The sequence below is a fragment of the Rhodococcus sp. CH91 genome, assembly GCF_022554085.1.
In the GTDB taxonomy this organism is placed as follows: domain Bacteria; phylum Actinomycetota; class Actinomycetes; order Mycobacteriales; family Mycobacteriaceae; genus Rhodococcus.
Genome location: NZ_JAKFYR010000006.1, coordinates 171638 through 228486, shown reverse-complemented (window position 1 = coordinate 228486; position 56849 = coordinate 171638). Strand labels below are relative to the sequence as shown.

The 56849-nt window shown below is 68.6% G+C and carries 54 protein-coding genes, 2 pseudogenes and 1 riboswitch (2 of these 57 running past the window's edge); of the genes and pseudogenes, 29 read left to right on the top strand and 27 right to left on the bottom strand.

The window, feature by feature from the left end:
• The 3 genes in view from MOM01_RS14050 to MOM01_RS14040 are tightly spaced (at most 15 nt apart) and all read left to right on the top strand, a layout consistent with a single transcriptional unit that may run on beyond the window.
• Positions 1–1381, top strand: the 3' portion of a protein-coding gene (locus tag MOM01_RS14050; RefSeq protein ID WP_241386038.1) for a DNA polymerase Y family protein. Its footprint begins 188 nt before the window's first position; the window shows 1381 of its 1569 coding nt (coding positions 189–1569); its start codon lies off the left edge, out of view; its stop codon occupies positions 1379–1381.
• A 15-nt stretch (positions 1382–1396) separates the two neighbouring features.
• Positions 1397–2170, top strand: a complete 774-nt coding sequence (locus MOM01_RS14045; RefSeq protein ID WP_241386037.1) for an alpha/beta fold hydrolase — start codon at positions 1397–1399, stop codon at positions 2168–2170.
• 11 nt (positions 2171–2181) lie between these two features.
• Positions 2182–3096, top strand: a complete 915-nt coding sequence (locus tag MOM01_RS14040) for an exodeoxyribonuclease III (protein ID WP_241386036.1) — start codon at positions 2182–2184, stop codon at positions 3094–3096.
• A 14-nt stretch (positions 3097–3110) separates the two neighbouring features.
• Here MOM01_RS14040 and MOM01_RS14035 read toward each other — a convergent pair whose 3' ends face one another.
• Positions 3111–4259 carry an alcohol dehydrogenase catalytic domain-containing protein gene (locus MOM01_RS14035; RefSeq protein WP_241386035.1) on the bottom strand — a complete coding sequence of 383 codons (1149 nt, stop codon included), beginning with the start codon at positions 4257–4259 and terminating at the stop codon, positions 3111–3113.
• A gap of 50 nt (positions 4260–4309) precedes the next feature.
• Here MOM01_RS14035 and MOM01_RS14030 point away from each other — a divergent pair, with 50 nt between their 5' ends.
• Both MOM01_RS14030 and MOM01_RS14025 read left to right on the top strand, forming a co-directional pair.
• A complete protein-coding gene (locus MOM01_RS14030; RefSeq protein WP_241386034.1) occupies positions 4310–4837 on the top strand; it encodes a hypothetical protein in 528 nt (175 codons plus the stop codon).
• A 53-nt stretch (positions 4838–4890) separates the two neighbouring features.
• On the top strand, positions 4891–5769 hold the full coding sequence (locus MOM01_RS14025; RefSeq protein WP_241386033.1) for a sucrase ferredoxin: 879 nt from the start codon (positions 4891–4893) through the stop codon (positions 5767–5769).
• A gap of 61 nt (positions 5770–5830) precedes the next feature.
• Here the strand turns inward: MOM01_RS14025 and MOM01_RS14020 are convergent, their stop codons facing one another.
• The 3 genes from MOM01_RS14020 to MOM01_RS14010 form a co-directional block, all read right to left on the bottom strand.
• Entirely contained in the window at positions 5831–7954 is a 2124-nt protein-coding gene (locus MOM01_RS14020) for an MMPL family transporter (protein WP_241386032.1), read from the bottom strand.
• A 319-nt stretch (positions 7955–8273) separates the two neighbouring features.
• On the bottom strand, positions 8274–9428 hold the full coding sequence (locus MOM01_RS14015; RefSeq protein ID WP_241386031.1) for an RNA polymerase sigma factor: 1155 nt from the start codon (positions 9426–9428) through the stop codon (positions 8274–8276).
• A gap of 5 nt (positions 9429–9433) precedes the next feature.
• Complete coding sequence (locus tag MOM01_RS14010) at positions 9434–9841, bottom strand: YciI family protein (protein ID WP_241386030.1); 408 nt, start codon at positions 9839–9841, stop codon at positions 9434–9436.
• 112 nt (positions 9842–9953) lie between these two features.
• On the opposite strand from MOM01_RS14010, the gene MOM01_RS14005 reads away from it, so the two are divergent.
• A complete protein-coding gene (locus MOM01_RS14005; protein ID WP_241386029.1) occupies positions 9954–10859 on the top strand; it encodes a D-isomer specific 2-hydroxyacid dehydrogenase family protein in 906 nt (301 codons plus the stop codon).
• Here MOM01_RS14005 and MOM01_RS14000 read toward each other — a convergent pair.
• Both MOM01_RS14000 and MOM01_RS13995 read right to left on the bottom strand, forming a co-directional pair.
• On the bottom strand, positions 10853–11188 hold the full coding sequence (locus MOM01_RS14000; RefSeq protein ID WP_241386028.1) for an ArsR/SmtB family transcription factor: 336 nt from the start codon (positions 11186–11188) through the stop codon (positions 10853–10855). The two genes, MOM01_RS14005 and MOM01_RS14000, sit on opposite strands and share 7 nt — an antisense overlap.
• Positions 11175–11633, bottom strand: a complete 459-nt coding sequence (locus tag MOM01_RS13995; RefSeq protein WP_241386027.1) for an SRPBCC domain-containing protein — start codon at positions 11631–11633, stop codon at positions 11175–11177. The genes MOM01_RS14000 and MOM01_RS13995 overlap by 14 nt, the downstream gene beginning before the upstream one ends.
• A 175-nt stretch (positions 11634–11808) precedes the next feature.
• On the opposite strand from MOM01_RS13995, the gene MOM01_RS13990 reads away from it, so the two are divergent.
• Both MOM01_RS13990 and MOM01_RS13985 read left to right on the top strand, forming a co-directional pair.
• Positions 11809–15066: an error-prone DNA polymerase gene (locus MOM01_RS13990; protein ID WP_241386026.1), complete on the top strand. Its 3258-nt coding sequence runs from the start codon at positions 11809–11811 to the stop codon at positions 15064–15066.
• A gap of 193 nt (positions 15067–15259) precedes the next feature.
• On the top strand, positions 15260–15568 hold the full coding sequence (locus MOM01_RS13985) for a rhodanese-like domain-containing protein (RefSeq protein ID WP_241386025.1): 309 nt from the start codon (positions 15260–15262) through the stop codon (positions 15566–15568).
• On the opposite strand, the gene MOM01_RS13980 is transcribed toward MOM01_RS13985, so the two are convergent.
• Positions 15565–16029 (bottom strand): tRNA (cytidine(34)-2'-O)-methyltransferase, encoded by a 465-nt coding sequence (locus tag MOM01_RS13980; RefSeq protein WP_241386024.1) that lies wholly within the window; start codon positions 16027–16029, stop codon positions 15565–15567. The genes MOM01_RS13985 and MOM01_RS13980 overlap by 4 nt on opposite strands.
• Here MOM01_RS13980 and MOM01_RS23445 point away from each other — a divergent pair.
• Positions 15968–16894, top strand: a complete 927-nt coding sequence (locus MOM01_RS23445) for a DUF2510 domain-containing protein (RefSeq protein ID WP_374112303.1) — start codon at positions 15968–15970, stop codon at positions 16892–16894. The two genes, MOM01_RS13980 and MOM01_RS23445, sit on opposite strands and share 62 nt — an antisense overlap.
• Positions 16895–16949: 55 nt before the next feature.
• On the opposite strand, the pseudogene MOM01_RS13975 reads toward MOM01_RS23445, so the two are convergent.
• Together MOM01_RS13975 and erm(46) are read right to left on the bottom strand one after the other, a co-directional pair.
• A pseudogene (locus tag MOM01_RS13975) lies at positions 16950–17063 on the bottom strand (IS481 family transposase); the annotation flags it as partial.
• Between the two features lie 19 nt (positions 17064–17082).
• Positions 17083–17895, bottom strand: coding sequence for a 23S rRNA (adenine(2058)-N(6))-methyltransferase Erm(46) (erm(46), locus tag MOM01_RS13970; protein ID WP_241386119.1), 813 nt, complete (start codon positions 17893–17895; stop codon positions 17083–17085).
• 374 nt (positions 17896–18269) lie between these two features.
• On the opposite strand from erm(46), the gene MOM01_RS13965 reads away from it, so the two are divergent.
• From MOM01_RS13965 to MOM01_RS13955, 3 genes are all read left to right on the top strand, one after another.
• Positions 18270–18884, top strand: coding sequence for a maleylpyruvate isomerase N-terminal domain-containing protein (locus tag MOM01_RS13965; RefSeq protein WP_241386023.1), 615 nt, complete (start codon positions 18270–18272; stop codon positions 18882–18884).
• 86 nt (positions 18885–18970) lie between these two features.
• Positions 18971–19825 (top strand): bifunctional methylenetetrahydrofolate dehydrogenase/methenyltetrahydrofolate cyclohydrolase, encoded by an 855-nt coding sequence (locus MOM01_RS13960; protein WP_241386022.1) that lies wholly within the window; start codon positions 18971–18973, stop codon positions 19823–19825.
• A gap of 23 nt (positions 19826–19848) precedes the next feature.
• Entirely contained in the window at positions 19849–20133 is a 285-nt protein-coding gene (locus MOM01_RS13955) for a DUF3017 domain-containing protein (RefSeq protein WP_241386021.1), read from the top strand.
• Here the strand turns inward: MOM01_RS13955 and metX are convergent.
• The gene (gene metX, locus MOM01_RS13950) at positions 20130–21257 is read right to left on the bottom strand and encodes a homoserine O-acetyltransferase MetX (RefSeq protein WP_241386020.1); all 1128 of its coding nucleotides are present in this window, start codon (positions 21255–21257) and stop codon (positions 20130–20132) included. The genes MOM01_RS13955 and metX overlap by 4 nt on opposite strands.
• A gap of 131 nt (positions 21258–21388) precedes the next feature.
• Positions 21389–21500: riboswitch (SAM riboswitch) on the bottom strand.
• A 265-nt stretch (positions 21501–21765) separates the two neighbouring features.
• Here metX and MOM01_RS13945 point away from each other — a divergent pair.
• The 5 genes from MOM01_RS13945 (at position 21766) to MOM01_RS13925 (ending at position 27398) form a co-directional block, all read left to right on the top strand.
• Positions 21766–22983 (top strand): NADP-dependent isocitrate dehydrogenase, encoded by a 1218-nt coding sequence (locus MOM01_RS13945; protein WP_241386019.1) that lies wholly within the window; start codon positions 21766–21768, stop codon positions 22981–22983.
• A gap of 132 nt (positions 22984–23115) precedes the next feature.
• The gene (locus tag MOM01_RS13940; RefSeq protein ID WP_241386018.1) at positions 23116–24309 is read left to right on the top strand and encodes a hypothetical protein; all 1194 of its coding nucleotides are present in this window, start codon (positions 23116–23118) and stop codon (positions 24307–24309) included.
• 87 nt (positions 24310–24396) lie between these two features.
• The gene (locus MOM01_RS13935) at positions 24397–25200 is read left to right on the top strand and encodes an exodeoxyribonuclease III (RefSeq protein ID WP_241386118.1); all 804 of its coding nucleotides are present in this window, start codon (positions 24397–24399) and stop codon (positions 25198–25200) included.
• Between the two features lie 73 nt (positions 25201–25273).
• On the top strand, positions 25274–26314 hold the full coding sequence (gene trpS / locus MOM01_RS13930) for a tryptophan--tRNA ligase (RefSeq protein ID WP_241386017.1): 1041 nt from the start codon (positions 25274–25276) through the stop codon (positions 26312–26314).
• A 16-nt stretch (positions 26315–26330) separates the two neighbouring features.
• Positions 26331–27398, top strand: coding sequence for a YhjD/YihY/BrkB family envelope integrity protein (locus MOM01_RS13925; RefSeq protein WP_241386016.1), 1068 nt, complete (start codon positions 26331–26333; stop codon positions 27396–27398).
• 32 nt (positions 27399–27430) lie between these two features.
• On the opposite strand, the gene MOM01_RS13920 is transcribed toward MOM01_RS13925, so the two are convergent.
• From MOM01_RS13920 to sdhC, 4 genes are read right to left on the bottom strand one after another with little or no spacing between them, the layout of a single operon-like run.
• Positions 27431–28207, bottom strand: coding sequence for a succinate dehydrogenase iron-sulfur subunit (locus tag MOM01_RS13920; RefSeq protein ID WP_241386015.1), 777 nt, complete (start codon positions 28205–28207; stop codon positions 27431–27433).
• Positions 28207–29958, bottom strand: a complete 1752-nt coding sequence (sdhA, locus tag MOM01_RS13915; protein ID WP_241386014.1) for a succinate dehydrogenase flavoprotein subunit — start codon at positions 29956–29958, stop codon at positions 28207–28209. The genes MOM01_RS13920 and sdhA overlap by 1 nt, the downstream gene beginning before the upstream one ends.
• Positions 29959–29973: 15 nt before the next feature.
• Positions 29974–30414, bottom strand: a complete 441-nt coding sequence (locus tag MOM01_RS13910; RefSeq protein ID WP_241386013.1) for a succinate dehydrogenase hydrophobic membrane anchor subunit — start codon at positions 30412–30414, stop codon at positions 29974–29976.
• A 1-nt stretch (position 30415) separates the two neighbouring features.
• Positions 30416–30823 (bottom strand): succinate dehydrogenase, cytochrome b556 subunit, encoded by a 408-nt coding sequence (sdhC, locus tag MOM01_RS13905; protein ID WP_241386012.1) that lies wholly within the window; start codon positions 30821–30823, stop codon positions 30416–30418.
• A 253-nt stretch (positions 30824–31076) separates the two neighbouring features.
• On the opposite strand from sdhC, the gene MOM01_RS13900 reads away from it, so the two are divergent.
• The 3 genes from MOM01_RS13900 to MOM01_RS13890 are packed head-to-tail and all read left to right on the top strand — an operon-like array spanning position 31077 to position 33915.
• A complete protein-coding gene (locus MOM01_RS13900) occupies positions 31077–31496 on the top strand; it encodes a cytidine deaminase (RefSeq protein ID WP_241386011.1) in 420 nt (139 codons plus the stop codon).
• Positions 31489–32772 carry a thymidine phosphorylase gene (locus MOM01_RS13895; RefSeq protein ID WP_241386010.1) on the top strand — a complete coding sequence of 428 codons (1284 nt, stop codon included), beginning with the start codon at positions 31489–31491 and terminating at the stop codon, positions 32770–32772. The genes MOM01_RS13900 and MOM01_RS13895 overlap by 8 nt, the downstream gene beginning before the upstream one ends.
• 57 nt (positions 32773–32829) lie before the next feature.
• Positions 32830–33915, top strand: coding sequence for an adenosine deaminase (locus tag MOM01_RS13890; protein ID WP_241386009.1), 1086 nt, complete (start codon positions 32830–32832; stop codon positions 33913–33915).
• 7 nt (positions 33916–33922) lie between these two features.
• Here MOM01_RS13890 and MOM01_RS13885 read toward each other — a convergent pair whose 3' ends face one another.
• From MOM01_RS13885 to MOM01_RS13865, 5 genes are read right to left on the bottom strand one after another with little or no spacing between them, the layout of a single operon-like run.
• Positions 33923–35152, bottom strand: a complete 1230-nt coding sequence (locus MOM01_RS13885; RefSeq protein WP_241386008.1) for a primosomal protein — start codon at positions 35150–35152, stop codon at positions 33923–33925.
• 59 nt (positions 35153–35211) lie between these two features.
• Positions 35212–35559 (bottom strand): YbaB/EbfC family nucleoid-associated protein, encoded by a 348-nt coding sequence (locus MOM01_RS13880; RefSeq protein ID WP_241386007.1) that lies wholly within the window; start codon positions 35557–35559, stop codon positions 35212–35214.
• A complete protein-coding gene (locus tag MOM01_RS13875; RefSeq protein ID WP_241386006.1) occupies positions 35556–35876 on the bottom strand; it encodes a hypothetical protein in 321 nt (106 codons plus the stop codon). The genes MOM01_RS13880 and MOM01_RS13875 overlap by 4 nt, the downstream gene beginning before the upstream one ends.
• Before the next feature lie 60 nt (positions 35877–35936).
• Positions 35937–36932 (bottom strand): C40 family peptidase, encoded by a 996-nt coding sequence (locus MOM01_RS13870; RefSeq protein WP_241386005.1) that lies wholly within the window; start codon positions 36930–36932, stop codon positions 35937–35939.
• Positions 36929–37264: a type VII secretion target gene (locus tag MOM01_RS13865; protein WP_241386004.1), complete on the bottom strand. Its 336-nt coding sequence runs from the start codon at positions 37262–37264 to the stop codon at positions 36929–36931. The genes MOM01_RS13870 and MOM01_RS13865 overlap by 4 nt, the downstream gene beginning before the upstream one ends.
• A 112-nt stretch (positions 37265–37376) precedes the next feature.
• On the opposite strand from MOM01_RS13865, the gene upp reads away from it, so the two are divergent.
• On the top strand, positions 37377–38000 hold the full coding sequence (gene upp / locus MOM01_RS13860) for a uracil phosphoribosyltransferase (RefSeq protein ID WP_241386003.1): 624 nt from the start codon (positions 37377–37379) through the stop codon (positions 37998–38000).
• A gap of 6 nt (positions 38001–38006) precedes the next feature.
• Here the strand turns inward: upp and MOM01_RS13855 are convergent, their stop codons facing one another.
• Both MOM01_RS13855 and MOM01_RS13850 read right to left on the bottom strand, forming a co-directional pair.
• The gene (locus MOM01_RS13855) at positions 38007–39506 is read right to left on the bottom strand and encodes a phospho-sugar mutase (protein WP_241386002.1); all 1500 of its coding nucleotides are present in this window, start codon (positions 39504–39506) and stop codon (positions 38007–38009) included.
• Positions 39503–40315: a purine-nucleoside phosphorylase gene (locus tag MOM01_RS13850; protein ID WP_241386001.1), complete on the bottom strand. Its 813-nt coding sequence runs from the start codon at positions 40313–40315 to the stop codon at positions 39503–39505. Before MOM01_RS13850 ends, MOM01_RS13855 begins: the two co-directional genes overlap by 4 nt.
• A 63-nt stretch (positions 40316–40378) precedes the next feature.
• Between MOM01_RS13850 and MOM01_RS13845 the strand changes: the two genes are divergently transcribed.
• From MOM01_RS13845 to MOM01_RS13835, 3 genes are all read left to right on the top strand, one after another.
• Entirely contained in the window at positions 40379–41077 is a 699-nt protein-coding gene (locus MOM01_RS13845; protein ID WP_241386000.1) for an enoyl-CoA hydratase/isomerase family protein, read from the top strand.
• Between the two features lie 82 nt (positions 41078–41159).
• Positions 41160–42320, top strand: a complete 1161-nt coding sequence (locus MOM01_RS13840; RefSeq protein ID WP_241385999.1) for a M20 family metallopeptidase — start codon at positions 41160–41162, stop codon at positions 42318–42320.
• Entirely contained in the window at positions 42317–43474 is a 1158-nt protein-coding gene (locus MOM01_RS13835; RefSeq protein ID WP_241385998.1) for a M20 family metallopeptidase, read from the top strand. The genes MOM01_RS13840 and MOM01_RS13835 overlap by 4 nt, the downstream gene beginning before the upstream one ends.
• 64 nt (positions 43475–43538) lie before the next feature.
• On the opposite strand, the gene MOM01_RS13830 is transcribed toward MOM01_RS13835, so the two are convergent.
• Positions 43539–44009 (bottom strand): gamma-glutamylcyclotransferase, encoded by a 471-nt coding sequence (locus tag MOM01_RS13830; protein ID WP_241385997.1) that lies wholly within the window; start codon positions 44007–44009, stop codon positions 43539–43541.
• A 179-nt stretch (positions 44010–44188) separates the two neighbouring features.
• On the opposite strand from MOM01_RS13830, the gene MOM01_RS13825 reads away from it, so the two are divergent.
• From MOM01_RS13825 to MOM01_RS13815, 3 genes are all read left to right on the top strand, one after another.
• Positions 44189–45586, top strand: coding sequence for an NAD(P)H-quinone dehydrogenase (locus tag MOM01_RS13825; protein WP_241385996.1), 1398 nt, complete (start codon positions 44189–44191; stop codon positions 45584–45586).
• Between the two features lie 64 nt (positions 45587–45650).
• A complete protein-coding gene (locus tag MOM01_RS13820; protein ID WP_241385995.1) occupies positions 45651–46076 on the top strand; it encodes a VOC family protein in 426 nt (141 codons plus the stop codon).
• Between the two features lies 1 nt (position 46077).
• Entirely contained in the window at positions 46078–46950 is an 873-nt protein-coding gene (locus tag MOM01_RS13815) for a MerR family transcriptional regulator (RefSeq protein WP_241385994.1), read from the top strand.
• Here MOM01_RS13815 and glpK read toward each other — a convergent pair.
• Entirely contained in the window at positions 46935–48449 is a 1515-nt protein-coding gene (gene glpK / locus MOM01_RS13810; protein ID WP_241385993.1) for a glycerol kinase GlpK, read from the bottom strand. The genes MOM01_RS13815 and glpK overlap by 16 nt on opposite strands.
• A 117-nt stretch (positions 48450–48566) precedes the next feature.
• Between glpK and glpD the strand changes: the two genes are divergently transcribed.
• A complete protein-coding gene (gene glpD, locus MOM01_RS13805) occupies positions 48567–50297 on the top strand; it encodes a glycerol-3-phosphate dehydrogenase (protein WP_241385992.1) in 1731 nt (576 codons plus the stop codon).
• Between the two features lie 42 nt (positions 50298–50339).
• Here glpD and MOM01_RS13800 read toward each other — a convergent pair whose 3' ends face one another.
• Both MOM01_RS13800 and MOM01_RS13795 read right to left on the bottom strand, forming a co-directional pair.
• Positions 50340–50861 (bottom strand): hypothetical protein, encoded by a 522-nt coding sequence (locus MOM01_RS13800; RefSeq protein WP_241385991.1) that lies wholly within the window; start codon positions 50859–50861, stop codon positions 50340–50342.
• 52 nt (positions 50862–50913) lie between these two features.
• A pseudogene (locus tag MOM01_RS13795) lies at positions 50914–51947 on the bottom strand (oxygenase MpaB family protein).
• 26 nt (positions 51948–51973) lie between these two features.
• Between MOM01_RS13795 and MOM01_RS13790 the strand changes: the two are divergent.
• Positions 51974–52591 carry a TetR/AcrR family transcriptional regulator gene (locus MOM01_RS13790; protein WP_241385990.1) on the top strand — a complete coding sequence of 206 codons (618 nt, stop codon included), beginning with the start codon at positions 51974–51976 and terminating at the stop codon, positions 52589–52591.
• On the opposite strand, the gene MOM01_RS13785 is transcribed toward MOM01_RS13790, so the two are convergent.
• Together MOM01_RS13785 and MOM01_RS13780 are read right to left on the bottom strand one after the other, a co-directional pair.
• Positions 52561–53361 (bottom strand): DNA-formamidopyrimidine glycosylase family protein, encoded by an 801-nt coding sequence (locus MOM01_RS13785; RefSeq protein WP_241385989.1) that lies wholly within the window; start codon positions 53359–53361, stop codon positions 52561–52563. The genes MOM01_RS13790 and MOM01_RS13785 overlap by 31 nt on opposite strands.
• 1 nt (position 53362) lies before the next feature.
• Positions 53363–56849, bottom strand: partial view of an ATP-dependent helicase gene (locus tag MOM01_RS13780; protein ID WP_241385988.1) — the 3' portion only. It continues 1073 nt past the right edge of the window; only the last 3487 of its 4560 coding nucleotides appear in the window; its start codon lies beyond the right edge, outside the window — the gene reads right to left on this strand; its stop codon occupies positions 53363–53365.

Here is a 56849-nt window from a genome sequence, read left to right as displayed (position 1 = left end):
GCAGGCCCGATGCCCGGAACTCCATGTGACCCGATCGGATCCGGACCTGGAGGCGAGGACGTTCGAGGCGGTGGTGGCCGCGATCGATGCGGTGGCCCCGAGCGTGGAGTTGCTACGCCCGGGTCTGGTGGTACTCGCGGCCCGCGGTGTGGTCCGCTGGTTCGGTTCGGAGGAGGCTGCCGCGGAAGCCCTGATCGACGCGGTCGCCGCGAGCGGTGTGGAATGTCAGGTCGGGGTCGCCGACGAATTGTCCACCGCAGTCCTCGCTGCCAGGCGGAACGTGCTGGTCCCGACGGGCGCGGGCGCCGAATTCCTCGCTCCGCTCCCCGTCTCGTATCTCGCGGTGGAACCGGCACTGTCGGCTCCCCGGCGGGCCGACACCGTGGACCTGTTGCGGCGACTCGGTATTCGTACCATCGGAGCATTCGCGGCGCTGTCTCCGATCGATGTGGCGTCACGATTCGAGGCCGACGTGGTCGCCGCGCACCGGAGTGCGCGAGGTCTGCCGGAACGTCCCCCGTCGGGACGGCCGATTCCCCCGGAGCTCACGGTGGAGCATCCCTGCGATCCGCCGGTGGAGCGGGTGGACGCGGCGGCCTTCGCCGGTCGCGCTCTCGCCGAACTGCTCCACACCCGGCTCGCCGCGGCAGGGGTGGCGTGCACACGACTGCTCGTGACCGCTCGCACCGGAGCGGGTGAAGAACTCGCGCGCACCTGGCGTTGTGCCGAGCCGCTCACCCCCGAGGGCACGGCCGATCGGGTGCGGTGGCAGCTGGACGGATGGCTCACGGGCCGCAATGCGAACCGGCCCACGGCGGGAATCGTGCTGCTGCGGCTCGAACCGGTGGAGGTCGTGGCCTCGGGGGCGTTGCAGCTGGGCTTGTGGGGTGGCGTCGGAGACGAGGACGAACGCGCGCGCCGGGCGTTGATCCGGGTGCAGGGACTGCTCGGTGGCGATGCCGTCCGGACGGCCGTGCTCGGCGGCGGGCGCGGTCCGGCCGAACGGATCGTTCTCGTGCCCGTCGGCGACGAGGCGGTGCCGCATTCCGATCCGGACGCCCCGTGGCCGGGCAGATTGCCTCCGCCCGCTCCGGCACTGATCCTGAACGTTCCTCCGCCCGTCAGGCTGGACGACGACGTGGGGAATCCCGTGAGGGTGACCGAGCGCGGTCTGCTCAGCGGATCACCCGCTCGGCTGCGATGGGGAAGTCGCAGCTGGACGGTGGCCGGATGGGCCGGTCCGTGGCCGGTGGACGAGTACTGGTGGGATCCGGTCGCCGCGCGGTGTGCTGCCCGCCTGCAGGTGCTGCTCGAGGGATCCCGGGTACTGCTGGTGCTCTTCGGCTCGGACGGCTGGCGGGTGGAGGGGGTCTACGACTGAGTAGGCTCGGTCCACATGAGATCCACCGTCCGTACCGCCGCACCGAACGGGGTCACCCTCGCGTACCGCGAGTTCGTCCCGTCCGTCGCCGCCCGTTCCGTGCCGGTGCTGCTGGTGCACGGTATGGGTGGCGACGGGAGTACGTGGACCCGGTTCGCCTCCACCCTGGTGAAGGCGGGCAGGCGGGTGATCACGGTCGATCTGCGCGGGCACGGACGCAGTGCCCGGGCCGAGTCGTATCGCTTCGGCGACTTCGCCGCCGATCTCGCCGGGTTGTGCGCCCACCTCGGGATGGAGGCCGTCGATCTCGTCGGGCACTCGCTCGGTGGTCACGTCGGATCGCTGGTCGCGCAACAGCATCCCGGCCTCGTCCGGCGTCTCGTCCTCGAGGAGACGCCCCTGCCGTTGCGGGAAGGTGATCCGGTGCCGACCGTTCCGGCGCGTCGCCCGACCCCCGCCGAGCTGTGGCATGCGACGACCAGCATGGTGCTCAACCCGCGCGCGGTCACGGCGTTCGACAGGTCGATGACCGGATCTGTCGTCAGCCAGTTCCACACACCGAATCCCGCATGGTGGAAGCACCTTCCGCGTCTCGAGGCGCCCACCATGCTCCTGCGGGGCAGGCGGCGGGGGAGCCTGGTGGACCCGCGACTGCTCGACGCCGCCGTGGAACTGCTCCCCTCGGCTTCGGTGCGCGAACTCGCATGCGGTCACAGTGTCCACCGCGACCGCGCGGGCGATTTCGCCGCGGCGGTCGTCCCGTTCCTCACCGGCCGGGCGGCTGCCTAGACTGGACGATCGTGCGGATCGCGAGTTTCAACATCAACGGAATTCGTGCGGCCCAGCGACGTGGATTCGAGGACTGGCTGCGCGAGCGTAATCCGGACGTGGTGGCCTTGCAGGAGGTACGCGCTCCTGCCCCGGCCATTCCTGCCGGTGTGTTCGGCAAGTACCACCTCGCCTACGAGGAGGGCGTTCTTCCGGGCCGCAACGGCGTCGGGATCCTGACACTCCACGAGCCCGCGGCCGTGCGCACCTGGAGCGGCACCGCTCTGCTGCGACTGCCCGGTGACGAACACGTCGACCGGATCGAGTTCGACCGGGGACCGCTGGCACGGGGACTGTCCGAATTCGCCCACGAGGGCCGGTATCTGGAGGTGGATCTCGCCGATGCGCCGGTCACCGTCGCGTCGCTGTACCTGCCGAAGGGCGGGCTTCCTGCGCACCTCCAGAAGCCCGGTCGCATGCGTGACGAACCGGACGGCGGGATCCGCTATCAGCGCAAGATGCGTTTCCTGTCCGCCTTCGCCCGCCAGTTGACGCGGTCGCGCCTCGCGGCACGCGCCCGGGGCCGGGAGTTCCTGGTGATGGGCGACTTCAACGTCGCGCACACCCGCTACGACGTACGCAACTGGCGGCGACGCAATCAGGCCGAGGGGTTCCTCCCCGAAGAACGCGCGTGGTTCGATTCGCTGCTGTCGCCGCGCACCCTCGTCGATGTCGTCCGCCGGCACCATCCCGAGGTGGACGGCCCCTATTCGTGGTGGTCGTGGCTGGGGGATTCCTTCGCCGCCGATTCCGGCTGGCGGATCGACTACCACCTCGCCACCCCGCGACTGGCCCGGACCGCGGTCTCTGCGGGGACCGACCGGGATCCGGCGCCGGACCGGAGGATCAGCGATCACGCGCCGGTCGTCGTGGACTACGACATCTGAGACGCCGTCGTGGACTACGACATCCGAGACGCCGTTGTGGACGGGGGATGTGGACTCCGGTCCATGGTGACGATCTGGCGCAGCGCTGCTCCATCCGCCAGGACGTCCATCGCCTCGTTGATCCGGCTCAGCGGGAGACGGCCGGTGACCAGTCGCTCGACCGGAAGACGCCCTTCGCGCCACATGTCCACGAATCGGGGGATGTCGCGCCGCGGCACGGCGGAACCGAGATAGCTGCCGACCAGCGATCGCCCTTCGCCCACGAGCGCTGCGGGTGACACCTCCAGCCGTGCGTCGGGTGCGGGAAGCCCCACGGTCACCGTGGTTCCTCCCGGACCCGTGAGCGCGACCGCCGTGCCGAGAGCGGGCACGCTCCCGGCGGCCTCGACGACCAGTCTCGCCTTCACGCCCCGGTCGACGGCTTCGTCCGGCGACAGGACGTGTTCGGCTCCCAGTGTGCGGGCCGTCGCGCGTTTGTCCGGCGAGGTGTCCACTGCAATCACGGTGACGTCGTCGTGGGCGAGAGCGACGAGCAGGGCGGCCATGCCCACTCCGCCGAGGCCGACGACGACGAGGGTGTCCCCGGGGCGGGGCCGGGCGGCGTTGACGACCGCGCCGCCTCCGGTCAGTACGGCACACCCCATGAGTGCGGCGACCTCGGCGGGTACGTCGTCGCCGATCCCGACGAGGGATCGCGTGTCGACGACGGCACGAGTTGCGAAAGCCGAGGCACCCAGATGGTGGTGGATGTCGGTTCCGTGCCGGTGCAGTCGCCGCGCGCCCGACAGCAGCGTGCCTGCCGCGTTCGCGGCCGAACCCGGGATACAGGGGCGCACACCGTTGCTCGCGCAGCCTTCGCACTCTCCGCAGCGCGGCATGAACGTCATGACCACCCGCTCGCCGACCGAGAATCCTTCGGCGTCGTCTCCGAGCTCGACGATGCGTCCGGCCGCTTCGTGTCCGAGGAGCATGGGTACCGGTCGCGGCCGGTTGCCGTCGACGACGGACAGATCGGAATGGCACACCCCGGCGCATTCGATCTCGACGAGCGCTTCGCCCGGGCCCGGCGGATCCAGTTCGAGAAGCTCCACGCTGAGGGGAACGGTGTCCCCGTAGCGGCGTCGGCGTCCGATCTCCTCCAGGACTGCTCCCGTGATCTGCACGAGTCTCCCTTCCGCGGGTTCGGTGGATTCGTACCCCTAGCATCGTGAGCATGGCACTCACGCGGGCAGACCGCTTCCTCGTCGGCGCGAGCGCCGTCTTCATCGTGTCCCAGGTGAACATCGGCCGGGTACTCGGATCCACGGCCGCGACGGTGGGCGCCGTCCAGAGCGCCTTCTCCGCCGCGCGGTACCGCACGATCCTCGACGATCTCGGGCCCGACGAGATCGAGCGCTACCGGAAGCACTACTACTGGGACATGGTGCATCCGATGACCTTCGCAGTTGCGCTGCGAGCCGGCGCGCGAGCGCTCGACGAGCACCGGCCACTGTCCGCCCGCACCCGTCGGATCCTGATGACCGCGCCGGTCGTCGCCGCCGCAGGTGATTACGTCGAGAACGTCGTCGGCCTGTATCTGCTCGACCATCGTTCCCGCATCGACGACAGGACGGTGCGGGCCACCTCGGCCGTCAGCCTCACCAAGTGGGTGCTGGCGCTCGGCAGCTTCGCGTATCTGTCCCAGGGATTCGTGCGGATGTGGAGCGAGGCCGGGTTGCGCAGGCTGCGCAGGAGCGCATGACCGGGGCGGAGGGCGCCGATCGCGCCCGGGAGCGGACGGGTCACAATGTCCGCGTGACCACCACCCCCGATCCCACCTGTTCCGTGCTGTCCGCTCTCGACGAGCCGTTGCCCGGCACCGCTGCGACGGCCCCGGGCTACGTGTGCCTCGAGGTGCCGACGGGCTGGGGTCGCGACGTGCTCGACGGCACTGCCCTCGGCGACGGGCCGGCGGCCGAGTTGTCGGATCTCGCACAGGCCGCGGATGTGCGCATCCTGTTCATCCGGCGGCCCGGCCGCGAGGTGGTACGACGGACCCGGACGGTCCTGCTCTCGCGCACCGAACCGGAGAACACGTGGTGCGAGCGGCTCGAGATCACCGATCCCCGTGAACTGGTCGACATCGTCCCCCGCGTGGTCGCGGGACCGGCTCCCGGGATCGGCACCGCTGTGGCGGATCCGATCACACTGGTCTGTGCTCACGGCAAACGTGATCGATGCTGCGCAGTATTGGGTCGTCCGGTAGCGGCTGCTCTCGCTACCGAGTTCGGACAGGACGTCTGGGAATGTTCACACACCGGAGGGCATCGTTTCGCGCCGTCGATGATCCTGCTCCCCACCGGTTACACCTACGGGCGGCTCGATCCCGAGGGCAGCATCGCTGCTGTCCGTGAAGCGGCTCGGGGGAGAGTGCACCCCGTCGGTTTGCGCGGGCGCAGCACCTGGAGTGCGGCCGGGCAGGTCGCCGAGATCGCGGTGCGCGAGACGATCGGCGACGTCACCGTCGACGCCGTGAGCGTGGAGGACGGGCCCGAACCGACCGTGCGTCACCGCGACGGCCGGGCGTGGCGGGTCGAGGTGAAGACCTCGGAGCTGCCGCCGCGACCGGCGAGCTGCGGCGCCGTCGCCAAACCGGTTCGTCCCCTCGTCGCCACGACGATCACGCAGCTGTAGCCGGCCGGGCCTCACGGTGCCCCGGGCCGTCGGCCTCTCAGTGCCCCGGGCCGTCGGCCTCTCAGTGCCCCAGGCCGACCTTCGCGTGCACGCGCTTCATCCATGCCGGTGCCCACCAGTTGGCCTCGCCCATGAGCTTGACCAGGGACGGCACGAGCAGCATGCGCACGATGGTCGCGTCGATGATCAGGGCGACGATCATGCCGACTCCGAGGAAACGCATGATCGACAGGCCCGAGATGGTGAAGGCTCCGGTCACCACGATCAACAACAGTGCGGCCGCCGTGACGACACGTCCGGTGCGGGAGATGCCGTACTCGACCGCCTCGACCGTGGTCGCCCCGGCCGCGCGGGCCTCCATCATCCGCGACATGAGGAACACCTCGTAGTCGGTGGACAGGCCGAACACCACCGCGAGGATCAGGACGACGAAGGTCGGTTCCATCTCGGCGGGAACCACGTGCAGCAGCGAAGCGCCGTGCCCGAGCTGGAACACCCAGGTCAGGACGCCGAACGTTGCGGCCAGGCTCAGCGCTGCCATGAGGACGGCCTTGATCGGCAGCGCCACCGACCCGAACGCCAGGAACAGCAGTACGAGGGTGGAGAGCACCATGATCGCGATCATCCAGGGCAGTGAATCGGACACGGCCTGATTCGCGTCGTCGACGAGGGCGCGTCCGCCGCCGACCAGCAGATCGGTGCCGTCCGGTGCCGGCAGGGCCCGCAATTCGTCGGTGATCTCGCTCGCTCGTTCGGTGCCGTCCACCCCCTGCGCGTAGAGAGCCTGCAGAACCACGACGTCCGATTCCTGTCCGACGATCACAGTCTGCGAGATGCCGTCGACCTTCGCGGCCCCGGTGGACACCGTGCGCACAGCAGCGCTGTCGGGTGCCTGTCCGTCCTCACCGCGCAGCACGAGTGTCGCGCCGTTGCCGGTACTCGGGAACTCGTCGAGCAGTGTCTGGGTGGCTGCGCGGGCCTGACTGTCCTCGGGCAGAGCGGTGTACTCGATCTCCCCGAATCCGGCCTTGACCACCGGCGAGGCGATGACCAGCAGACCCGCCGTGATGACGATCGCGATCAGGGCCGGGCGACGCAGGACCCTGCGCACGACGCCGCCCCAGAAACGCCGGGCGCGCGCCTCGCTGCGGGTCGAGGTCTCCCGGTCCCACGTCCACGCGTTGATCCGGTGACCGAGCATCGCCAGCAGAGCCGGGACCGCCGTCAGCGACAGCACGGCAGCACCGAGCACGGCGGCCATGGCACCGAGACCGAGCGAGCGGAGGACCGTCTGCGGGAAGACCAGCATGCCCGCGAACGCGCAGATCAACAGCGCCGCGGAGAACATCACCGTGTGGCCGGCCGTGGACATCGTCCGTTTGACCGCCGCGGGAACAGCCGAACCGGCCGCGAGTTCCTCCCGGTACCGGCTGACGATGAACAGGCCGTAATCGATGGCCAGACCCAGGCCGATCAGCGACGTGATGTTGAGCGCATACGAGGACACGTCGGTGAAGGTGGACAACAGGCGCAGCGTGGCCAGGGACGAGAAGATCGCCAGCACACCCACGAACACCGGAACCGCGGCGGCGACCACACCACCGAAGATGAACACCAGCAGCACGAGGGTGATCGGGACGGCGATGAGCTCGGACCTGATGAGATCGTGTTCCAGGGTGTCGGTGAATTCGACGGCCACGACGGTGTTGCCCGCGAACTGCGATTCGACACCGGGAACTTCGAGCAGCTCGAGGGTCTCCTGGAAGGTCGCGGTCGTGACGCCGGAATTCGCGCCCAGTGTGATCGACGCGGCGACGCTGCGCTGGTCGGTCGACAGCAGCAGCTGGTTCATCGGGGGAGGAGCGGTCCAGTAGGTGGAAATCGTCTCTGCGGGGACGGCCTGCTGGAACTCTGCGAGGGTCCGCTCGACATCGGGACGGATGTCGTCGACGGTGCGCCCGTCGGGCGCGGTGTACAGGGCGATGATGTCCGCGGCCTGTGACCCGAAGTTCTCGTAGATGATCTGCTCGACCTCGACGGCCTCGCTGTTCGGATCGTAGTAGCCGGTGCCGGCGAGCTTGCCGAAGATGCCGATGCCCCATGCACCGGCGAACAGCACGACGAGCAACACGATCGCCAGGACCCATCGGCTCCTGGTGACCACGATCTCGGCCCAGCGATTCATGCCCACTCCCGGTTCCGCTGACGATTGTGACGATCGGCAACTGTACTGGCGCCGGGCGGGAGGGCTGCACCGTGCTCGGGGGAGCGGCAGGAAGTGCTCGAAGAAGAAGGGTGGACCGACGCGCCGGATGCCTCACGGCACAGTGCGCAACGTGGCTCCAGCCGGACGGTATTCCACGAAGGCGGTTTTTCATCGGCTCCGGGGCGTACGCGACGCGCCGATCCACACTCCTCAACGACACGGGGGCACGATCCATTCCCACTGCGCCGAAAGTGTCCGAGGTCACATTCCACTGGTGGTCCGGTACTTGCCGTGGAGGTCAGTGCAGGCTGTGGAGATGTGCGGCCCGACGCACGAGATGTTCGCGCTCGGCGAGGCTGGTCGCGAGGTGCGCGGCCTCGGCATAGAGCCGCGCTGCCGTCATCGTGTCGCCGGCACGCTCGTGGAGATACGCCGCGGCCGCCGTGCAGCGGGGCAGGCTGGGATCGAGTTCGGCCAGGGCGGCCAGGCCGGCCCGCGGCCCGTCCGCCTCACCGAGGGCGACAGCGCGGTTGAGACGAGCGACCGGGTTGTCGGTGAACCGGAGCAGTTCGTCGTACCACTCGACGATCTGTACCCAGTCGGTCTCCTCGGCGGTACGTGCGTCGGCGTGCAGCGCGGCCACGGCCGCCTGTGCCTGGAACTCCCCGAGTCTGTCGCGGGCGAGCGCGGCCTGGAGAATCTGCACTCCCTCGCCGATCATCTGCGTGTCCCACAACCGGCGGTCCTGTTCGGCGAGGGGGACGAGGCTGCCGTCCGGCCGGGTTCGTGCCGCCCGCCGGGCGTGGTGGAGCAACATCAAGGCGAGCAGGCCCGCCACCTCTTCGTGGTCGAACACCGCAGCCAGCCGGCGTGTGAGCCGGATGGACTCGGTGGCCAGGTCGACGTCGCCCGAATAGCCCTCGTTGAAGACGAGATAGAGCACGCGCAGCACCGTGGCCACGTCCCCCGGCCGGTCCAGCCGCACGTCCGCGACCGTGCGTTTGGCCCGGCTGATGCGCTGGGCCATCGTCGCTTCCGGGACGAGATAGGCCTGCGCGATCTGCCTGGTGGTCAGTCCTCCCACGGCGCGCAGGGTCAGCGCGACGGCCGATGCGGGAGTGAGGGACGGATGGGCACACAGGAAGTACAAGGCCAGCGTGTCGTCCACCGATCCCGCCGGGCCCGGGCGGGGTTCCGCCTCGACGAGGATCTCGCGGCGTCTGCGAGAGCTGTCCGCGCGCACGGTGTCGAGGAATCTGCGCCAGGCCACCGAGACCAGCCAGCCCTTCGGGTCGCGCGGGGGATCCTCGGGCCATACCCGGAGGGCCTCGACGAGTGCGTCCTGCACGGCATCCTCGGCCGCCGCGAAATCCGATCCGCGGCGGACGAGGATGCCGATCACGGCGGGAACCAGCGTGCGCAGAAGAGTCTCGTCGCCGATAGCTGCCGCCACGGCTCTCACTCCGTGACGGTGGGAGGCGCCGTGAGGAACGGTCGGATCTCGAGCCATTCGTGGATGGGCTTTCCGCCTGCTCCCGGCGCGGCGGAGAGTTCACCGGCCAGTTCCAGGGCCCGGTCGTAGCTGTCGACGTCGATCACCATCCACCCGGCGATGAGATCCTTCGTCTCCGGGAACGGCCCGTCGGTGACCGGGGGACGCCCCTCACCGTCGTACCGGACGAAGGTGCCCTCGGGTGAGAGCGCCTGCGCGTCGACGAACTCGCCGGTGCTCTCGAGACGGGCGGCGAAATCCTGCATGAACCCGATGTGAGCGGAGACCTCGTCCGGCTCCCACTGGTCCATGGGTACGTCGTTCACCGCGGCCGGGGCGCCGCGGTAGTGCTTGAGCAGCAGGTACTTGGCCATGCTCTTCTCCTCTGTGCGGTACGGCCCATTGTGGCCGCGCTCATGGAGGAGACGGAACCGCTTGACGATTCTCGACATCCCGCCGCGGCGTCCTCGAGGTTAGGGTCGCGGCATGCGTATTCATCTCGGACCCGGCCGCGACGACCATCTCGCTGCGGCGATCGTCGCCGGCGGCGGAACGCTCTGCGAGCTGGACGAAGCCGACGCTCTGGTGTGGGACGGAAGCGCCGAGGAGTTCCCGGATCTGCCCGATCGGGTGCGATGGGTACAGCTGACCTATGCCGGCATCGAGCCGTTCTTCCGGGCGGGACTGATCGACGACCGGCGGGTGTGGGCGAATGCGTCCGGTGTCTACGCCGACAATGTGGCCGAATACGCGGTCGGGGCGCTGCTCGTGGGGCTGCGGCAGTTCCACGCGTCGATCGCCGCGAAGCGGTGGAGCAAGGATCTGCTCGACCCACGGGTCCGCACACTCCACGGATCGACCGTCGCGATCGTCGGGTGCGGCGGCATCGGCCGGGCGATGATCCCCCGCTTGCGGGCCTTCGGTGCGGACGTCGTCGCGGTCAACCGGTCGGGGCGTCCGGTGGACGGGGCGAAGGTGACGTTGCCGGCCGACCGGACGGCGGAGGTGTGGTCGCTGGCCGATCACTTCGTCGTCGCCGCGCCCGCGACCGCCGAGACCGACCGTCTCGTCGACGCCGCAGCCCTCGGGGCGATGCCGGAGACGGCGTGGCTGGTGAACGTCGCGCGAGGCAACCTCGTCGACACGGACGCGCTGGTGGAAGCGCTCCGGAACGGTGTGATCGCCGGGGCGGTACTGGATGTCACCGACCCCGAACCGCTGCCGGACGGTCACCCCCTGTGGGATCTCGACAATGCCGTGATCACTCCGCACATCGCCAATACCCGCAGCCGTCTGACGGAGACCTTCGCTCCCACGCTCGAGGAGAACGTACGCCGATTCGCCGCGGGCGAGGAACCGATCGCCCGTGTCGATCCGAGCGCGGGTTACTGAGCGTTCTCGGCCGCGCCCTTGATCGCCGACAGGCGACGTTCCCAGCCCGCCCCCACTGCGTCGATCGCGCGTCCCACGGCGCTGAGTCTCGATCCGGCCGCGGAGAACCGGATCTCGCGGCCCACTCGTTCGGACGTGACGAGACCGCACCCCTCGAGCACCGCCAGATGTTTGGCTATCGCCTGGCGGGAGACGGTGAACTCGGCTGCGAGACCGGACGCCGAAGCCGGTGAGCGTCCGAGTCGTTGCAGGATGCGCCAGCGGGTGTCGTCCGCGAGGGCGGCGAAGACGGGATGCAGATCGGTGGGCGTCTCGTCAGTGTGAGGCAACGGTTCCGTCCTTCTCGAGATGGCTCTTGGCGATCTCCAGTTCGGTGACCCACCCCCGGGAATTCTCCTCGAAGCGGGTGCGTCGCTCTCCGGCATCGCCGGGAAGTGACTCGAATCCGGTTTCGATCACCCGTAGTTCGGTGAGCCCGGTGTCGAGTGCGGTGAGCCGGAACTCGACGAGAGTGGAGGGGCTGTCGGGGTCGGTGTGATCGGCCAGCCACCGGAAGGCCGCGTAGTGCGGCTCGTCGAGGGTCACCGTACGGAAGACGAAGGCGCCGTGGACGGGATCGTGCACCGTGGTCAGGTCTCCGTCGCGTTCGAGCCGATGGTCGGTCCATTCGTGATCGTTGATGTACCAACCGGGCTCGGATACGAGCGCCCACACCCGCTCGACGGGGGCGTCGATCGTGATGCCGCGTTCGATGCGGTCGAGATCGTCGGTCATGGCTTCTCCTTCGATAGAAGTGCAACTACAGGGTTGCACTGAATCTGCGGTGATGCAACCGCTGGGTTGCAGTCGGCTGTGCGGTGGCCGTCGCACCGTGCGTCGACGGGACCGGATCTTCGAGTCGCCTGTTCGAACATATGTGCGATACTGGTTTCGTCGAGGAGGTGCCGGCGTGGGATGGGGAAACGGTCCGCCGACCTGGTCGGAAATGGAGCGCGTGCTCTCGGGGCGGCCCCGTCCCGGTGCTTCGCGCAGGGATGCCGAACGCCCCGGCGACGGGAACGACAGTCCGGCCTGGTCGCGCACCAGGGACGCGTACGAGGCGCGGGTACGCCGCCCGGAAGGGCCGGTCGTGCCCTACGCGGAATTGCATGCCCATTCGGCGTTCAGCTTTCTCGACGGCGCTTCGTCACCGGAAGAGCTCACCGAGGAAGCGGTACGGCTCGGGCTCGAGGCTCTCGCCGTGACCGACCACGACGGTCTGTACGGAGCGGTGCGGTTCGCGGAAGTGGCCCGCGAACTCGCACTGCCCACCGTCTTCGGTGCGGAACTGGGCCTCGACGACGCGCATCTGCTCGTCCTCGCCCGCGGACAGGAAGGCTATCGGCGTCTGTCCCGGCAGATCGCCGATGCGCACCTCGCGGGAGGGGAGAAGAACAACCCGAGATACGACTACGACGCGCTCACCGATGCCGCCGGTGGGCACTGGCAGATCCTCACCGGTTGTCGCAGAGGGCATCTACGACAGGCGCTCGACGCCGGCGGGAGTTCCGCCGCCGAGGCGGCGCTGCTCGACCTCGTCGACCGGTTCGGTGCCGACCGGGTAACCGTCGAGCTGACCTGGCACGGCCATCCGGACGATCACGAACGCAACAGTGCTCTCTTCGATCTTGCGCGACGGCACCGGATCTCGTGCATCGCGAGCACGGCGGCGCACTTCGCGCAGCCGCAACGGCGACGTCTGGCGATGGCTATGGCGGCTGTCTCCGACCGGCAGAGCCTCGATACGGCCGCGGGCAGGCTCCCGCCGGCCGGGGGCGGGCACCTCCGCTCGGGGGAGGAGATGGCACGGTTGTTCGCGGCTTTTCCGGGTGTCGTGCACGCTGCCGCCGACATCGGTCGTGAATGCGCCTTCGACCTGCGTCTCGTCGCCCCGCGACTGCCACCCTTCGACGTCCCCGAGGGGCATACCGAATTCACCTGGTTACGCGAGCTCACATACGACGGGGCGAGGCGCCGATACGGGCCGGTCGATCACAATCCCGCCGCCTACCGGCAGATCGAACACGAACTCGAGGTCATCGGGCGTCTGGGGTTCCCGGGATACTTCCTCGTCGTCCACGACATCGTCGATTTCTGCAGACGGGACGATATCCTCTGCCAGGGAAGGGGATCGGCCGCCAACTCGGCGGTCTGCTATGCCATCGGCATCACCAACGTCGATCCCGTCGGCAACGACCTGCTGTTCGAGCGCTTCCTGTCGCCCGAACGCGACGGTCCGCCCGACATCGACCTCGACATCGAGTCCGATCGGCGAGAAGAGGCGATCCAGCACGTCTACCGGAAGTACGGCCGTATCAACGCGGCGCAGGTCGCGAACGTCATCACCTACCGCGGCCGTTCCGCGGTCCGCGACATGGCCCGCGCCCTCGGGTACTCGCAGGGGCAACAGGACGCATGGAGCAAGCAGATCGGCCGGTGGGGTGGGGTTCGGGTCGAAACCGACGAACGGATCCCCGAGGCGGTCCTCGATCTCGCCGAGCAGATCGAAGGTCTCCCCAGGCATCTCGGTATCCACTCGGGCGGCATGGTGATCTGCGACCGGCCCATCGCGGACGTGTGCCCCGTCGAATGGGCGCGAATGGAAGGGCGCACCGTCCTGCAGTGGGACAAGGACGACTGCGCCTCGGCGGGGCTGGTGAAGTTCGACCTGCTCGGCCTCGGCATGCTCTCCGCGCTGCACTACATGATCGATCTCGTGGCCGAACACGAAGGTGTCCGAGTCGATCTCGCGCAACTCGACCTCTCGGAGGAGGGGGTCTACGAGATGTTGCGCCGCGCCGATTCGGTCGGCGTCTTCCAGGTGGAATCGCGGGCGCAGATGGCCACCCTGCCACGGCTGAAGCCGCGCTGCTTCTACGATCTGGTCATCGAGGTGGCGATCATCCGGCCCGGACCGATCCAGGGTGGTTCGGTGCACCCCTACATCCGGCGGCGCAACGGGCTCGAACCTGTCACGTACGACCATCCGTGCCTGGAGAAAGCACTCGAACGGACGCTCGGGGTTCCGCTGTTCCAGGAACAACTCATGCAGATGGCCGTCGAGGTTGCGGGATTCAGTGCGGCGGAGGCGGATCGGTTGCGACGCGCGATGGGCTCGAAACGCTCTCCCGAGAAGATGGAACGGCTGCGCGGCCGGCTCTACGAGGGGATGCGGGAAGTGCACGGCATCACGGGAGAGGTCGCCGACCGCATCTACGAGAAACTGTATGCCTTCGCGAATTTCGGTTTCCCCGAGAGCCATTCGCAGAGCTTTGCGTCGCTCGTGTTCTATTCGGCCTGGTTCAAACTGCATCATCCCGCTGCATTCTGTGCGGGTCTGCTGCGTGCCCAGCCGATGGGTTTCTATTCACCTCAGTCGCTGGTCGCGGATGCCCGGCGTCACGGTGTCGTCGTCCACGCTCCCGACGTGTCGGTGAGCCTCGCGCACGCCGGCCTCGAGAACTCGGGACGGGAGGTGCGACTCGGCCTGGCCGCGGTGCGGAACATCGGCGACGACCTCGCCGAGCGGATCGTGACCGAACGGGACGAACACGGCCCCTACGCCTCGCCGTCCGACCTCGCAGCCCGGAACGGGCTCACCACCGTGCAGGTCGAGGCGCTGGCCACCGCGGGAGCGTTCTCGTCGTTCGGGATGACCCGCCGCGAAGCCCTGTGGGGCGCTGCTCCGGCTGCGGCGCAACGTCCGGAACGACTGCCGGGGATCGGGACCGTCTCGGCGCCGGCCCTACCGGGGATGAGTGCTCTCGAACTCGCCGCCGCCGACGTCTGGGCCACAGGAATATCACCCGACAGCTATCCGACGCAGTTCCTGCGCAGCCGACTCGACGAGCTCGGGGTGATCCCCGCAGCGGAACTGCACGACGTGCCGGACGGGACCCGCATCCTCGTCGGTGGGGCCGTGACCCACCGGCAGCGTCCGGCAACTGCGGCGGGTGTCACCTTCCTCAACCTCGAGGACGAGACCGGGATGGTGAACGTGGTGTGTTCGGTGGGTCTGTGGGCGCGTTACCGCACTCTCGCCCACACCGCACCGGCCCTACTCGTCCGGGGCCGACTCCAGAACGCCGAAGGTGTGGTCACGCTCCTCGCCGACCATCTCGAGCGCATGGATCTGCGGATGCCGAGCAGATCGCGGGATTTCCGCTAGCGTGCGGGACGGAAGTGCCCGGGAGCCGGCGTGCCGGGGGAGTGCGCGGATTCCCCACCGGCATCGCGATACCGTGTATGGCGTTCCTGTTCGTGTGCGCGGATGTCCACTACCCCGGCTGTCCGTTTCGTCACCCCACGGGAATGCTCGTCCGGAACCGCCGGGACATCCGACACCGAGAGGACCGACAACGATGCGTGAGGTCGACCTGGCCGCACTCGAATCCGGGCTCGCCGAGGGGGCAGCCGTCATCGACGTTCGCGAGCGCGACGAATACGCCCAGGTGCGTGTGCCCGGCGTCACAAACGTTCCGCTCAGCGAATTCGTCGCGCGGATCGACGAGATCCCCACCGAAGGCACCGTCTACGTCATCTGCGCGGTGGGTGGCCGCAGCCTGCAGGCTGCGCAGTATCTCTCCGGTCGCGGCGTCGACGCGGTGTCCGTCGCGGGCGGCACGGACGGATGGGCCCGCTCGGGCCGCCCCGTCGAGAGCGACGCCTAGACAGCCCCGGGAAATCCGTGCTGCCGCCACGCTTCGTAGCAGGCGACGGCGGCAGCATTGGACAGATTCAGCGACCGCCGGCCGGGCAGCATCGGGATGCGGACCTGGTCGGTGACATGCGGGTCGGCGAGCACCTCGGGCGACAGTCCGGTCGGCTCCGGGCCGAACAGCAGGACGTCGCCGGCCCGGTACTCGATCTCCGCGTAGTTCGCCGTGCCGTGTGCCGTGAACGCGAAGACCCGCTCCGGCTGCAAGGCCGCCCACGCGGCCGCGAGATCGCTGTGCACGGTGACCGACGCGAGGTCGTGGTAGTCCAGACCGGCGCGCCGCAGCTTCGGCTCCGACAGGTCGAATCCGAGCGGTTCCACCAGGTGCAGCTCCGCACCCGTCGCGGCGACCATGCGGATGGCATTGCCGGTGTTGGGGGGAATGCGCGGCTCGTGGAACATCACTCTGAACACAACGCAGGTTAACAAGTCGCGATCACCGGTCCGGGGCGGTGCCTCTCGTGCAGGGTCGAGGGAATCCTCGCCGGCAGCCGAGGCTCTCTCGCCGATCACGCGGCCGACCCGTAACAAACCGATCGGTATTCGCGAAGTTCCGAGGAACGTACTCCTCGGAAACGGATCGATCATGAACCCTCCTGCCGGTTGGCATCCCGACCCCTACGACCCTTCCATCGAGCGCTACTGGGACGGTCTGCAGTGGACGGATCAAACCAGACCCAGAGGTGGCGATGCCCCCACTCAGGTCTTCGGTCCTGTCGGCTCAGGGGGCGACCCGGCTTCGGGCGACGGGAAGAAGCGCCGGAAATGGCCGTGGGTGGTCGGAGCCGGGTTCGTCGGACTCCTTGCACTAGGGGCCGCTGTCGGTGAGGAAGAGCCGAAGACGGATTCATCGTCGGTGGTGGTCTCCACTACCACCAGTTCGGTCGCTCCGACCACAACGACGACGCAACCGACGACGACAACGCCTCGAGTGACGACGACGGCCCCTACCGCGGCTTCCGAGGCGCCGGCTCAGGCGCCGCTGGTTCCTGGGGTCGAGACGACCACTGCAGCCCCTACAACCGAGTACACGCCGCCTGCTCCTGCCTACACGCCTCCGCCGACGACCGAGTACACCGCGCCGCCTGCGCCTCGGTACACCCCGCCGCCTGCCGCCGAATACACGCCACCGCCGGCCCCACCACAGTCGGATGGCGGCACTGTGCATCCCGGTTCCTACTGTTCCACCCCGGGTGCTACCGGAGTAACAGTCAAGGGGACACCGATGGTGTGTGCTCCCGGTTCGGATGGCCGGGACCGCTGGCGATCGTCCAACTAGTTGCATGGGCCATGACCTTGGTGACGCCGGACCGAAGTGTGCTTGCAGGCGGCGGCCGGCCGACCGTACGCACCGAGATCGTGACGCCGTCAGCCGCCGGCTCCAGGGCGATTCGGCGGGCCGACCACTTCCGCTCGCGGCACAAGAACTCGATCCGGGTCAGTACTTCCCTCGGGCGTTCGGGTGCGTCATCGTCGGTGCTCGGCCCACTTCCGATCGGTAGTTGAAGAGCATCGATGGATGATCGCGAAGAGCTCGGACCACTGGCCGGGTGAGAGATCGCGCGGCAGCGGTACGCCCCGAAATCGTTGGACGGCGAGCCACTTCTCGACCGCGGCTTCGCAGGATCGGCCGGCGACCCGCGGCAAGATCTGATGCAGGCCGTGGCCTTTGCTGGTGAAGACGGCGTGGACGAAGGCGCTGTATCGGGGCCGAAGCACGGGGTCGACGAGTGGAACGGTCCGCCGAGCGATGGTCATCAGTCCTGCATCGACTCCCGGCCGTGGTGTGAACGCCGACGCGGGAACACGGCCGGCCAGGCCGAACTCGTACCACGGCCACCATTGCGCGGTCATCATCGTTGCGCCACCGATCGCTGCACGACGACGTGCAACCTCCCATTGCACGAGCAGGACCGACGCTGTCCAGTGTTCGGCGTGCAGGATGTGACGCAACATCGCCGTGGTGTGGTGGAACGGCAAGTTCCCCACGATTGTGTGCGGTGTTCGGGGCAGTCGGTAGCGCAGAAAGTCTGCGTGCACGACCGTCGTATTCGGGGCGACGCGGTGTTGAAGCCGTCGTGCATGTCGCGGGTCGACCTCGATCGCTGTGATCGGGCGGCGTAGGGCCTGTAAGGGCAATGTCAACGCCCCATCACCGGAGCCGATTTCGATGATCGGGCCGTCTGTTCGAGAAACGAGATCGACGATCGTATCGACTGCTTTGCGGTCGGTGAGGAAGTTCTGGCCGAGCTCGTGGCGGCCGGCACGGTAGGTAGGCATGGGGTATTCACTCCGGGCAATAGTGGGGTGGCCCGGGCAGCACAAGGACGCCGCCCAGCAACTGACGTGCTGAAAAGCGGCGGAGCGTGTCGAAAGCTCGCTTTCCGCCGCTAGAAGCGGCGGAGCCTGCCGAACATGGTTGATGCGAAGCTCATGATTCCCACGGCCGCACCCTACAACAATGGGTGTCGATACGCATGCAACTTCATGACCCGCAACAACTGGTCGTGATTCGACCGGGTCGGTCGAACCTTGCGGAAACGTAATCGATCCGGACCGCATTCGCCGCAAGGTCGACCATCCCACCTCGCCGCCGCCGGCATGCGTGATTTCATTCTCCCGTCGGGTTCGATGCATTCGACCGGGGAGGACGTATGGAGTCACCGGTAGCGACGTACCTGTCGGCGGTGCGCAGCTTCGCGGAGCTGGTCCGTAGGATTCCGGAGAATCGTTGGGACGGGCCGGGTCTGGGCGGGTGGGATCTGCGTGCACTGACCGGTCATGCCTCGCGTTCCCTGACCACGGTGGTGACCTACCTCGACGACGCGGCCGACACCGAGGACATCGCGAGCCCGGAGCACTATTACGTCCACGTCGCGGAGTTGATGCCGGTCCTCGGTCCGGACGACGTCCTCGAGCGCGGTCGCCGGGCCGGTGCCGAACTCGGCGCCGATCCGGCGACTGCCGTCGACGCACTGTCCCACGAGGTGATCGAGCGGCTCGGCGCCGGGGAGGACCGGACGATCCGGGTGATCGGCGATTCGGGGATACGGCTGCATTCCTACCTTCCCACCCGGACCTTCGAACTCGCCGTTCACGGTCTCGACATCGCCGCCGCAGCGGACGTCCCTTTCGCCCCTCCCGAGAACGTCCTCGGGGAAGCCACCCTGCTGGCGGCGAGGATCGCGGTGGCACTCGGCGACGGCGTGACCGTGCTGAGGGCTCTGACCGGCCGGGTCGCCCTTCCCGGTGGCTTCTCCGTCGTGTGATCACGTCCACGGGGTGCCGAACTCGAGGGTGGACGGATCCGGTACCGCGCGTGGCCTGCCGGCCGATGCCTGGAAGAATGAGCGACGTGACTGCGACGATCCTGGACGGCAAAGCAACCCGCGACGAAATCTTCGAGGACCTGAAGGTCCGCGTGGCCGCGCTGAAGGACAAGGGCATCACGCCCGGTCTCGGCACGATCCTCGTCGGTGACGATCCGGGCTCCGCGGCCTACGTGCGCGGCAAGCACAACGACTGCGCGAAGGTCGGCATCACGTCGATCCGCAAGGATCTGCCCGCGGACATCACCCAGGTGCAGCTCTTCGAGGCCATCGACGAACTCAACGCCGATCCCGCCTGCACCGGCTACATCGTTCAGCTCCCCCTGCCGAAGCATCTCGACGAGAACGCCGCACTCGAGCGCATGGATCCGGACAAGGACGCGGACGGTCTTCATCCGGTGAATCTCGGTCGTCTCGTGCTCGGAAAGGATGCACCGCTGCCGTGCACCCCCCGCGGCATCATCCACCTGCTGCGTCGTTACGACGTGCCGATCGCCGGTGCGCACGTGGTGGTGATCGGCCGCGGTGTGACCGTGGGCCGCCCGATCGGGTTGCTGCTCACGCGGCGGACCGAGAACGCCACCGTCACTCTCTGCCACACCGGTACCCGCGATCTCGCCGCCGAGGTGCGTCGGGCCGACATCGTCGTTGCGGCTGCAGGCGTTCCGGGGCTGGTGACGGCCGAGATGGTCAAGCCGGGTGCGGCGGTGCTGGACGTGGGTGTGTCTCGCACCGAGGACGGACTGCGCGGCGACGTCGCTGCGGACGTGCGCGAGGTCGCAGGCTTCGTCTCCCCGAATCCGGGTGGTGTCGGTCCGCTCACCCGCGCGTTCCTGCTGACCAACGTCGTCGAGCGGGCCGAGCGGCTCGCGGCCCGGTAAGAAGGTCGAACACAGGAGACGAGATGGCTCAGGCCCTGCGATTCACGCGTCTGAACCTACCGCTGCTCGCGGTCACCGTGGTGATCGCGGGAGCGGTGATCCTGGTGATCGCCGATCGATGGCGACGGGGAGCCTTCGTGTTCGGCGGGGCGACCATCCTCGCCGGACTGCTGCGCTGGGTCCTCGACGAGGAGAGCGTCGGTGTCCTCGCGGTACGCAGTAAGCCGTTCGACGTCGCGTCGCTGATCGTCGTCGGGGGGATCGTGGTGGCCCTCGCGGCGTCGATCGATCCGCTGGGAACCGACTAGCCCTCTGCGAGCGTCATCAGCTCGCTGAGGAGCTTGGCAACCTCGTCGGCTTCGGTGAGGAATCCGTCGTGCCCGTCCCGGGAGACGAGCACACGCAGTTCGTCCGAGCCCGGAAGCAGGTCGGCGATCTCCTGCTGCAGACGCAGCGGGTAGAGCCGGTCGGAGTCCACGCCGGCGACGATCGTCGGGACCGAGGTGGACGCGAGAGCGGCGTCGATGCCGCCGCGTCCGCGCCCGATGTCGTGCCGGTTCATCACGTCGGACAACACCACGTAGGTGCCGGGATCGAAGCGTGCGACGAGTTTGCTTGCCTGGTGCTCGAGATAGCTCTGCACCGCGTACCGGCCGCCTCGCCAGGGGTCCTCGCCGTCCTGCGGGAGGTTCCCGAAACGCGTGTCGAGTTCGAGTTCGGTCCGGTAGGTGAGATGGGCGATGCGCCGCGCGATGGCGAGCCCGGTCTCCGGACGCCGTCCCGTGCCGTAGTAGTCGCCTCCCTGCCAGTCGGGATCGGCCATGATCGCCGCCATCTGCGCACTCTGGGTGCCGATCTGGTCGGCGGTGGCGCGGGCGCCCGTGGCGAGGACCAGTGAGGCGCGCACCCTGTCGGGGTGGGTGACGATCCATTCGAGGGTGCGCATTCCACCCATCGATCCTCCGGTCACGGCGGCGAGGACGTCGATGCCGAACCGGTCGAGCAGCGCGACCTCGGCTTCCACCTGGTCGCGCACGGTGATCAGCGGGAAGCGGGAACCCCAGGCCCGGCCGTCCGGAGCGGTGCTTCCGGGGCCCGTGGTCCCGCGGCATCCGCCGAGGATGTTGGTGGAGATCACGCACCAGCGATCGGTGTCGATGGGGGCGCCGGGACCGACCATGCCCGACCACCAGCCGGGAGACGGATGATCCGGCCCGGCGGGGCCGGTCACGTGCGAGTCGCCGGTGAGGGCGTGTTCGACGAGGACGACGTTGTCGCGGGTGGGGGAGAGCTCGCCCCACCGCTGGACGGCGATCGTGACGTTCGGCAGCGTCTCGCCGCTCTCGAGGGTCAGATCCCCGATGTCGAAGTTCGTGAGGCGTCCGTCCGCCGGAGGCAGTTCGATGCGACGCCGCTCGGTGCCTGCCGTCAAGGGATGACCACCTCGGGGCTCGGTGTGGCGGGGCGGGGCCGGGTGCAGGTGTCGGTCATCGTGTCCTTCCGGCGGTGATGGGAGGGTCGATCGGGATCCGCACACGACAGCTCATCATCTCGATCCTCCCGGCAGCAGGCTTGTCGGCGGTGTTCCGCCGACCGTGTCCTCACCCGGAGCACCCCACCCCGGTCGGAGGGTTGCCGGCCAGCAAGCCGGGGCTTGACGCTGGCACTCATGACTCCCGGCAGTCTAGCGACTCTCCCGCGCAGGGTCTTATGCACCCTCTGAACATCCCTGACCAGCAGGAAAGTTACCGGTCGGTAAGGCGTGGGGGTGGGATGGGGCGCTTTGCGGACGCCGCGAATAGCAGTACGCTTGTCATGTTTGGCCGCGGTCCAGGACGTGGACACGGCCATGCTCGTTCGTACGAGCCGACGGCGATCGCACCCACAAAGTGCGGTCGATTGGGGACCACAGAAACGTCCTAGGAGGACACGAAGCGCATATGTCCAAGATCAAGGTTGAGGGTAAGGTCGTCGAACTCGACGGCGACGAGATGACCCGCATCATCTGGCAGTTCATCAAAGACAAGCTGATCCACCCGTACCTGGACGTGGATCTCGAGTACTACGACCTCGGCATCGAACACCGGGATGCCACCGACGACCAGGTGACCATCGACGCCGCCAACGCCATCAAGAAGCACGGCGTCGGCGTCAAGTGCGCCACCATCACTCCCGACGAAGCGCGCGTCGAGGAGTTCGGTCTGAAGAAGATGTGGCGTTCGCCCAACGGCACCATCCGAAACATTCTCGGCGGCACCATCTTCCGCGCTCCGATCATCATCTCGAATGTGCCGCGTCTGGTTCCGGGCTGGACCAAGCCCGTCATCGTCGGCCGTCACGCATTCGGTGATCAGTACCGCGCCACCGACTTCAAGGTCGACCGCCCGGGCACCGTCACCATCACCTTCACGCCCGAGGACGGCAGCGAGCCGATCCAGCACGAGGTCTGCCAGATCCCCGAGGACGGCGGCGTCGTGATGGGTATGTACAACTACAAGAAGTCCATCCAGGACTTCGCGCGCGCCTCGCTCTCCTACGGCCTGCAGCGCAACTACCCGGTCTACCTGTCGACCAAGAACACGATCCTCAAGGCCTACGACGGCATGTTCAAGGACGAGTTCCAGCGGATCTACGAGGAGGAGTTCAAGGCGGAGTTCGACGCCGCCGGACTCACCTACGAGCACCGCCTCATCGACGACATGGTCGCTTCGTCCCTCAAGTGGGAGGGCGGCTACGTCTGGGCCTGCAAGAACTACGACGGTGACGTCCAGTCCGACACCGTCGCGCAGGGCTACGGCTCGCTGGGCCTGATGACCTCCGTCCTCATGACCCCGGACGGCAGGACCGTCGAGGCGGAGGCCGCACACGGCACCGTCACCCGGCACTACCGCCAGCACCAGCAGGGCAAGCCGACGTCGACCAACCCGATCGCGTCGATCTTCGCCTGGACCCGTGGTCTCGAGCACCGCGGCAAGCTCGACAACACCCCCGAGGTCATCGAGTTCGCCCAGCAGCTCGAGGACGTCGTCATCAAGACCGTCGAATCCGGTCAGATGACCAAGGACCTCGCGCTGCTCGTGGGCCCGGAGCAGTCCTGGCTGACCACCGAGGAGTTCCTCGGCGCGCTCGACGAGAACCTGCAGAAGGCTCGCGCCTGATAGGTCCTCCGCTCGCGGAGTACACGACGACACGGGACGCCTCCGACACGGAGGCGTCCCGTGTTGCGTCCTACGAAGTGCCGGGTACCGGTTACCGTCGGGACACGACGTGACGAGAAAGAGGAACCGAGCGTGACCGATACACCCGGCGCCGTGCGTCGCGGCCGAGACGGGGCTCATGCCCGTCGCCGCTTCTGGTCGCGGGTCTGGATGCTCATGCTCGGCTCGGCGCTCGCCTACATCCCTGTCGCGCTGGCACCACACCTCCTCCAGCTCGTCGCCCGGCGGGCCGACGAGCTGGCCTACGAGCGCTACACGCCGGCCCGCAGTGGCGTTCTCACCACCTTGTCGTTCGGTGAGGCCGCGGGTGTCCTCGGAGTGCTCGCGGCGCTCGTGATCGCTCTCAATCTCATCGCCTGGTCGCTCGGACCGGCGGTCTCGTCCGATTCCTCACCCCGGCAGACCGAGGCGATACGCCTCGAACATGTCGAACTGTGCGGCTCGGTGTTCGGCGTGGGAGCGACGATGGCCCTCGTCGCAGCCTTGCTCGACGGACTCCCCGGATCCGTCGATCTCGCGGCCCTGCTCCTGTTCCCGGCCGTCTTCGTCATCGTCGTGCTCAGCCAGGACCTCTACCTCGCGACTCAGCGTGGCGTCGGCGCCCGCCGCATGCTCCGCCGCGAGGCCTCCCTGCTGCGCCGCCGCGAGTTGCTCGCGACGGCTGCCCGGTTCCGGCCTCGGGGCCGGCTCGCCGCCGCCCGTCCGGCGGTCGTCCTGGGGGCCGAGTTGCTCGCACTCACCATCGTCACGGCGGCCGTGGGCCTGTCGCTCCTGCTGATCGTCGACGACCTCCCGCCGTCCGCGCCCGTCGTAGCCGCCGTGGACGCGGTGTTCGTCGTCGCGGCGTCGATCGTCACGGTTGTGGTGGCGGTCGTGCTCGTGCCGTGGACCGTCCGGTGCTGGCTGCTCCGCCGGTACGTCGGTGCTGTTCTCGCCGTCGCAATCGGCGGCACGCTCTACGTCGTACTGTGTGCGGGAATCGTCTGGGCCGCACTGGACGAGGACACCGTCGGGGAGGCATTCCTCACGGCGGTCGCCCTGCTCGGATGGACGCTCCTCCCGCCGATCGCCCTGCTGGTGGGCACCCTCGGCGTCCGGGGCCGGGGGCACTTGCCCGGGGTCACCACGGCACTGCACGCTGCGCTCCTGCGCGAACGATATCGCCTGCGCTGCACCGACCCCGGGCAGGCCGGCGACAGTTCGGTTCCGCCCTGGGGTCCCCTCGTGGCGCGGGCTCGCAAGCTGACCCACGCCACCTCGCGATAACGGGCGTTTTCGCTCCGGAAGGTCGTGCGCGCCACATCCGCGGCAGCGACCTGCGGTCGCGTCGCCGGTGTCGGCTACGGTGACCCGGTGCCTCTCGTCATCACCACCGTGAACGTCAACGGCGTCCGTGCAGCAGCGGGCAAGGGCCTGCTCGAATGGCTGAACTCGTCCGACGCCGACATCGTGTGCCTGCAGGAGGTGCGCGCCATCGAACAGCAGTTCCACGCCTCGATCGCTCCCGCCCTCGAAAGCGGATGGCACTGCGTGGGAGCCGAGTCCTCGGCGAAGGGCCGTGCCGGGGTCGCGATCCTCTCGCGCATCCCTGCCGATGCGGTGCGGGTCGGCTTCGACGTCGACGAGTTCGCGGCGGCCGGCCGCTACGTGGAAGCGGATTTCGGCGACGTGACCGTGGGAAGCCTCTATCTGCCGACCGGTGAGGCCCAGACGCCGAAGCAGGACGAGAAGGAACTCTTCATGAAGAGTTTCGCGGCCTATCTCGCCGAGCGGTACACCGCGGTGACGGCCGAAGGCCGCGACATGGTGGTGTGCGGCGACTGGAACATCGCGCCCACCGAGCGCGACATCAAGAACTGGAAGGGCAACATCAAGAAGTCCGGTTTCCTGCCGGAGGAACGCGCATGGGTCGCCGACCTGCTCGAGGCCGGCTGGCGCGACGTGGTGCGCGACCTCCACGGCGACGTCCCGGGCCCCTACTCGTGGTGGTCCTACCGCGGCAAAGCATTCGACACCGACGCCGGCTGGCGCATCGACTATCACCTGGTGACACCGAACATCGCGGCGCGCGCCACCGAGGCCCGAGTCGAGCGGGCAGCGAGCTACGACCGGCGCTGGTCCGATCACGCGCCGGTGACGGTGAGCTTCGAACTCTGATCGGAACCGGCGCAGCATCGGGGAATGCACCTCGGTCGCGGCCCGGCCGGACGTGCGTGGAATCATCGACGGCATGTCGAGCACTGCAGAACAGAACACCACGAAGTCGAAGGCCCGCCCCCGTGTGCTGTCCGGCATCCAGCCCACCTCGGATTCGTTCCACCTCGGGAACTTCCTGGGGGCACTGGCTCAGTGGGTTCCCGCGCAGGACGAGAACGACGCCTTCTACTTCATCCCCGACCTGCACGCGATCACCGTTCCGCACGAGCCGAAGATGCTGCGCAAGCGCGTACTCGTCTCGGTTGCGCAGTTGCTCGCGATCGGGATCGACCCCGAGAAGTCCGTCCTGTTCGTGCAGAGTCAGGTGCCGGAGCACGCCGAGCTGTCGTGGGTGCTGAGCTGCATCACCGGCTTCGGTGAGGCCAGCCGGATGACGCAGTTCAAGGACAAGTCCGCCAAGCAGGGCACCGAACACGCCGGTGTGGGCCTGTTCACCTACCCGATCCTCATGGCAGCCGACATCCTGCTCTACCGCGCGAGTCATGTCCCGGTGGGGGAGGATCAGCGTCAGCACCTCGAACTCACGCGGGATCTCGCACAGCGCTTCAACTCCCGCTTCGGCAAGACCTTCGTCGTCCCCGAACCGATGATCGTGAAGGAGACCGCGAAGATCTACGATCTTCAGGATCCGACGTCGAAGATGAGCAAGTCGGCGGCGACCGATGCGGGGCTGATCAACCTGCTCGACGATCCCAAGGTCTCGGCGAAGAAGATCCGCTCGGCCGTGACCGACAACGAGCGTGAGATTCGCTTCGATCGGGAGAACAAGCCCGGCGTCTCGAACCTGCTCACGATCCAGTCGGCGCTGTCCGGTCGCAGTATCGACGAGCTCGTCGCCGGTTACGAGGGCAAGGGTTACGGCGATCTGAAGGCCGACACGGCAGAGGTGCTGACCGAGTTCGTCACCCCCATCCGCGCGAAGGTCGACGACTATCTCGCCGACCCCGCGGAACTGAACCGCATCCTCTCGCGCGGCGCGGACCGTGCGCGGGAAGTCGCGTCCCGCACCTTGGCTCAGGTCTATGACAAGGTGGGTTTCCTGCCGCGGACGTAGACGAAGGAGCACCAGGATGGCCGGCGAACCGAGCGAGAAGCCGGGATTTCTGGAACGTCAACGCGCGGCCCATCCGGTACTCGATCGGGTCCTCCGTGCCGGCTTCCGGTATCAGGACAAGAAGGGCGACTACTACGCGGCCGGTCTGACCTATTTCACGGTGCTGGCGATCGTCCCCATCATCATGCTCGTGTTCTCGGTGGCCGGTTTCGTGCTCGCCGGGCGTCCCGAACTGCTCGACCAGCTCCAGCAGCTCATCGCCGAGAACATTCCGGGCCAGCTCGGGGACACCGTGCAGAGCCTGATCGACTCCGCGATCCAATCGCGCGGTGCGGTCGGTCTCATCGGCCTGCTCACCGCCTCCTATGCAGGTCTGGGCTGGATCACGAACCTGCGGGAGGCGCTCACCGCCATGTGGGACCACCCGCGGGATCGGGGCAACTTCTTCGTCGTGAAACTGCGGGACGGCGGCGCGATTCTGAGTCTCGGACTGGCGATGACGGTGTCGGTGGGACTGTCGGCGCTGAGCAGCGGCCCGGTCGCACACCGGCTGGTGGAACTGCTCAACATGGAGAATCTCATCGGCATCGGCGTGGCCCTGCGGGTGGTAGCCCTGATCATGGCGGTCGCCGCCACGAGCATGGTCTTCACCTGGGTGATCGCGCGTCTGCCACGTGAGCCGGTGCCCTTCCGCAGCGCGCTCGCCGCCGGCGTGATCGCCGGAATCGGATTCGAACTGCTCAAACAGACCGGTTCGCTGTATCTGGAGCGTGTGCTCAACGGGCCGGCAGGCGTGGCTTTCGGTCCGATCCTGGGCATTCTCGTGTTCGGTAATCTTACCGCGCGGCTGGTGCTGTTCTGCACCGCATTCGCCGCCTCGTCACGGGCGAGTCTGGCTCTCGCACATCATCCTGCGCCCACCGGGGCGGTCATCCGCCCACGTCTCGAGGTCCACGAGGGCGTCACCGGGCGCCGGGTCGTCGCACTCCTCGGCGCAGGTCTGCTCGGGGGTCTTCTGGCAGGGAGCCGGTTGCGCCGGGTCTTCGGGAAACAGGAGCACGAACGACAGCGGACCCGCCCCTGAGAGGAGCGGGTCCGCTGTGTCGTGCGAGGTGATCAGCGAGCGAACATCAGCGCGCGCTTGACCTCCTGGATCGCCTTCGTCACCTGGATGCCGCGGGGGCACGCGTCGGTGCAGTTGAAGGTGGTGCGGCAGCGCCACACACCTTCCTTGTCGTTGAGGATGTCGAGACGCTCGGCGGCACCCTCGTCACGCGAATCGAAGATGAACCTGTGCGCGTTGACGATCGCGGCGGGGCCGAAGTAGCTGCCGTCGCTCCAGTACACCGGGCACGACGTGGTGCAGCACGCGCACAGGATGCACTTGGTGGTGTCGTCGAACCGGGCGCGGTCGGCCTGCGACTGGATACGCTCGCGGGTCGGCTCGTTGCCGGTGGTCATGAGGAACGGCTTCACGGCGCGGTAGGCGTCGAAGAAGGGTTCCATGTCGACGACGAGGTCCTTCTCGACCGGCAGGCCACGGATCGGCTCGATCGTGATCGTGACGTCCTTGCCGTTCTTGTCGAGCAGATCCTTCATGAGGATCTTGCAGGCCAGACGGTTGACGCCGTTGACACGCATCGCGTCCGAACCGCACACGCCGTGGGCGCAGCTGCGGCGGAAGGTGAGCGTGCCGTCGAGATATCCCTTGACGTAGCTCAGCAGGTTGAGCAGGCGGTCGGAGGGCAGCGCCGGGACCTGGAAGGAATCCCAGTGCTGGCCCTTGTCGTCCTCCGGATTGAAACGAGCGATCTTGAGGGTGACCATCGTGGCGCCCTCGGGCACCGGTGGCAGTGCCGAGACGTCCGGGTCGGTCTTCTCGATGGTTGTCATCAGTACTTACGCTCCATGGGCTCGTACCGGGTCTGGACCACCGGCTTGTAGTCCAGGCGAATGTCGGAGATCAGTTCCTCGCCCACCTTGTACGCCATGGTGTGCTTGAGGTAGTTCTCGTCGTCGCGCTTCGGGTAGTCCTCGCGGGCGTGGCCGCCGCGCGATTCCTTCCGGTTGAGAGCGCCGACGACCGTCACCTCGGCCATCTCGAGGAGGAATCCGAGCTCCACGGCCTCGAGCAGATCGCTGTTGTAGCGCTTGCCCTTGTCGTGGACGGTGATCTCCTTGTAACGCTTCTTCAGCTCGTGGATGTCGTTGAGCGCCTGCGTCAACGTCTCCTCGGTGCGGAACACCGACGCGTTGTTGTCCATCGTCTGCTGCAGCTCGGTGCGGATGTCGGCGACCCGCTCCTTGCCGCCCTGGTGCAGGATCAGGTCGAGCCAGTCGTCGACGTACTTCGTCGGCTGCTCGGGCATCTCGACGTGCTTCGTGCTGTTGGCGTACTCCGCGGCGGCGATACCCGCGCGGCGACCGAAGACGTTGATGTCGAGCAGCGAGTTGGTGCCGAGACGGTTCGCGCCGTGGACGGACACGCACGCGCACTCGCCGGCCGCGTACAGGCCGGGCACGACGTTCTCGTTGTCGCGCAGGACCTCGCCGTTGACGTTGGTCGGGATACCGCCCATGACGTAATGGCAGGTCGGGTACACCGGCACGAGCTCGGTGACGGGGTCGACGCCGAGATAGGTGCGGGAGAACTCGGTGATGTCCGGAAGCTTCTCCTCGAGGACGTCCTCGCCGAGGTGGGTCACGTCGATGTAGACGTAGTCCTTGTTCGGTCCCGCGCCGCGACCCTCGAGCACCTCGAGCACCATGGAACGCGCGACGATGTCGCGCGGTGCGAGGTCCTTGATGGTGGGGGCGTAGCGCTCCATGAAGCGCTCGCCGTCGGCGTTGCGGAGGATGCCACCTTCACCACGCACGGCCTCGGAGATGAGGATGCCGAGTCCGGCCAGTCCCGTCGGATGGAACTGGTGGAATTCCATGTCCTCGAGCGGCAGGCCCTTGCGGAAGATGATGCCGAGTCCGTCACCGGTGAGGGTGTGCGCGTTCGACGTCGTCTTGTACATACGGCCGGAGCCGCCCGTCGCGAAGACGATCGCCTTGGCGTGGAAGACGTGGATCTCGCCGGTCGCGAGTTCGTAGGCGATGACACCCGTCGCGACGGGACCGTTCTCGGTCTCGGTGAGGGTGATGTCGAGCGCGTAGAACTCGTTGAAGAACTCGACGTCGTGCTTGACGCAGTTCTGGTACAGCGTCTGGAGGATCATGTGGCCGGTGCGGTCGGCGGCGTAGCACGCGCGACGGACCGGCGCCTTGCCGTGATCGCGGGTGTGGCCACCGAAGCGACGCTGGTCGATCTTGCCCTCGGGCGTCCGGTTGAACGGAAGACCCATCTTCTCGAGATCGAGGACGGCGTCGATGGCCTCCTTGGCCATGATCTCCGCAGCGTCCTGGTCGACCAGGTAGTCGCCACCCTTGACGGTGTCGAAGGTGTGCCACTCCCAGTTGTCCTCTTCGACGTTCGCGAGGGCGGCGCACATGCCGCCCTGAGCGGCGCCGGTGTGGCTGCGGGTGGGGTAGAGCTTGGTGAGCACAGCAGTGCGAGCACGCGGGCCGGCTTCGATGGCCGCACGCATGCCGGCGCCGCCGGCGCCGACGATGACTACGTCGTAACGATGTTCCTGCATGTAGTTTCGGCTCCCCTAGCTCGCCGTGATGTTCGGGTCGAAGGTGAAGATCACGTAGGTGCCCAGGCCCATGATCAGGATCATCGACACGAGGAGGATCGTGTTGAGCCAGAACCGGGTGGAGTCCTTACGTGCGTAGTCCGCGATGACTGTGCGCAGACCGTTACCGCCGTGGAGTTGTGCGAGCCACAGCATCGACAGGTCCCAGATCTGCCAGAACGGGCTGGACCAGCGGCCTGCGACGAACGCGAAGTTGATGCGCTGCACACCTTCGTCGAGCATCAGCATGATGAACAGGTGGCCGAGGACCAGGATGATCAGAGCGAGACCGGACAGGCGCATGAACAACCAGGCGTAGAGCTCGAAGTTGTTCTTCGAGACCCGCCGCGGTGAACGCGGGTTGTCGAGGCCGGCAGGGCGGTCGTATTCCTTACCCAGTGTTTTCGCTTCGCTCATATCAGTGCCCCGCAAAGGTGTTGTAGAGGATGCGAACGGACGCGGGGATCATTGCCACGAGCCAGATCGCAAGGATCGTCCAGAGCATCACCCGCTGGTACTTCGGGCCCTTCGACCAGAAGTCGACGAGCATGACCCGCAGGCCGTTGAGCGCGTGGTACAGAACCATCGCCACCAGGCCGAGCTCCATGAGTCCGACGATCGGGTTCTTGTAGGTCTCGATCACCGCGTCGTAGGTCTCGGGGTTGACCCGGACGAGTGCGGTATCGAGGACGTGGACGAAAAGGAAGAAGAATGTCGCCACGCCGGTGATCCGGTGCAAAACCCAGGACCACATGCCGGGGTCTCCCCGGTAAAGCGACCGTGTGCGCCCCGCCTTTGCGGGGGCGGCTTCAGTCGTGCTGCTCATCGAGTGCTGTGCCTCCAACGTCAATGGTGGACGCGTCGAGCTGCTCCTACCTGTGGGGGATTCCGCAGTACGGGCCCGACGTGAACCTGAACCGACTTGGATCGACTCTAGACCCATCCCAAACTCGGGAACTAATCTCCTGCCTCAATCGTACGAGCCTCAAATACGAAGTTAGGTTTGCCTTTCCAACTGTGATCTCGTGCGACGGGGGGTGCCTGCCGTCGTGTACGCCACCGTGACAGGATGGGGAACCATGCCGGACGTCGACTGGAAAATGTTGCGCGCCAAAGCACATGGAGTGATGGAGCGGGCCTATGCGCCCTACTCCGGATTCCCGGTGGGGGCGGCCGCGGTGACCCTGGACGGTCGTGTCGTCCTTGGGTGCAATGTGGAAAATGTCTCACACGGACTGGGTCTTTGTGCCGAATGTGTACTCGTCGGTAACCTCGTCGCCGGTGGTGGCGGGCGTCTGCGGGCGGTCGCGGTCTGTGATTCGCGGGGCCACGTTCTCACCCCCTGCGGCCGTTGCCGGCAGGTGCTTCTCGAACACGGTGGACCTCGACTCGAGGTCGACACCCGAAGCGGCCCGCGTCCGCTGTCCGATCTGCTCCCCGATGCATTCGGTCCCGACGATCTCGCCGCGGTGCGGGAGGACGGGGACCGTCGTGCCTGACATCGTCACCGTCATCCGCCGCAAGAGGGACGGCCACGCCCTGTCGGGCGCCGAGATCGATTGGGTCGTCGAAGCGTTCACACACGGCGTGATCTCCGATGCCCAGATGTCGGCCCTGGCGATGGCCGTCTGGTTCCGCGGGATGAGCCGCGCGGAGACGGCCCGCTGGACCACCGCGATGATCGACTCCGGCCGGCGCCTCGATTTCTCCGGGCTCGGACTCCCTACCGTCGACAAACACTCGACCGGCGGTGTGGGAGACAAGATCACGCTGCCGCTCGCGCCTCTGGTCGCGGCGTGCGGTGTCGCGGTCCCGCAGCTGTCCGGTCGCGGCCTCGGCCACACCGGAGGAACCCTGGACAAGCTCGAATCGATCCCCGGCTGGCGGGCCGATCTGAGCACCGAGGACATCGCCGGGATTCTCACCGACCCGGCGGTCGGTGCGGTGGTGTGCGCGGCCGGCGCAGATCTCGCCCCCGCCGACCGCAAGCTCTACGCACTCCGCGATGTCACCGGCACCGTCGAGTCGATCCCGCTCATCGCCAGTTCGATCATGAGCAAGAAGATCGCGGAGGGCACGGGCGCGCTGGTCCTCGACGTGAAGGTCGGCAGTGGTGCCTTCATGAAGGAACTGGGCGAGGCCCGGGAGCTCGCCCGCACCATGGTCGAGCTCGGTGCCGACGAAGGCCTGCCCACGACCGCCCTGATCACACGCATGGACACTCCGCTCGGGCGCACCGCGGGCAATGCCCTCGAAGTGCGGGAGGCCGTGGAGGTGCTCGCCGGTGGCGGCCCCGAGGACGTGGTCGAACTGACCCTCGGCCTCGCCCGGGAGATGCTCGCCGCCGCGGGGATGGACGATATCGATCCCGCCGAGCGGCTGCGCGACGGCACCGCGATGGACCGGTGGAACGCGATGATCGCCGCCCAGGGTGGCGACCCCCGGGCGCCGCTGCCGGTCGCGACCCACACCGAGACCTTCCACGCCGACGCCGAGGGTGTGCTCTGCGAACTCGATGCGTTCGCCGTCGGCATCGCCGCATGGCGGCTCGGCGCCGGCCGCGAACGTCAGGGGCAGGACGTCCAGCCCGGAGCGGGCATCGAACTGCACGCGGTCCTCGGCGATCGGGTCCGGGCGGGCCAACCCCTCGCGACCCTGCACACCGACACTCCGGGACGTATCCCCGACGCGCTCGCCGCGCTCCGCGAAGGCGTCCGGATCGCGGAGACGGCGCCGGGCCGCCGACCGTTGATCATCGAACGGATCCACGCGTAGCAGCACGGGCCGTCCGAGAGCGAGCGGAACCGGCTGTCGCCGACTACCGTCCGGATCATGAACGGCCGGCTCACTCCAGAACTCGTCCTCACCGCGCCCAAAGTGGTCCTCCACGATCACCTCGACGGTGGCCTCCGCCCACGCACCGTCCTCGAACTGGCGGACGCCTGCGGCTGGTCGCTGCCCTCGAACACCGAATCGGATCTCGCCCGCTGGTTCCGGGAGTCCGCCGACAGCGGTTCGCTCGAGCGTTATCTCGAGACGTTCGAGCACACCGTCGCCGTGATGCAGACGGGGGAGGGGCTCGAACGCGTCGCGCGGGAATGCGTGCTCGACCTCGCCGACGACGGCGTCGTGTACGCCGAGGTGCGATTCGCGCCCGAACAGCATCTCGAGAAGGGGCTGTCGCTGGACGAGGTCGTCGTGCACGTTCTCGAAGGTTTCCGCGCCGGGGAATCCGAGGTGGCCGCGAGCGGCCGCAGGATCCGGGTGCGGTGCCTGCTCACCGCCATGCGGCACGCGGCGCGATCGCTCGAGATCGCCGAACTCGCCGTGCGCTTCCGGGATCGCGGGGTGGCGGGTTTCGACATCGCCGGTGCCGAGGCGGGTAATCCACCGAGCCGCCATCTCGACGCCTTCGAGTACACCCGCGCGGCGAACGCCCATTTCACGATCCACGCGGGGGAGGCGTTCGGTCTCCCGTCCATCCACGAGGCCGTCGCCTTCTGCGGAACCGACAGGCTCGGTCACGGTGTGCGGATCGTCGACGACATCGAAGTGCACGACGACGGTTCCGCCACCCTGGGGCGGCTCGCGAACTACGTCCGCGACAAGCGCATCCCGCTCGAACTGTGCCCGTCCTCGAACGTGCAGACCGGTGCGGTGCGCACCCTGTCCGAACATCCCTTCGACCTGCTGGCCCGACTGCGCTTCCGGGTCACCGTCAACACCGACAACCGGCTGATGAGCGACACCACGATGACGCAGGAGATGGTGCGGCTGGTGGAGACCTTCGGCTACGGGTGGGTCGACCTCGAACGATTCACGATCAACGCCATGAAGTCGGCTTTCCTCCCGTTCGACGAGCGACTCGAACTCATCGACGACGTCATCAAGCCGGGCTACGCCGTCCTGGTGGGGTAGACGCCGGTCAGTGCCTGCGCAGCCGCGCCTCGAACTCGCGCTCGAGTTCCCGCCAGGCGAGCGCCTCGGCCTCGAACGGCGGGCTGGGTGCCAGACGACCCGGATCGGGTTCGATCACGTAGTTGACGAACCATCCCAGTTCGGTGGAGGCGGCCAGCGCGGCATCGGTCGACTCGTCGTTCGCGTAGTTCGCCGCATCGCTGAACAATTCGACCGCGAGTTCGAGCTGTTCGGGATCGACGGCCGCGACCCCCTCGGTGATGTCGTCGGCGATGCCGGTGAGCACGTAGACGTTGTCGTCGGTGACCGTCACGTCGAGCGAACCGTCGATCGCCGCGAGCTGGATCTCCGTGTACGGCTCCAGCGTCGCGAGGTCGTGGTCGTGGTTGTCTGCCAGATGGCGCGCCAGCGCGCGTTCGGAGGGGAAGACGTCGATCGTGCCGTCGTGCCCCAGGAAGCGGGCATCGTCCTCGAGATAGCAGCGCAGTGAGTACCACGTGCCGTCGGTCGTGATGATGCGGATGGGATCGATACCCACCCGGGCCCAGAATTCGTACCCGTCGTTCTCGTCGACGAACTCGTACTCGTCGTCGGAGTCGACGTCCACGACCGTGTCGTCCGCTTCGACCTCGTTCTCGTCGACCGCGACGAGTTCGGATTCGATCTCGGCGACCACCGAGGCGTCGACGTCGGGGGTGGAGATCACGCCGTCGAGTGCATCGAGCACGGCGTCCCAGTCGTCGGCGACGGCCGTACCGATGCGATTCCACAGGTCGAGACCTTCGCGCGTGCGGAAGGCGGAGACGCCGTGCTGGAGGAGGGTGTCGATCTCCTGGCGTTCGAAGAACTTCGTCACGACGTCGAGTTCGCAGACGTCACCGAGGATGCTCACGATGTCGAAGGTGTCCTGCAGTTCGGACACCGCACTCGGGTCGGGATCGTCGGCGACGAGCTCCGGCACCCCGACGAGATCGTAGGTGTGCGCTTCGTCGGGTTCGAACTCCGAGGCCGCGAGCTTCGACACGACGGGCCACGCCTGGTGTTCGACGAGGTCGTTGTCCGCACCCGACCGCACGAACGCGACGAGTTCCGGCACCGACGGGAAGGCGTACAGGTCGTCACCGTGGCCGAGGAATGCTTCCCATTCGTCGTCGCCCTCACGCCAGCGTGGCGCCCAGAGCGTCACGAGGTCGCCGTCGGTGAGACCGAGCTCGATCGGGACGATGTCTCCAGCCATGGCGGGAAGCCTAGCTATGTCGCGGCCGAGAATATACCCGGGGGGCGGAGTGCGGTCGCTCACCGTCGTACGGCACGGTCGCTCGCCGCGGGTGCGGGAGGAGTGTCCGGGGTCAGTGCGCAGCGCAGCGCCTCCCAGGCGGCAACGCGTGCGAGGGCTGCGTCCCGTGCCGCCTCGTGCACCGTCTCGAGGATCGTTGCGGCCAGCTCGCGGGCGTCGGCGTCACGGATCGAGTCGCACAGATCCAGGGCGTCGAGTGCTCCGGAACCGTTCACACGTGCGAGTACGCGACCGTCGGGACTGCTCGCGCTGCCCTCGATCGTCGACAGTGCCTCCGCCGTCCGCTCGAGTGCGTCGAGCCGGTTGTGGGCCCGCGCGACGACGGAGTCCACCACCGCCTCGCTCATCGGCCGAAGCCTCGTGGTCCGCCGATCGACGCTTCGGTGCCGCCGAGATCCGCCCGGGACGGAAGCGCCATCCGGTCGAGGATCTCCCGGGGGACTCCCTCGGCGGCGAGGTGCTCACCGCGGATCACCGCGGCCTCGAGCGCCGCCTGCCTGTTCAGGGCGAGGATCTGATCGGCCAGTTGCCGTGGTCCGTATCGCAACTCGCGTGCATCGATGCGCAGGTCCACGAGCAGTCCGCCGTCCGTCGTCCGCACCGAGATCGTTCCCGCCCGGTTGTGAGCCGTGGCCGTGATCGGTTCCGTCGTCGTGCTGTCCATATCGGGTTGGACGCATCACGGTGGCGCTCGGTTCCCGCCGCCCCACCGGCCCGGGGAGATCTAGCTGCCGGTGGGGCGGTACACGCCGTGGAAGGCCATACCGCCGTTCGTCGTGCGGATCGGACTCACCGCGACCGGATCGCCGGCCTCGACCATCATGCCGTTGCCGACCACCATCGCTACGTGCCCGTCCCATACGACGAGGTCTCCGGGGAGAGCGGTCGCAGGATCGACCTGCGCTCCGACGTTCTGCTCCTGGGCCAGGCGCGGCAGTTCGACTCCGGCCTGGGCGTAGGCGTACTGCGTGAGGGCGCTGCAGTCGAGACCGGCGCCCGGGGTGGTGCCGCCCCAGACGTACGGGGTGCCCTGCTGGGCCAGGGCGTGCCGCACCGCAGTCGCGGCCGTCTCGTTCGGTGCCCGGCTCACGCTGCCGTCCGGAAGCACTATCTCCACCCCGCCGGCCTGCTCGCCGAAGGTGCGCAGCGTCCGGGAGTCGTCGAGGGTCACCGACCCGCGATCGTCACCGGGTCCGGACGCGAGGTCGGGTGCGGGGGCGGGCAGCAGTGCACCGGCCTGCTCCGTCAGGCCGGCGAGGGTCCCGGTCACCCGGGACAGCACTTCGAGACCGCCGGCCAGATGATCGATCGCCGCGGTGAGGAGGGCGAGTTGCCCGTGGGGGAGTCCCGCCGCGGGCCCGGACTGCCGGACGAGGGTGAGGAACGAGTCGACGAGACGGTCGAGTTCGGCGGCTCCGGTGACGACCGTGATCGTGGCGTCGAGCACGATGCCGGAGAGGGCCGTGCCCCGATCGGCCGCCGCGAGAACATCCGCGACCGCCCGTTCCGCGCTCGCGATCGCCTGTGCGGCAGCGGGGCCACCCCAGGCCCAGGTGAGCTCCGTGACCGCGTCGCGGCCGGCCGCGTGGACCTCCTCCGCCCAGTGCGCCCCTACCCGGACGAGTTCGCCCGGATCGACCTCGGGTGGCAGGGCGGTACCGAAGACCTCGAGCAGGTCGGTGAGCGGCGCGGCGAGCATCTCGCCCGGCAGCGCGATCACGGCTGCTCCGACGCGGTGTCCAGCCTGGACGCGATCTCGGCCGCGGACCGCTCGTACGCGGTCGCCGAGGCGCCGGCGGCGGATCCCATCGCGGCGAAGCGACGACCGAGGCGATCGAGGTCGCGCACATGGGCCTCGTGGGTCGCCGTCAGCGCCGCGAGGACCGGCACACCGATCGGCCCGAACAGACCCGCAAGGACGCCCGGATCGCCGTGACGCGTCCGCTCGGCAGCCTCGTGCAGTCGCGCGGCCAGCCCCGAGACCTCGCCGTCGAACCTTCTCATCGTCGCCGTGTCGGCCCGCATCGCGTCTGTGCCGGAGTGTTCGGTCACCTCGTCGCCTTCCGTCTCGTCGCTGTGGGGTTCGACACCCTCGACGGGTTCCTTCCCTGGCGGGTTCGACGCAGCGGCCGACCGTACGGTTCCGTCGTTCTATCCTTCGGACATGGATTCGCTCGTCGTCGACCACCCGCTCGCTGCCTCGCTCCTGACCACCCTCCGCGACGAACGCAGCGACAACGCTGCCTTCCGCAACGCCCTGAGCCGGCTCACGCAGATGCTCGTCTACGAGGCGGTCCGCGACGCGCCGATCGAGACGTTCGACGTCAGGACGCCGGTCGCCGTCACGGCGGGAGTCCGGTTGCAGCAGCCGCCGCTGCTCGTCCCGGTCCTGCGCGCGGGGCTCGGCATGGTCGAACAGGCCCACGCACTGATTCCGCAGGCGCGGGTCGGTTTCGTCGGTCTCGCCCGCGACGAGAAGACCTTCGAGCCCGTGCCCTATCTCGAATCGCTGCCGGAGGATCTCTCGGGTCTTCCCGTCTTCGTGCTCGATCCCATGCTCGCGACCGGCGGTTCGATGGTGCACACGCTCGATCTCCTCGTCCAGCGCGGAGCCACCGACGTCACCGTGATCTGTGTCGTGGCGGCACCTCAGGGCGTCGAAGCTCTCGCCGCATCGGGACATCCGGCTCGGCTCGTCACGGCCGCCATCGACGAGGGTCTCAACGAGAACAAGTACATCGTGCCCGGCCTGGGCGATGCGGGCGATCGGCAGTTCGGACCCCGCTGATCCCGGTCAGGGGTTCTCGTCCCCGAGCGAGGTCGCCCATCCGCGCAGCGCGGCGAGCGCTGCCTCCGCGGCCGGGCGGTCTCGATCGGTGACCGCTTCGAGATAGACCTTGAGCTTCGGTTCGGTACCCGAAGGCCGCACCACGACGCGCACCGCGGGGCCGGCGGTACTGCCGGCGGGGCTCTCGAAGACGAGCGCGTCGGTGTGCATCGGGCCGGTGACCGCCGCGAGGTCGGTGGGGACCACGGGTATGCCGGCGAGTGCCGTCGGCAGATCGGACCGCAGCCGCGTCATCACGGCGTCGATCCTCTGCAGGTCGTCCACCCGGATCGAGACCTGATCGCCGATGTACACACCGAATTCGCGATGGAGATCGTCGAGCGCGTCGACGAGGGTCCGGCCGGCGTGCTTCAGTTCCGCGGCGTAGTCGGCGACCACCACCGCCGTCGCGATACCGTCCTTGTCGCGTACCGCCTCGGGATCCACGCAGTGCCCGATCGCTTCCTCGTACGCGTAGACCAGGCCGTCGCCGGCGCGGGCCAGCCATTTGAAACCCGTCAGGGTCTGCGCGAACCGCGCGCCGCGCGCCGCCGCGAGACGCCCCAGCATCGTCGACGACACGATGGTCGTCGCGACCAGCGAGCCCGCCGGGGACGACGCGAGGATGCGGTCGCCCAGCAGCACCCCCGTCTCGTCACCTCGCAGCGCGACCCACCCCGCGGGGGTCCGGACGGCCACCGCACACCGGTCGGCGTCGGGGTCGAGGGCGAGCGCGATGTCGGCGTCGACCTCGGCTGCCAGCGCGAGCAGCGCGTCGGTCGCACCGGGCTCCTCCGGATTCGGGAAGGCGACCGTCGGGAACGCCGGATCCGGACGGAACTGCGACGGCACGACGTGGACGTCCTCGAACCCGGCGCCTCGCAATGCGGCCACCGCGACCTCGCCGCCGACGCCGTGCAGCGGCGTCAGCGCGATCCGCACATCCCGGTGCGGTGACCGGGGCAGCGTCGCCAGCCGGGCGAGATATCCGGCGGCGAGTTCCTCGCCCGACGGTGCGACCGGCACCCGGGGGATCTCCGCGACCGGTCCGGACGCGTCGATCGCGGCTTCGATCTCGCGGTCGGCGGGCGCGACGAGCTGGGCGCCGTCCGCGAGGTAGACCTTGTACCCGTTGTCCGTGGCCGGATTGTGCGAGGCGGTGATCTGCACGCCTGCGACGGCGCCGAGTGCTCGCACCGCGAATGCGGTCACCGGGGTCGGCAGCGGACGGTCCAGCGCGACGACGTCGAAGCCGGCCGCGGCGAGAACCTCCACGGTGGCGGTGTGGAACTCCGCGGACCCGGTGCGCGCGTCGCGGCCGACGACGACGGTGCCCCCGCCCTGACCTTGCGCGTCGAGCCACGCGGCGAGGCCCGCGGTGGTGCGCACGACCACCGGCACGTTCATACGGTCCGGTCCGTCGCCGACCGGACCGCGCAGACCGGCGGTGCCGAATCGCAGGGTCACAGCCGGGCCGCCAGATCCCGCAGCAGGTCGCCCATCCGGGTCGCGGCCGCGCGGCCCGCGGCGAGTACCTCTGCGTGGTCGAGATGCTCTCCGGTGATGCCGGCCGCGGAATTGGTGACCAGGGATACGGCGAGCACCCGCGCGCCGGCGGCGCGCGCGGCGATCGTCTCGTGCACCGTGGACATGCCGACGAGATCGGCGCCGAGCGTGCGGAGCATCCGGATCTCCGCCGGGGTCTCGTAGTGCGGGCCGGGCAGGCCCGCGTAGACCCCTTCGGGCAGCGACGGATCGATTTCCCGGGCGAGACCGCGAAGCTCTGCGGAGTAGGCGTCGACGAGGTCGACGAAGTGGGCCCCCACCAGCGGTGAGCGCCCGGTGAGGTTGAGATGGTCGGAGATGAGAACCGGTTGTCCCACAGAGAACCCGGGGTCGATCCCGCCGGCGGCGTTGGTGAGGACGACGGTGCGCGCCCCGGCCGCGATCGCGGTGCGCACGGGGTGGACGACGCGCGCGAGGTCGTGACCCTCGTACGCGTGGATGCGTCCGGCGAGGACGAGTACCGCCGTGTCCCCGACACGCACCGAGTGGATGTTCCCGGCGTGGCCCGCTGCGGTCGGTGGGGAGAATCCGGGAAGGCTGCTCATGGGCACGGTGGCGACGGGAGAGCCGAAACTCTCGACGGCGGCGCGCCACCCGGAGCCGAGGACGACGGCGACGCTGTGTTCGGGGACGCCCGTCCGCTCTGCGAGAGCGGCGGCGGCGGCATGCGCCGCGGCTTCGGGGTCGAAGAGGTGATCGGCTTCTCCCATGCCACCGGACCCTAGTCGCAAGGGGATGTTACTCGCGGGTAAGTAGGCGCTATGCTGACGCGCATGCCTTACCTCGAACGTGACGGCGACGTCTTCGTCCTCCACCTCGGCGACCGTGACGTGGAGATCTCCGAGAACCGATTCCATCCGGATCGTCTCGCCGCGATCCACTCCCTGCTCGACGAGGTCGAGGCGCACGAGGGTCCTGCGGCACTCGTGACCGCAGCGACCGGCAAGTTCTGGAGCAACGGACTCGACATCGACTGGGTCGGTGCGAACCTGCCGGACCTGCCGGGTTATCTGGACTCCGTCCACGACCTCTACGTGCGACTGCTCACCTTCCCGGCGGCGACCGTCGCCGCAGTGCAAGGACACGCCTTCGGCGCCGGAGCGATGCTCGCACTCGTGCACGACTTCCGGGTCGTGCGCGCCGACCGGGGGTTCTGGAGCCTGCCCGAGGTGTTGCTGAACATGCCGTTCACCGTCGGTATGTCGGCGCTGATCCGTGCTCGCCTGCCGATCCAGACGGCGGTCGAGGCGATCACCACGGGGCGTCGTTACGGCGGCGAGGAAGCGGTGCAGGCAGGTATCGCCGAGCAGGCCGTGGACGGCGAGGAGGTCCTGGCCGCCGCGGTCGAGCGTGCTGCGGCCCTCACGGCGACCCGCGGCCCGAATCTGGCGGGCATCAAACGCGGTCTGCACGCCCCGCTGATCGCGGCACTCGAGATCCGGACCGACGCATCGAACTTCGCCCTGGGCTGACCCCGCCGATCTCCGGGGACGTCTTCCGGCCGGCGGGTCGACCGGTCGGTCGGCGCGCGATCGACATGACAGACTGGACGGCGTGACGACCGACTACGCCGCGGTGATCGAGGCTGCCTCCGACACCCTCCTCGGCCTGTCGCATTCGATCCATGCCGAACCGGAACTCGCGTTCGAGGAATATCGCAGCGCAGCCAAGATCGTCGACGTGCTGCGCGCCCGTGGCTTCGAGGTGGAGACGGGTATCGCCGATCTGCCCACGGCATTCGACGCGCGGTTCGGGAGCGGCGAACTCGTCGTCGCGTTCTGCGCCGAATACGACGCCCTGCCCGGCATCGGGCACGCGTGCGGGCACAACATCATCGCGGCGGCGGCCGTGGGGGCCGGTCTCGGTCTCGCGGCGCTCGCCGACGAACTCGGCGTCACCGTGCGGGTGATCGGTACACCCGCGGAGGAAACGGGCGGCGGCAAGGTGATCATGCTCGAGCGGGGCGTCTTCGACGGGGTAGGGGCGGCGATGATGGTGCATCCCGGCCCGTTCGACATCACGGGAGCGACCTCGCTCGCGCTCGCCGACATCGCCGTCGAGTACGAAGGTCGCGAAGCACACGCCTCCGCAGCCCCCGAGTACGGACTCAACGCTGCCGACGCGGCGACCGTGGCGCAGGTCGCGGTGGGACTGTTGCGGCAGCACCTGCACCCGGGGCAGCAGATCCACGGGATCGTCGCCCAGGGCGGGACCGCGCCGAACATCGTGCCGAGCCACACCGAATTGCTGTACTACCTGCGAGCGGGATCGAGCGAACTGCTCGACGACCTCGTCGGACGCGCGCGCAACTGCTTCGCGGCCGGTGCTCTGGCCACCGGATGCGACCACCGGATCCGGACGGTCTCGCCCACCTACACCGAACTCACTCCGGACCCCTGGCTGGTGCAGGCATATCGTGAGGAGATCATCGGTCTCGGGCGCCGACCGCTGCCCGTCGAGGAGGAAGGAGCGCGCCCCCTGGGCAGTACCGACATGGGAAATGTGACGAACGTGGTGCCGGGAATCCATCCGGTCATCGGACTCGATTCCGGTGGCGCGGTCACACATCAGGCGGCGTTCGCTGCCGCGTGTGTCACCGAATCCGCCGACCGGGCAGTACTCGACGGGGCTCGTGCGCTCGTGGGGACCGCGGTGCGCGCGGCGACCGATCCGGTCCGCCGTGCACTGCTTCTCGAAGAGGCCGGGCGCCGATGAATCCGTATGTGGAGAAGTGGCTCGATCGCCACACCGGCGACCTGTCCGCCTGGCGCCGTCACATCCACGCGAATCCGGAGCTGGCCCGACAGGAGTACGCCACCACCGAGTTCGTCGCGAAACATCTCCGGGCGGCCGGTCTCGCACCGAAGGTTCTGCCCAGGGGCACGGGCCTGATCTGCGATCTGGGCCCCTCCGAGGGGCCGCGGATCGCCCTGCGCGCCGACATGGACGCGCTGCCCTTGCAGGAAGCGACCGGCCTGCCGTTCGAGTCGACGGTCCCCGGGGTCTCCCACGCATGCGGTCACGACGCCCACACCACGGTAGCGCTCGGCGCGGGACTGGCTCTCGCGTCGATGCCCGAACTGCCGGTCGGTGTCCGGCTGGTGTTCCAGCCCGCGGAGGAGGTCATGCCCGGTGGGGCACTCGACGTGATCGCGGCGGGCGGGCTCGACGGCGTCTCGCGCATCTTCGCGCTGCACTGCGATCCCCGGCTCGAGGCAGGCAAGGTGGGCATGCGCGTCGGAGCGATCACCTCGGCGGCGGACACCGTCGAACTCGTCCTCGATTCACCCGGCGGCCACACCTCGCGACCGCACCTGACGAGTGATCTCGTCTACGGCCTCGGTGCGGTCATCACGGGTCTGCCGGGAATGCTCAGCCGGCGCATCGATCCGCGTACCGGGACCGTGATGGTGTGGGGCGCGGTCAGCGCCGGCAAGGCGCCGAATGCGATTCCGCGCACCGGAATGCTCGCGGGCACCGTCCGCACCGGTGACCACGAGACGTGGCACCTGCTCGAACCGATGGTGCGGGAGATCGTGCACGGATTGCTCGCCCCGACCGGCGTCAGCTACGAGCTGAACTACCGGCGCGGTGTCCCGCCCGTGGTCAACGACCAGGTCTCGGCGCACATGTTCGAGGACGCCATCCGCGCGACCGGCCCCGACGCTCTCGCCGACACTCCGCAATCCGGTGGCGGAGAAGACTTCTCGTGGTATCTCGAGCACATCCCGGGTGCCATGGGGCGGCTCGGTGTGTGGTCGGGGGCAGGGCCCGAGCTCGACATCCACCAGCCCACCTTCGATCTCGACGAGCGGGCGCTGGCCGTGGGTGTGCGGGTGATGACGAATCTGGTTCTCGGAGCCGGGTGACGATCTCCGCCCGGAGCGCGGTTCGCGCTGCGCGCCACGGAATTCCGTGGCGCACGTACCGCTGTCAGAAGCCGTCGGGGCGTCCCGGGCCGACATTGCGGCTGTTGCGGGTGCGCAGATCCCGCACGTATTCGGCGGGGGCCCCGGCGATCTCTGCGGCGTCGGCCATCACACCGAGATAGCGGGCCGACGGAAGGCCGCCCTCGTAGCCGTCCACGACGTACAGCCACGCGAGCACGGGGCCGTCCGCGGTGTCGACGCGGACCCGGATCTTGCGGTGGAAGCCGAGTTCGGCCCCCTCCCACCGGTCGAGGCTGCGCTCGTCGTCCTCCGTCACGTCGTAGAGCACGACGAAGACCTTCGAATCGGCGTCCTCGACGACCGTGGCCAGGGCGCCTTCCCAGCCGATGTCGGCCCCCGCGAAGGTCAGTCGCCAGCCGTGCAGCCAGCCTGTTCCCGCCATCGGCGAGTGCGGGCAGCGCGTCAGCATCTGCTCCGGATGCATGTTGGACCCGTAGGCGGCGTAGATCGGCACGAGCATAAGGCTAACCCGTCCTGCGGCCTGGCCGGCGCAGGGGCGCTGCGTGCCGGGCCCACCGGCCGCTGTGCGCGAACGAGGGGCGGTGGCATAGCGTTGTGGGTGACGTGTGTGCTCACCAGGCGTCCACGTGCGGCACGACCCGACACCCTTCGGAATCGATACAGAGGAGAGCAATGACCCGGATCGTCATCATCGGCGGTGGCCCCGCAGGATACGAGGCGGCGCTGGTGGCATCACAGTACGGCGCAACGGTGTCACTGATCGATTCGGACGGGATCGGCGGCGCATGTGTGCTCTTCGACTGTGTCCCCTCCAAGACGTTCATCGCCTCGACCGGCGTGCGCACCGACATGCGACGTGCCGCCGACCTGGGCATCGAGCTCGAACGCGCCGCGGTGTCCCTCCCGCAGGTACACGCTCGCGTCAAGAGTCTCGCCCGCGCGCAGTCCGCGGACATCCGGACCAAGCTCGAGGCCGCGGGGGTGACGCTGTTCTCCGGTTACGGTGAACTCGTCGACTCGCAGCCCGGCATGGCAGCCCACCAGGTGCGTGCGAAGCTGCCGACCGGTGAGGAGAAGGTACTCGACGCCGATGTCGTGCTCATCGCGACCGGTGCGAGCCCGCGGGTCCTGCCCGGAGCGCAACCGGACGGGGAGCGGATCCTCACCTGGCGTCAGCTCTACGACCTCGACACGCTGCCCGAGCATCTCGTGGTGGTCGGCTCGGGTGTGACGGGCGCCGAATTCGTCTCCGCCTACACGGAGGTGGGGGTTCGGGTCACCGTGGTCTCGAGCCGCGACCGGATTCTGCCGCACGAGGACGAGGACGCCGCTCTCGTGCTCGAGGACGTGCTCACCGAACGCGGTGTGACGCTCGTCAAGCACGCGCGCGCCGACGTCGTCGAACGAACGGACGACGGAGTGCGTGTACTGCTCGCCGACGGACGTGTCGTCGAGGGCAGTCACGTGCTGATGACCGTCGGTTCGGTGCCCAACACGAGCAATCTCGGCCTCGAGAAGGTCGGGCTCGAACTCGATCGGGGCGGCTATCTGCCGGTCGACCGCGTCTCCCGCACGGCCGTGCCGGGTATCTACGCCGCGGGTGACTGCACGGGCCTGCTGCCCCTGGCCTCCGTCGCGGCGATGCAGGGCCGTATCGCGATGTACCACGCACTCGGTGAGGGTGTGAGCCCCATCAAGCTGAAAACGGTTGCGGCTGCGGTGTTCACCCGGCCCGAGATCGCCGCCGTCGGTGTGAGCCAGGCGACCATCGACAAGGGTGAGGTGCCCGCCCGCACGGTGATGCTCCCGCTCAACACCAATCCGCGCGCCAAGATGTCGGGCCTGCGGCGCGGTTTCGTGAAGATCTTCTGCCGTCCCGCGACCGGTGTGGTCATCGGCGGCGTCGTGGTGGCACCCAACGCATCCGAACTGATCCTGCCCATCGCGCTCGCCGTACAGAACAATCTGTCCGTCAACGACCTCGCGCAGACCTTCTCCGTCTACCCGTCGCTCAGCGGGTCGGTGACGGAGGCGGCGCGTCAGCTCATGCGTCACGACGATCTCGACTGACCCCTCGCACGGGATCGGCGGCGGGTATGGACTCTCCCCCAGGGGGAGGGACGAGGGTGGAGACATGACCACACGAAGCATCTTCCCTGTCGTACCCGCCGCCGATGTCCGCCGCAGCCGGGACTTCTACCGCGACCTGCTCGATCTGACGGTCGTCTTCGACAGCGACTGGTACGTCCAGTTGCACGGCGGAGACGAGACCGTCCAACTCGGCCTCGTCGTCCTCGGCCACGAGACCGTGCCGGACGGTTTCCGCGGAACGCCGACGGGCGTTCTCGTGTCCGTCGAAGTGGACGACGTCGACGCCGTCCACGCCCGGGCCGTGGCAGCCGGACACGAGATCGCCCTCGATCTTCGCGACGAGGAGTTCGGTCAGCGGCACTTCATGACCGTCGATCCCGACGGGGTGCTCGTGGACGTGATCACGGTGATCCCGTATTCCGGCGAGGTGCTCGCCGGCGGCGCGGTGGTGGGCGGACAGGAGGGCTGAGGTGGGAGACCGATTCGGGCAGATGAGCATCGGCGATTTCGCGCGGTCCTCCCGGCTGACCGTGAAAGCGCTGCGGCACTACGAGCGCGAAGAGCTGCTCCTGCCTGCCCGGGTCGACCCCCACACCGGATACCGCTACTACGAGACGACTCAGCTCGCGACCGCGCTCCGCATCGGACTGCTCCGGCAGGCCGGGGTGTCGATCCCGGCGATCCGGCGGATCGTCGCGGACCACGGCAGTGCGGACGTCCTGGCCGCCGAGCGGGCGAGGATCGAGGAGGAGGCCGCCCGTGCGGCCCGGTCGCTCGAACTCGTCGGATCGCTGGAACGCGTTGTCGCCGCACCGCCCCCGGTGCACCTGTACGCCGTCGAGGAGCGAACCGTGCTCTGGCGTGAGGACTCCGCGGCCGCGGACGATCTCGACCGGGCCGTCGTCGCGGCGATCGGTGCCCTGACGGATAGGGCGCGGGAACTCGGCTTCGACACCTCGGCGACGGTGCTCGGACGGTACCCGGCCGCACTCGACGGCATGGTGGACTTCGGTGTCGGCCTCGAGCTACCCGGATCCGGTGCACCGGACGCAGGCAGGGGCGGCAGCCGAATCGATATCGCGGGTGGCAGCCGTATCGGCATCACGTCGATGCCCGGTGGTCTGTTCGCCGGTGTCGATTTCACCGGACCACCGTCGCTGCTGCCGGTCGCCTATCACTCCGTGTTCACCTTCCTGGCCGCGCACGAACTCGAGGCGACCGGGCCGGTGCGCGAGTACTACCTCGACGACCCCGGTGAGGTGGGGGAGCACGCCATGCGCACCCGCGTCGTCCATCCTGTCCCGGCGGGCTTCTCACCCGCTCACGGTCACGCCCAGTCGTAGGTGCGTTCGACCGCCCTGTTCCATTCGCCGAACAGTCGCTCGCGTTCCTCGGCGGCCATGGCGGGCTCCCAGGTGCGGTCGGCAGCCCAGTTCCTGCGTACGTCCTCTTCGTCCTTCCAGAACCCCACGGCGAGCCCCGCTGCGTAGGCGGCCCCGAGCGCGGTCGTCTCCGAGACCACGGGGCGCACGACCGGGGCGCCGAGGATGTCGGACTGGAACTGCATCAGCAGGTCGTTGACCACCATGCCGCCGTCGACCTTGAGCGTGTGCAGGTCGACACCGGAGTCGGCGTGCATCGCTTCGATCACCTCCCGGGTCTGGTAGGCGGTCGCCTCGAGCGCCGCACGCGCCAGATGGCCTTTCCCGACGAAGCGCGTCAGACCGGCGATGACTCCCCGGGCGTCCGGTCGCCAACGCGGAGCGAACAATCCGGAGAAGGCCGGCACGAAATAGGCGCCGCCGTTGTCGGGAACGGTTGCCGCGAGGGTCTCGATCTCGTCGGCGGTCCGGATGATCCCGAGATTGTCGCGTAGCCACTGCACGAGCGAACCGGTCACGGCGACCGATCCTTCGAGCGCGTAGACCGCGGGGGCATCGCCGAGCCGGTAGCAGACGGTGGTGAGCAGGCCGTGTTCGCTGCGGACCGGAGTGGTGCCGGTGTTGAGGAGCAGGAAATTGCCGGTGCCGTAGGTGTTCTTCGCTTCGCCGGGGGACAGGCAGCCCTGGCCGAAGGTCGCCGCCTGCTGGTCGCCGAGGATGCCTGCGATGGGGACACCGGCGAGCGGGCCGCGTTCTCGGGCGTGCCCGTACACCTCGGACGAACTACGGATCTCCGGCAGCATCGACTCCGGGATGCCGAAGTCGGCGCAGATGGTCGGATCCCATTGCTGGGTTTCGAGATTCATCAGCAGGGTGCGGGAGGCGTTGGTGACGTCGGTGATGTGCAGGCCGGGTGGTTGCCCTTCCTCGCCGATCCCGCCCGTGAGATTCCACAGAATCCAGCTGTCCACGGTGCCGAACGCCAGGTCGCCGGCCTCCGCGCGTTCGCGGGCACCGTCGACGTTGTCGAGGATCCAGCGGACCTTCGGGCCGGCGAAGTAGGTCGACAGCGGGAGGCCGGTGATCTCGCGGTAGCGGTCGGGTCCCGCGTCACCGGCGAGTTCCCCGACGAGTGTGTCGGTCCGGGTGTCCTGCCAGACGATCGCGTTGTGGACGGGGCGGCCGGTCCTGCGGTCCCAGACCACTGTGGTCTCCCGCTGATTGGTCACTCCGATCGCCGCGATGTCGCGGCGCCGCAACTCCGCCTTGGCGGCGGCAGCAGCGACCACCTCGCGGGTGTTGAGCCACAACTCCTCCGGGTCGTGCTCCACCCACCCCGAGCGCGGGAAGAACTGGCGGTGTTCCTTCTGCGCGATCGACACGATGCGCCCGTCGTGGTCGAAGATGATGCACCGGCTGGACGTGGTGCCCTGGTCGATCGCCGCGATGAACTGGTTCACAGGTGATCCTCGGGGTGAAGCGGACGGCTCGGTTCTGCGGCGCTTCCGCTGCGCGCTGCGCGCTCGAAGCTACTAGCCTTGATCGGGATACGTCGGCGACTCACGGGAGCGGGTGCGGTGACCAACCAATCGGGTGTGCAACTCCTCGGGCCGCAGCAGCGCGCAGAGGCCTGGCGTCGTCTGACCACCGAGCAGTTCGACGTCGTCGTCATCGGGGGTGGTGTCGTCGGTGCCGGGGCAGCGCTCGACGCCGCCACACGGGGACTGCGGGTCGCGCTCGTCGAGGCACGGGACTACGCCTCCGGCACGTCGAGCCGGTCGTCGAAGATGTTCCACGGGGGCCTGCGCTATCTGGAACAACTCGAATTCGGGTTGGTCCGGGAAGCCTTGCGCGAACGCGAACTCGCGCTGACCACGCTGGCTCCGCACCTGGTCAAGCCGTTGAAGTTCCTGTTCCCGCTCACCCATCGTGTGTGGGAGCGGCCCTATGTCGCGGCGGGCATCTTCCTGTACGACCGGATGGGTGGCGCGAAGTCCGTTCCGGCGCAGAAGCATCTCACCCGGTCGGGTGCGCTGCGCATGGTCCCCGGTCTCAAACGCACCGCGCTCGTCGGTGGGATCCGCTATTACGACACCGTCGTCGACGATGCCCGGCACACCATGACCGTCGCGCGCACCGCCGCGCACTACGGTGCGGTCGTGCGCACGTCGACGCAGGTCGTCGGTTTCCTGCGGGAAGCCGACCGGGTCTCGGGAGTGCGGGTACGCGACAGCGAGGACGGTTCGGTCACCGAGGTGCGCGCCCATGCGGTGATCAACGCGACCGGCGTGTGGACCGACGAGATCCAGTCGCTGTCCCGGCAGCGCGGCCGCTTCCGGGTGCGTGCTTCGAAGGGCGTGCACATCGTCGTGCCCCGCGACCGGATCGTGAGCGATTCGGCCATCATCCTGCGCACCGAGAAATCGGTCCTGTTCGTCATCCCGTGGGGCAACCACTGGATCATCGGCACCACCGACACCGACTGGAATCTGGACCTGGCGCATCCGGCGGCGACGAAGGCCGACATCGACTACATCCTCGACCACGTCAACCGCGTCCTGGTCGTCCCCCTGACACACGAGGACATCGACGGTGTCTACGCCGGCCTGCGTCCGCTGCTGGCAGGGGAGAGCGACGAGACCTCGAAGCTCTCGCGCGAGCACGCCGTCGCGCGTGTGGCACCCGGTCTCGTGGCCATCGCGGGCGGGAAGTACACCACCTATCGCGTCATGGCCGAGGATGCCGTCGATCTCGCCGCCGAAGACATCCCGGCCCGGATCGCTCCGTCGATCACCGAGAAGGTGCCGCTCGTCGGCGCCGACGGATACTTCGCGCTGGTGAACCAGACCATGCAGCTCGCCGAGGAGTACGGTCTCCATCCCTATCGTGTCAAGCACCTGCTCGACCGCTACGGTTCCCTCGTCGAGGACGTGCTCGCTTTCGCGAAGGGCCGCCCCGAACTGCTCGAACCGCTCACCGATGCCCCGCAGTACTTGCAGGTCGAGGTGGTCTACGGTGCGGCGGCCGAGGGCGCCCTGCATCTCGAGGACCTCCTGGCACGCCGGACCCGCATCTCCATCGAGTATCCGCACCGGGGGCTGTACTGCGCGGAGCAGGTGGCCCGTCTGGTCGCACCGGTCCTGGGATGGGACGACGCCACCGTCGACCGGGAGGTCGCGACCTATCGTGCGCGTGTCGAGGCCGAGATCCTCTCGCAGAGCCGCCCCGACGACGAGTCGGCGGACGCACTCCGGGCCGCGGCGCCCGAGGCCCGCGCGGAGATCCTCGAACCCGTCCCGATCACCTAGCGGCCGCCTGTCCGCGGTGTCGGCAGCCGCGCCTCGGGAAGGTCAGTGCGTGAGCGCGACCTTCACGGCGACGACCACGGTGGCGACCAGGGCCACGCCGATCGCTGCCATGACGGTCCGATGGGTGGGAGGACGGTTCTGCAGTCGGCGCACCACGAACACCGTCGAGCCGATACGGATCAGCACCGTGACCTCGGCGAGCAGGTGGGCGGTGCGTGGTTCGAACCAGCCGAGCCAGGCCGTCAGGAGGATCACGCACGGCAGCACCGCGGACGACAGGATCGGCACCGCGTTCCGGAGTTCCGCGAGTCGTTCGTCGCGCGAGAGCTGTTCACCGGACCGGACGGACTGTGCGACCGAGTCGGCGAAGACGTGCGCGATGAACGTCGAGAGCGCGGTGCCGGCGACGATGGCGATCCCGATGTACTCGGGGGAGTTCGTGATGGGAACGAGTGCGGCCAGGACCAGGATGTTGCCGTAGACGTAGGCGCTGATGCGGGACGCCGCAGATTCCGGGGTCAGGGGCCGGCGACGCTCGGACGACAACCGCGAAGAGGCGGGCACCTCGATAGCGTGACACAGACGCGTCCCGCCCGTCGCGGCTCGGACGGACCCGTCAGGACGAGACCGGGGTGGGCCGGTGCCGGTCCGTCACCTTCGGGCTGTAGTGCATCGGTGAGTCGCGGCGGTCGCGCGGCGGCAGGTTGCGGCCGGGTGTCTCGAGCAGGCCGGCCGTGGCCGGGATGCGGCCGAACGCACGGTCCCATCCGGCACGGGCACGCGGGTGGTAGCGATAGCGCCACGGCACGAGCATGGTGCCCAGGCCGATCGCGCGGCCGACGAGAGCGTGCAGTTTCTCCTCCCGCCGGCTCCACCTGTACCCGAGCAGGTCGCGCACCGGAGGGTCGTACAGGCCGACGGTGAGCCAGAGGAAGCCGGCCGTCACCGGTGGGCGGACCAGCTTCCAGACACTCGCCGGGAACCACCGCAGGAAGGGCGGACGATCGAGGTTCGACAGGTCGAGTACGTCGCGGGTGGCCTTGTTGTCCTCGAGGACGTTGCGGCACATGTGGTCCCAGTAGGCGAGGAAGGCCTCCCACGACTCGGGTACCGAGTGCATGGGCATGCCGTAGAGCCGGTACCACTGCACGTGCTCGTCGAACAGCCGGCGTTTCCGTTCGACGGGCAGCGGACCCTCGAACCACTCGACGGAGACGACGAGGCTGTAGAAGAAGGTGGCGTGTGCCCAGTAGAAGGTGTCGGGATCGAGTGCGTGGTACTTGCGGCCCTTCTTGTCCACCCTTTGACGGTGTTGTGATAGCCGCGCACCTCCGCCGCCGTCTGCGGTGCGCGCGGCCCGTCGAAGACGACCCCGTAGATCGGGTACAGCGAGCGGTAGAGCCGTTCCCAGCGTTCGTCGAAGAACTTCGAGTGCTCTTCCACGGCGGCTCCGAGGCCCGGGTGCATGTTCTGCATCGATCCCGCCCAGGGGCCGAAGAGCATGCCACGCCAGCCGCCGAAATATCTCCAGGTCAGAGAGTCCGGGCCGAGCGGCTCGGGTGGGGGTGTCCGTCCGGACGGCGAGTCGGCGGTGTCCGGCCCCGCGGATCTCTGACTACACATGTTGTCAGAGTAGGATTCGGCGGGCATACAGTCAACGACGGGAAGCGACAAGAGTGGACAGCACGCGCCGCAGCTGGGCGGGCGTCGGCATCGAAGAACGCCGTCGACTGCGCCGCGAACGCCTCCTCGCTGTAGGCGTCGAGCTGATCGGGGCGACCGGTGGCACCGGGGTCAACGTCCGGGCGGTGTGCCGGACGGCCGAACTCACCGAACGTTATTTCTACGAGAGCTTCGCCGACCGCGACACCTTCGTCCGGGAGGTCTACGCGCACGTCGCCGCCCGGGCCCGCGACGCGCTGGCCCGCGCGGTGGTCTCCGCGCCACCCACCGGGCGCGCGGAGGCGGCGGTGCGCGCCTTCGTCGAGCTGATGGTGGACGATCCGGCGAAGGGGCGCGTGCTGCTGCTCGCTCCGCTGCGCGAGCCTGCGATCAGCCGACGCGGGATCGAACTGGCCCCGATGTTCGTCTCCCTCGTCCGCGACGAACTCCCTCCCGGGGGTGAGGAAGCCGTGCGGCACATGATCGCCGTGGGGGTCGTGGGGGCGCTGACCAGCCTGTTCATGAGCTATCTCGAAGGTGAACTGGCGGTCTCGCGCGACACGCTCGTCGAGCACTGCGTCGCACTCGTCGAACAGGCGGGTCAGGCGGGTCGTTCGCCGGCGCGGGGCTGACAGCGCGGACATCGGTAGACCACGCGTTCGGGATCGGTCACGGTACCGATCTCACCGGACCGGACCGGGGTGGTGCAGCGCCGGCACGGCTTGCCGCGTCTCCCGTACACCCACAGATTCCGGCCCGGACGCCGATCGCCGGTGGTGATGCGCGTCGCCCGGTCGCGGTTGGCTACCAGCAACCGATGCGCGAGATCGACCCACGCGGCCGGATCGCCGGCCTGCGCCACCGGCGTCCACGGATCCACCCCGCGCAGGAAACACAACTCGGAGCGGTACACGTTGCCGATGCCGGCCATGACGCGCTGGTCGAGCAGTGCCACCCCGATGGGGCGACCGGGCTCGCGGGCCAGATTCGCCGCGGCCCGCTCGGGATCCCAATCGAGCCCGAGCAGGTCGGGTCCGAGATGACCTACCGCCTCGTCCTCCCGGTCGCGTGCGAGCACCTCCACGATGCCGAGCTCGAAGCCCACGGCCTGCACGTCCTCGGTCCCGAGCACGAGCCGGGCCTTGTAACCGGGCTTGCGCCACCGTGTTCCACGTTCGTAGACATGCCATTCGCCTTCCATCTTCAGGTGCGCATGGATGGACGCCTCCCCGACCCGGATCAGCAGGTGCTTGCCGCGGGAGACCACCTCGTCGACGCGGCAGCCGGTGAAGTCGGCCGTCGCGAAACGAGGTACGCGGAAATCCGTCTCGGTGAGCACTTTCCCTTCAAGGGCGGCACGGAGCCGCCCGGCCGCCCGGAAGACGGTGTCGCCTTCGGGCATGTCAGAACCTCGCGCGGTAGCCGCGGGGTGTCGCCGAGAAGCCCGCTTCCGCGAGGAACTCGCCGAACTCGTGACCGTGGATGGACGCACCGTCGACCTTCTCGACGACGATCTTGTCGACCCCTCCACGTTTGACGGCCGCGATCAGTGAGGCACATGCGCTGCGCAGCGTCCCGGGATCGTCGTCGAAGGTGAGCAGGGTCCGGCCACCGCGCTCGACGAAGAGCACGAGTGCCCCGTCGACGAGCACCACGAGACCACCGGCCTTGCGGCCCGGACGGTGCCGCGGGGCGTCGTCGTCGGCGCTCTTCGGCCACGGCAGTGCGGCACCGTAGGGATTGGCCGGATCGCTCGCGGCGAGGGTGACCGCAGCCGTCTCCGCGTGCCGGCCCTCGATCGAATCGGAGAACGAGCGCAGACGGTCCACGACCGACGGGGTCGAGAACTGGGCACCGCCGAGCGAGTCGACGAAATAACCGCGGCGGCACCGCCCGGTCTCCTCGAATCGGCTGAGCACCTTGTACATCGTCGCGAAACCGCCGGGGACGGCCTCTCCGACGACGACGCCGCGGGTGACCACTCCGTACCGTTCGAGCAGCAACTCCGCGGTGGTGTGCGCCCGGACGGTCGGGTCGGTTTCGCGTTCGGGTAGCAGCGACCAGCGTCCGCTCACCGTGGGAGGACCCGAGCGGGCCGGCACGATCGGTCGCGCCCGGTACATCCGGGCGCGTGGTGCGCGGCGTGGGCTGCGGTGTGCCGGTTTCGCGCGGGAGGTGTCGCCGATCAGTGCCCGCAAGGGCGCGAGGGTGTCGCCCGAGACGTGCCCGCTCCACACCAGCTCCCACAGGGCACCGGCGACCTGGTCGTCGCTCGCCGTGGTGTGGAGAGCGGTGACGGCGTCGACGAGTTGCCGGAAGAAGAACGCGCCGCCGCCGGCGAGCGAATCGAGCACGGCCCGGTGGACCGGGCCGATCTCGATCTCCTCGGCCGGGCGGAGACTGACCGGCGCGAGATCGGCGGGATGCAACGCCACCCAGCCGTCCTTGCCCGAGATGGAACCGGCGCCGGACCACACCACTTCGCCGGTGGTGGTGAGCTCGTCGAGCATCGCCGGAGAATAGTCGCGCACCCGCGGAGCGAGGACGAGCGGTTCGAGGGCGCTCGCCGGCACCGGAACACCGGCGAGTTGCTCGACGACGGTCATGACACCGTCGATGCCGTAGAGCGCGCTCGTACCCGGGCCGGTGCCGAGATGGTGCCAGTCGGGAAGGAACCGCCCGAGCGTCGTGGTGCTGACGGGCTCCACGTCCTGCCGGGCCGCGGCGAGGGAGCGGCGCCGCAGCCGCCGCAGCACCTCCGTGTCGCACCATTCGGATCCGGTGGAACCCGGGCGGAATTCTCCTGCGGTGATGCGCTTCTCGCCGGCGAGTCGCGAGAGGACCGATTCGACGACCGCCGTGCCCAGGCCGAAACGGGACGCGGCCTCGGCGGTGGTGAAGGGGCCGTGGGTACGGGCGTAACGGGCGACGAGATCGCCGAGGGGATCGGCGACGGGTTCGACGAAGGCGGTGGGCACACCGATCGGCAGCGGGACACCGAGCGCATCGCGCAGCCGCGCGGCGTCCTCGATCGCCGCCCACCACTGTTCACCGGCATAGGACACCCGCAGCGCGCGGCGCTGTGCGGCGAGGTCCTCGATCCAGTCCGCCGGGTCGTCGGTGGTGCGTTCGCGTAGTTCGGTGTCGGTGAGCGGGCCGAGCAGTCGCAGCAGGTCGGCCACGCCCTCCGCGTCGCGGACGCGTCGCTGCGGAGTCAGTCGCTGCAGTTCGTGCTCGGCTTCGGCGACGACGTCCGGGTCGAGCAGCTCCCGCAACTCCACCCGGCCGAGCAGCTCGGCGAGCAGCGACGAATCGAGCGACAGCGCGGCTGCGCGCCGCTCGGCGAGCGGACTGTCGCCTTCGTAGAGGAACTCCCCGACGTAGGAGAACAACATGGAGGTCGCGAACGGGGAGGCGGTGGGCGTCTCCACTTCGGCCAACCGGATCTTCCGCTGCGCGATACGGCCCAGGAGATCGCGCAGCGCAGGCAGATCGTAGACGTCCTGCAGACACTCGCGGACGGTCTCGAGCAGGATCGGGAAATCCGGATAGCGGCGCGCCACGTCGAGCAACTGAGCGGATCGCTGGCGTTGCTGCCACAGCGGTGCGCGCTTGCCCGGATTGCGGCGGGGCAGCAGCAGTGCCCGCGCAGCGCACTCGCGGAACCGGGACGCGAACAACGCCGAACCACCGACCTGATCGGTGACCGTGTCGTCGATCTCGTCGGTGTCGAAGACGAAGATCTCCGAACCGGGCGGCGCGTCGTCGGTGTCGGGCAGACGGACGATGATGCCGTCGTCGGACGGGGTGGGATGCGATTCGACGCCGTAACGCTCGAGCAGGCGCGCCCCCACCGCGAGCGCCCACGGCGCGTGGACGCGTAATCCGAAGGGCGAGTGCAGCACGAGTCGCCAGTCGCCGAGTTCGTCGCGGAATCGTTCGACGACGAGCGTGCGATCGGTGGGCAGGTGCCCGGTGGCGGTGCGCTGCTCGTCGAGCAGGCGGATCAGGTTTCCGGTCGCATAGTCGTCGAGTCCTCCCCGGCGGCAGCGGATCTCGGCGTCCTCGGGGGAGGCGTGCCCCATCTCGCGGAGGAACTGCCCGAGCGCGGCACCGAGTTCGGCGGGGCGGCCCTGACTGTCGCCGTGCCAGAAGGGCAACCGGCCCGGGCGGCCGTAGGCGGGGGAGACCAGGACCCGGTCGAAGGTGATCTCCTCGATCCGCCAACTCGTGGCACCGAGCGCGAACACGTCGCCCACCCGCGACTCGTAGACCATCTCCTCGTCGAGCTCGCCTACGCGCGTGTTCTTCTCGCCCACCATGTAGACGGTGAACAGGCCGCGGTCGGGGATGGTGCCGCCGGAGGTGACGGCGAGACGCTGCGCGCCGGGGCGGCCGGTGAGTGTTCCGGCCGTGCGGTCCCACACGACGCGTGGACGCAACTCGGCGAACTCGTCGGAGGGATACCGGCCGGCGAGAAGGTCGAGTACCGACTCGTAGACCGCCCGCGACAGCGTCGCGAACGACCCGCTCCGCCGTACCGTGTCGAACCAGTCGTCGACGTCGACCGGTTCGAGAGCGGTGGCCGCGACCGTCTGCTGGGCGAGCACATCGAGTGGATTGGCCGGGACCTGAAGGGCTTCGATGTGCCCGGCCACCATCCGCTCGACGGTCACCGCGCAGTGCACCAGATCGGTGCGGTGTTTCGGGAAGAGCACCCCGCGCGAGGTCTCACCCACCTGATGCCCGGCGCGGCCGACGCGTTGCAGACCACTGGCCACGGAGGGCGGAGCCTCGACCTGGATCACCAGATCCACGGCGCCCATGTCGATGCCGAGCTCGAGACTCGACGTCGCCACCACACAGCGGAGCCGGCCGGATTTGAGATCG

Coding starts and splice junctions, on each gene's coding strand:
- MOM01_RS14045 (WP_241386037.1), top strand. CDS start 1,397: ATGAGATCCACCGTCCGTACCGCCGCACCGAACGGGGTCACCCTCGCG.
- MOM01_RS14030 (WP_241386034.1), top strand. CDS start 4,310: ATGGCACTCACGCGGGCAGACCGCTTCCTCGTCGGCGCGAGCGCCGTC.
- MOM01_RS14020 (WP_241386032.1), bottom strand. CDS start 7,954: ATGAATCGCTGGGCCGAGATCGTGGTCACCAGGAGCCGATGGGTCCTG.
- MOM01_RS14010 (WP_241386030.1), bottom strand. CDS start 9,841: ATGGCCAAGTACCTGCTGCTCAAGCACTACCGCGGCGCCCCGGCCGCG.
- MOM01_RS14005 (WP_241386029.1), top strand. CDS start 9,954: ATGCGTATTCATCTCGGACCCGGCCGCGACGACCATCTCGCTGCGGCG.
- MOM01_RS13995 (WP_241386027.1), bottom strand. CDS start 11,633: ATGACCGACGATCTCGACCGCATCGAACGCGGCATCACGATCGACGCC.
- MOM01_RS13985 (WP_241386025.1), top strand. CDS start 15,260: ATGCGTGAGGTCGACCTGGCCGCACTCGAATCCGGGCTCGCCGAGGGG.
- MOM01_RS23445 (WP_374112303.1), top strand. CDS start 15,968: ATGCGGATGGCATTGCCGGTGTTGGGGGGAATGCGCGGCTCGTGGAAC.
- MOM01_RS13965 (WP_241386023.1), top strand. CDS start 18,270: ATGGAGTCACCGGTAGCGACGTACCTGTCGGCGGTGCGCAGCTTCGCG.
- MOM01_RS13955 (WP_241386021.1), top strand. CDS start 19,849: ATGGCTCAGGCCCTGCGATTCACGCGTCTGAACCTACCGCTGCTCGCG.
- MOM01_RS13945 (WP_241386019.1), top strand. CDS start 21,766: ATGTCCAAGATCAAGGTTGAGGGTAAGGTCGTCGAACTCGACGGCGAC.
- trpS (WP_241386017.1), top strand. CDS start 25,274: ATGTCGAGCACTGCAGAACAGAACACCACGAAGTCGAAGGCCCGCCCC.
- MOM01_RS13925 (WP_241386016.1), top strand. CDS start 26,331: ATGGCCGGCGAACCGAGCGAGAAGCCGGGATTTCTGGAACGTCAACGC.
- MOM01_RS13920 (WP_241386015.1), bottom strand. CDS start 28,207: ATGACAACCATCGAGAAGACCGACCCGGACGTCTCGGCACTGCCACCG.
- sdhA (WP_241386014.1), bottom strand. CDS start 29,958: ATGCAGGAACATCGTTACGACGTAGTCATCGTCGGCGCCGGCGGCGCC.
- MOM01_RS13910 (WP_241386013.1), bottom strand. CDS start 30,414: ATGAGCGAAGCGAAAACACTGGGTAAGGAATACGACCGCCCTGCCGGC.
- sdhC (WP_241386012.1), bottom strand. CDS start 30,823: ATGAGCAGCACGACTGAAGCCGCCCCCGCAAAGGCGGGGCGCACACGG.
- MOM01_RS13900 (WP_241386011.1), top strand. CDS start 31,077: ATGCCGGACGTCGACTGGAAAATGTTGCGCGCCAAAGCACATGGAGTG.
- MOM01_RS13890 (WP_241386009.1), top strand. CDS start 32,830: ATGAACGGCCGGCTCACTCCAGAACTCGTCCTCACCGCGCCCAAAGTG.
- MOM01_RS13885 (WP_241386008.1), bottom strand. CDS start 35,152: ATGGCTGGAGACATCGTCCCGATCGAGCTCGGTCTCACCGACGGCGAC.
- MOM01_RS13880 (WP_241386007.1), bottom strand. CDS start 35,559: ATGAGCGAGGCGGTGGTGGACTCCGTCGTCGCGCGGGCCCACAACCGG.
- MOM01_RS13875 (WP_241386006.1), bottom strand. CDS start 35,876: ATGGACAGCACGACGACGGAACCGATCACGGCCACGGCTCACAACCGG.
- upp (WP_241386003.1), top strand. CDS start 37,377: ATGGATTCGCTCGTCGTCGACCACCCGCTCGCTGCCTCGCTCCTGACC.
- MOM01_RS13850 (WP_241386001.1), bottom strand. CDS start 40,315: ATGGGAGAAGCCGATCACCTCTTCGACCCCGAAGCCGCGGCGCATGCC.
- MOM01_RS13845 (WP_241386000.1), top strand. CDS start 40,379: ATGCCTTACCTCGAACGTGACGGCGACGTCTTCGTCCTCCACCTCGGC.
- MOM01_RS13835 (WP_241385998.1), top strand. CDS start 42,317: ATGAATCCGTATGTGGAGAAGTGGCTCGATCGCCACACCGGCGACCTG.
- MOM01_RS13825 (WP_241385996.1), top strand. CDS start 44,189: ATGACCCGGATCGTCATCATCGGCGGTGGCCCCGCAGGATACGAGGCG.
- MOM01_RS13820 (WP_241385995.1), top strand. CDS start 45,651: ATGACCACACGAAGCATCTTCCCTGTCGTACCCGCCGCCGATGTCCGC.
- MOM01_RS13785 (WP_241385989.1), bottom strand. CDS start 53,361: ATGCCCGAAGGCGACACCGTCTTCCGGGCGGCCGGGCGGCTCCGTGCC.